53 protein-coding genes and 1 riboswitch (2 of these 54 cut by a window edge) are annotated in these 56731 nt (G+C 72.6%); of the genes, 26 read left to right on the forward strand and 27 right to left on the reverse strand.

From position 1 onward, the window contains the following. Positions 1-181: the end of a MogA/MoaB family molybdenum cofactor biosynthesis protein gene (locus OHL10_RS08190; protein WP_322645531.1), read on the forward strand. The gene continues 371 nt to the left of window position 1, outside the view; only the last 181 of its 552 coding nucleotides appear in the window; the start codon falls outside the window, past its left edge; its stop codon occupies positions 179-181. A gap of 26 nt (positions 182-207) precedes the next feature. Here the strand turns inward: OHL10_RS08190 and OHL10_RS08195 are convergent, their stop codons facing one another. After that, positions 208-1257 carry a zinc-binding dehydrogenase gene (locus OHL10_RS08195; protein ID WP_265521703.1) on the reverse strand — a complete coding sequence of 350 codons (1050 nt, stop codon included), beginning with the start codon at positions 1255-1257 and terminating at the stop codon, positions 208-210. A gap of 65 nt (positions 1258-1322) precedes the next feature. On the opposite strand from OHL10_RS08195, the gene OHL10_RS08200 reads away from it, so the two are divergent. Next, the gene (locus OHL10_RS08200) at positions 1323-1898 is read left to right on the forward strand and encodes a TetR/AcrR family transcriptional regulator (protein WP_265521704.1); all 576 of its coding nucleotides are present in this window, start codon (positions 1323-1325) and stop codon (positions 1896-1898) included. 105 nt (positions 1899-2003) lie between these two features. On the opposite strand, the gene OHL10_RS08205 is transcribed toward OHL10_RS08200, so the two are convergent. Next, on the reverse strand, positions 2004-5876 hold the full coding sequence (locus tag OHL10_RS08205) for a LamG-like jellyroll fold domain-containing protein (RefSeq protein ID WP_265521705.1): 3873 nt from the start codon (positions 5874-5876) through the stop codon (positions 2004-2006). Between the two features lie 319 nt (positions 5877-6195). Between OHL10_RS08205 and OHL10_RS08210 the strand changes: the two genes are divergently transcribed. The 5 genes from OHL10_RS08210 (at position 6196) to OHL10_RS08230 (ending at position 12704) form a co-directional block, all read left to right on the forward strand. Continuing rightward, positions 6196-7203: a LacI family DNA-binding transcriptional regulator gene (locus tag OHL10_RS08210; RefSeq protein WP_265521706.1), complete on the forward strand. Its 1008-nt coding sequence runs from the start codon at positions 6196-6198 to the stop codon at positions 7201-7203. A gap of 172 nt (positions 7204-7375) precedes the next feature. Further along, positions 7376-8638, forward strand: a complete 1263-nt coding sequence (locus OHL10_RS08215) for a sugar ABC transporter substrate-binding protein (RefSeq protein WP_265521707.1) — start codon at positions 7376-7378, stop codon at positions 8636-8638. A gap of 127 nt (positions 8639-8765) precedes the next feature. Further along, on the forward strand, positions 8766-9740 hold the full coding sequence (locus OHL10_RS08220) for a carbohydrate ABC transporter permease (RefSeq protein ID WP_265521708.1): 975 nt from the start codon (positions 8766-8768) through the stop codon (positions 9738-9740). Next, the gene (locus tag OHL10_RS08225; RefSeq protein WP_265521709.1) at positions 9740-10561 is read left to right on the forward strand and encodes a carbohydrate ABC transporter permease; all 822 of its coding nucleotides are present in this window, start codon (positions 9740-9742) and stop codon (positions 10559-10561) included. Before OHL10_RS08220 ends, OHL10_RS08225 begins: the two co-directional genes overlap by 1 nt. A 115-nt stretch (positions 10562-10676) precedes the next feature. Then, positions 10677-12704 (forward strand): glycoside hydrolase family 31 protein, encoded by a 2028-nt coding sequence (locus OHL10_RS08230; RefSeq protein WP_265521710.1) that lies wholly within the window; start codon positions 10677-10679, stop codon positions 12702-12704. Positions 12705-12714: 10 nt separating this feature from the next. Here OHL10_RS08230 and OHL10_RS08235 read toward each other — a convergent pair whose 3' ends face one another. The 6 genes from OHL10_RS08235 to OHL10_RS08260 all read right to left on the reverse strand — a co-directional run bounded on the left by OHL10_RS08235 (position 12715) and on the right by OHL10_RS08260 (position 17448). Next, positions 12715-14304, reverse strand: a complete 1590-nt coding sequence (locus OHL10_RS08235; RefSeq protein ID WP_265521711.1) for an MFS transporter — start codon at positions 14302-14304, stop codon at positions 12715-12717. A gap of 111 nt (positions 14305-14415) precedes the next feature. After that, the gene (locus OHL10_RS08240; RefSeq protein ID WP_265521712.1) at positions 14416-14652 is read right to left on the reverse strand and encodes a MoaD/ThiS family protein; all 237 of its coding nucleotides are present in this window, start codon (positions 14650-14652) and stop codon (positions 14416-14418) included. 1 nt (position 14653) lies between these two features. After that, entirely contained in the window at positions 14654-14971 is a 318-nt protein-coding gene (locus OHL10_RS08245) for a DUF6457 domain-containing protein (protein WP_265521713.1), read from the reverse strand. Continuing rightward, the gene (gene mobA / locus OHL10_RS08250; RefSeq protein ID WP_265521714.1) at positions 14968-15627 is read right to left on the reverse strand and encodes a molybdenum cofactor guanylyltransferase; all 660 of its coding nucleotides are present in this window, start codon (positions 15625-15627) and stop codon (positions 14968-14970) included. The genes OHL10_RS08245 and mobA overlap by 4 nt, the downstream gene beginning before the upstream one ends. Further along, positions 15624-16106 (reverse strand): cyclic pyranopterin monophosphate synthase MoaC, encoded by a 483-nt coding sequence (moaC, locus tag OHL10_RS08255; protein WP_265521715.1) that lies wholly within the window; start codon positions 16104-16106, stop codon positions 15624-15626. The genes mobA and moaC overlap by 4 nt, the downstream gene beginning before the upstream one ends. A gap of 22 nt (positions 16107-16128) precedes the next feature. Continuing rightward, on the reverse strand, positions 16129-17448 hold the full coding sequence (locus OHL10_RS08260; RefSeq protein ID WP_265521716.1) for a molybdopterin molybdotransferase MoeA: 1320 nt from the start codon (positions 17446-17448) through the stop codon (positions 16129-16131). A gap of 128 nt (positions 17449-17576) precedes the next feature. Here OHL10_RS08260 and OHL10_RS08265 point away from each other — a divergent pair, with 128 nt between their 5' ends. The 4 genes from OHL10_RS08265 (at position 17577) to OHL10_RS08285 (ending at position 21226) form a co-directional block, all read left to right on the forward strand. Further along, positions 17577-18335: a metallophosphoesterase family protein gene (locus OHL10_RS08265; protein ID WP_265521717.1), complete on the forward strand. Its 759-nt coding sequence runs from the start codon at positions 17577-17579 to the stop codon at positions 18333-18335. A gap of 64 nt (positions 18336-18399) precedes the next feature. After that, a complete protein-coding gene (locus OHL10_RS08270) occupies positions 18400-19107 on the forward strand; it encodes a DUF1361 domain-containing protein (RefSeq protein WP_265521718.1) in 708 nt (235 codons plus the stop codon). A gap of 125 nt (positions 19108-19232) precedes the next feature. After that, positions 19233-21020, forward strand: coding sequence for an iron-containing redox enzyme family protein (locus OHL10_RS18630; RefSeq protein WP_322645532.1), 1788 nt, complete (start codon positions 19233-19235; stop codon positions 21018-21020). Continuing rightward, the gene (locus tag OHL10_RS08285) at positions 21017-21226 is read left to right on the forward strand and encodes a CDGSH iron-sulfur domain-containing protein (protein ID WP_265521719.1); all 210 of its coding nucleotides are present in this window, start codon (positions 21017-21019) and stop codon (positions 21224-21226) included. Before OHL10_RS18630 ends, OHL10_RS08285 begins: the two co-directional genes overlap by 4 nt. A gap of 11 nt (positions 21227-21237) precedes the next feature. Here the strand turns inward: OHL10_RS08285 and OHL10_RS08290 are convergent, their stop codons facing one another. Beyond that, positions 21238-22686 carry a serine hydrolase gene (locus tag OHL10_RS08290; RefSeq protein ID WP_265521720.1) on the reverse strand — a complete coding sequence of 483 codons (1449 nt, stop codon included), beginning with the start codon at positions 22684-22686 and terminating at the stop codon, positions 21238-21240. Between the two features lie 25 nt (positions 22687-22711). Then, positions 22712-22981 carry a DUF4235 domain-containing protein gene (locus OHL10_RS08295; RefSeq protein WP_265521721.1) on the reverse strand — a complete coding sequence of 90 codons (270 nt, stop codon included), beginning with the start codon at positions 22979-22981 and terminating at the stop codon, positions 22712-22714. A gap of 124 nt (positions 22982-23105) precedes the next feature. Continuing rightward, positions 23106-23237, forward strand: a riboswitch (TPP riboswitch). 58 nt (positions 23238-23295) lie between these two features. Here OHL10_RS08295 and OHL10_RS08300 point away from each other — a divergent pair. The 4 genes from OHL10_RS08300 (at position 23296) to OHL10_RS08315 (ending at position 27546) form a co-directional block, all read left to right on the forward strand. Next, positions 23296-24387, forward strand: coding sequence for a thiamine ABC transporter substrate-binding protein (locus OHL10_RS08300; RefSeq protein ID WP_265521722.1), 1092 nt, complete (start codon positions 23296-23298; stop codon positions 24385-24387). Beyond that, the gene (locus tag OHL10_RS08305; protein WP_265521723.1) at positions 24384-26084 is read left to right on the forward strand and encodes an ABC transporter permease; all 1701 of its coding nucleotides are present in this window, start codon (positions 24384-24386) and stop codon (positions 26082-26084) included. Before OHL10_RS08300 ends, OHL10_RS08305 begins: the two co-directional genes overlap by 4 nt. Then, complete coding sequence (locus tag OHL10_RS08310) at positions 26084-27181, forward strand: ABC transporter ATP-binding protein (RefSeq protein ID WP_265521724.1); 1098 nt, start codon at positions 26084-26086, stop codon at positions 27179-27181. Before OHL10_RS08305 ends, OHL10_RS08310 begins: the two co-directional genes overlap by 1 nt. Positions 27182-27243: 62 nt before the next feature. Further along, positions 27244-27546 carry a DUF4235 domain-containing protein gene (locus tag OHL10_RS08315; RefSeq protein ID WP_265521725.1) on the forward strand — a complete coding sequence of 101 codons (303 nt, stop codon included), beginning with the start codon at positions 27244-27246 and terminating at the stop codon, positions 27544-27546. A gap of 168 nt (positions 27547-27714) precedes the next feature. Here OHL10_RS08315 and pgi read toward each other — a convergent pair whose 3' ends face one another. The 5 genes from pgi to OHL10_RS08340 all read right to left on the reverse strand — a co-directional run bounded on the left by pgi (position 27715) and on the right by OHL10_RS08340 (position 33296). Continuing rightward, positions 27715-29439, reverse strand: a complete 1725-nt coding sequence (gene pgi, locus OHL10_RS08320) for a glucose-6-phosphate isomerase (protein ID WP_265521726.1) — start codon at positions 29437-29439, stop codon at positions 27715-27717. A 127-nt stretch (positions 29440-29566) separates the two neighbouring features. Continuing rightward, the gene (locus tag OHL10_RS08325; protein ID WP_265521727.1) at positions 29567-30589 is read right to left on the reverse strand and encodes a LacI family DNA-binding transcriptional regulator; all 1023 of its coding nucleotides are present in this window, start codon (positions 30587-30589) and stop codon (positions 29567-29569) included. Beyond that, a complete protein-coding gene (locus OHL10_RS08330) occupies positions 30568-31761 on the reverse strand; it encodes a GNAT family N-acetyltransferase (RefSeq protein WP_265521728.1) in 1194 nt (397 codons plus the stop codon). The genes OHL10_RS08325 and OHL10_RS08330 overlap by 22 nt, the downstream gene beginning before the upstream one ends. After that, positions 31758-32954 (reverse strand): GNAT family N-acetyltransferase, encoded by a 1197-nt coding sequence (locus OHL10_RS08335; protein ID WP_265521729.1) that lies wholly within the window; start codon positions 32952-32954, stop codon positions 31758-31760. The genes OHL10_RS08330 and OHL10_RS08335 overlap by 4 nt, the downstream gene beginning before the upstream one ends. A 78-nt stretch (positions 32955-33032) precedes the next feature. Further along, the gene (locus tag OHL10_RS08340; RefSeq protein ID WP_265521730.1) at positions 33033-33296 is read right to left on the reverse strand and encodes a GlsB/YeaQ/YmgE family stress response membrane protein; all 264 of its coding nucleotides are present in this window, start codon (positions 33294-33296) and stop codon (positions 33033-33035) included. A 119-nt stretch (positions 33297-33415) separates the two neighbouring features. Between OHL10_RS08340 and OHL10_RS08345 the strand changes: the two genes are divergently transcribed. Continuing rightward, positions 33416-33787 (forward strand): RNA-binding S4 domain-containing protein, encoded by a 372-nt coding sequence (locus OHL10_RS08345; protein ID WP_265521731.1) that lies wholly within the window; start codon positions 33416-33418, stop codon positions 33785-33787. Between the two features lie 62 nt (positions 33788-33849). On the opposite strand, the gene OHL10_RS08350 is transcribed toward OHL10_RS08345, so the two are convergent. From OHL10_RS08350 to OHL10_RS08365, 3 genes are all read right to left on the reverse strand, one after another. Beyond that, the gene (locus OHL10_RS08350) at positions 33850-34611 is read right to left on the reverse strand and encodes a lytic polysaccharide monooxygenase (protein ID WP_265521732.1); all 762 of its coding nucleotides are present in this window, start codon (positions 34609-34611) and stop codon (positions 33850-33852) included. Between the two features lie 252 nt (positions 34612-34863). Beyond that, positions 34864-35592, reverse strand: coding sequence for a lytic polysaccharide monooxygenase (locus tag OHL10_RS18635; RefSeq protein WP_322645533.1), 729 nt, complete (start codon positions 35590-35592; stop codon positions 34864-34866). Between the two features lie 266 nt (positions 35593-35858). Beyond that, positions 35859-36464: a 1-acyl-sn-glycerol-3-phosphate acyltransferase gene (locus OHL10_RS08365; protein ID WP_265521733.1), complete on the reverse strand. Its 606-nt coding sequence runs from the start codon at positions 36462-36464 to the stop codon at positions 35859-35861. A 209-nt stretch (positions 36465-36673) separates the two neighbouring features. Between OHL10_RS08365 and OHL10_RS08370 the strand changes: the two genes are divergently transcribed. From OHL10_RS08370 to OHL10_RS08405, 8 genes are all read left to right on the forward strand, one after another. Next, positions 36674-37900, forward strand: a complete 1227-nt coding sequence (locus OHL10_RS08370) for an ROK family transcriptional regulator (protein WP_265521734.1) — start codon at positions 36674-36676, stop codon at positions 37898-37900. Beyond that, positions 37897-38826: a polysaccharide deacetylase family protein gene (locus OHL10_RS08375; RefSeq protein ID WP_265521735.1), complete on the forward strand. Its 930-nt coding sequence runs from the start codon at positions 37897-37899 to the stop codon at positions 38824-38826. The genes OHL10_RS08370 and OHL10_RS08375 overlap by 4 nt, the downstream gene beginning before the upstream one ends. Next, a complete protein-coding gene (locus OHL10_RS08380; RefSeq protein ID WP_265521736.1) occupies positions 38823-40172 on the forward strand; it encodes an MFS transporter in 1350 nt (449 codons plus the stop codon). The genes OHL10_RS08375 and OHL10_RS08380 overlap by 4 nt, the downstream gene beginning before the upstream one ends. 298 nt (positions 40173-40470) lie before the next feature. Next, complete coding sequence (locus tag OHL10_RS08385; protein ID WP_265521737.1) at positions 40471-41760, forward strand: extracellular solute-binding protein; 1290 nt, start codon at positions 40471-40473, stop codon at positions 41758-41760. A 41-nt stretch (positions 41761-41801) separates the two neighbouring features. Beyond that, a complete protein-coding gene (locus tag OHL10_RS08390; RefSeq protein ID WP_265521764.1) occupies positions 41802-42791 on the forward strand; it encodes a carbohydrate ABC transporter permease in 990 nt (329 codons plus the stop codon). Further along, positions 42791-43693 carry a carbohydrate ABC transporter permease gene (locus tag OHL10_RS08395; RefSeq protein ID WP_265521738.1) on the forward strand — a complete coding sequence of 301 codons (903 nt, stop codon included), beginning with the start codon at positions 42791-42793 and terminating at the stop codon, positions 43691-43693. The genes OHL10_RS08390 and OHL10_RS08395 overlap by 1 nt, the downstream gene beginning before the upstream one ends. Positions 43694-43814: 121 nt before the next feature. Then, positions 43815-46286 carry a beta-xylosidase/alpha-l-arabinosidase gene (locus tag OHL10_RS08400; protein ID WP_265521765.1) on the forward strand — a complete coding sequence of 824 codons (2472 nt, stop codon included), beginning with the start codon at positions 43815-43817 and terminating at the stop codon, positions 46284-46286. Continuing rightward, positions 46283-47890 (forward strand): glycoside hydrolase family 43 protein, encoded by a 1608-nt coding sequence (locus tag OHL10_RS08405; RefSeq protein ID WP_265521739.1) that lies wholly within the window; start codon positions 46283-46285, stop codon positions 47888-47890. The genes OHL10_RS08400 and OHL10_RS08405 overlap by 4 nt, the downstream gene beginning before the upstream one ends. On the opposite strand, the gene OHL10_RS08410 is transcribed toward OHL10_RS08405, so the two are convergent. Continuing rightward, positions 47874-48263, reverse strand: a complete 390-nt coding sequence (locus OHL10_RS08410) for an ArsR/SmtB family transcription factor (RefSeq protein ID WP_265521740.1) — start codon at positions 48261-48263, stop codon at positions 47874-47876. The genes OHL10_RS08405 and OHL10_RS08410 overlap by 17 nt on opposite strands. 82 nt (positions 48264-48345) lie before the next feature. On the opposite strand from OHL10_RS08410, the gene OHL10_RS08415 reads away from it, so the two are divergent. After that, complete coding sequence (locus tag OHL10_RS08415) at positions 48346-49755, forward strand: FAD-dependent oxidoreductase (protein ID WP_265521741.1); 1410 nt, start codon at positions 48346-48348, stop codon at positions 49753-49755. Then, complete coding sequence (locus tag OHL10_RS08420; RefSeq protein WP_265521742.1) at positions 49752-50297, forward strand: GNAT family N-acetyltransferase; 546 nt, start codon at positions 49752-49754, stop codon at positions 50295-50297. The genes OHL10_RS08415 and OHL10_RS08420 overlap by 4 nt, the downstream gene beginning before the upstream one ends. A 12-nt stretch (positions 50298-50309) precedes the next feature. On the opposite strand, the gene OHL10_RS08425 is transcribed toward OHL10_RS08420, so the two are convergent. From OHL10_RS08425 to trxB, 8 genes are all read right to left on the reverse strand, one after another. Then, on the reverse strand, positions 50310-51968 hold the full coding sequence (locus OHL10_RS08425; protein WP_265521743.1) for an ABC transporter permease: 1659 nt from the start codon (positions 51966-51968) through the stop codon (positions 50310-50312). Next, positions 51965-52909, reverse strand: coding sequence for an ABC transporter ATP-binding protein (locus OHL10_RS08430; protein ID WP_265521744.1), 945 nt, complete (start codon positions 52907-52909; stop codon positions 51965-51967). The genes OHL10_RS08425 and OHL10_RS08430 overlap by 4 nt, the downstream gene beginning before the upstream one ends. Positions 52910-52941: 32 nt before the next feature. After that, positions 52942-53637, reverse strand: coding sequence for a TetR/AcrR family transcriptional regulator (locus tag OHL10_RS08435; protein WP_265521745.1), 696 nt, complete (start codon positions 53635-53637; stop codon positions 52942-52944). Between the two features lie 42 nt (positions 53638-53679). Beyond that, positions 53680-54108: an arsenate reductase ArsC gene (locus tag OHL10_RS08440; protein WP_265521746.1), complete on the reverse strand. Its 429-nt coding sequence runs from the start codon at positions 54106-54108 to the stop codon at positions 53680-53682. A 62-nt stretch (positions 54109-54170) separates the two neighbouring features. Beyond that, positions 54171-55211, reverse strand: coding sequence for a metalloregulator ArsR/SmtB family transcription factor (locus OHL10_RS08445; protein ID WP_265521747.1), 1041 nt, complete (start codon positions 55209-55211; stop codon positions 54171-54173). Beyond that, complete coding sequence (gene arsB / locus OHL10_RS08450) at positions 55208-56335, reverse strand: ACR3 family arsenite efflux transporter (protein ID WP_265521748.1); 1128 nt, start codon at positions 56333-56335, stop codon at positions 55208-55210. The genes OHL10_RS08445 and arsB overlap by 4 nt, the downstream gene beginning before the upstream one ends. Next, a complete protein-coding gene (gene trxA / locus OHL10_RS08455; protein WP_265521749.1) occupies positions 56332-56655 on the reverse strand; it encodes a thioredoxin in 324 nt (107 codons plus the stop codon). The genes arsB and trxA overlap by 4 nt, the downstream gene beginning before the upstream one ends. A gap of 1 nt (position 56656) precedes the next feature. Then, a protein-coding gene (gene trxB / locus OHL10_RS08460; protein ID WP_265521750.1) for a thioredoxin-disulfide reductase crosses the window boundary here: on the reverse strand, positions 56657-56731 show its final stretch. Its footprint extends 885 nt past the window's final position; only the last 75 of its 960 coding nucleotides appear in the window; its start codon lies beyond the right edge, outside the window; it ends in the stop codon at positions 56657-56659.

The raw sequence follows: 56731 nt of genomic DNA on the forward strand, positions 1-56731 counted from the left end.
GCCCGCGGCCGTGCTGTCGCGTGGCATCGCGGGGATCGTCCGCGAGGCCGCCGGCAGCGCCGGAGAGCGCGCGCTCGTGGTGAACCTGCCCGGGTCGACCGGCGGCGTCCGCGACGGCTGGGCCGTGCTGGAACCCCTGCTGGGGCACGTGTTCTCCCAGCTCGACGGCGGGGACCACTGACCGCACCCGTCGGGCGCCCGCCGTCCTCAGGGGTGCAGGACGATCTTCCCCACGTGCCGTCGGTGAGCGAGCTCCTCCTGCGCGCGGGCGGCCTGGTCCAGGGGGAACGTCGCCGAGATGACGGGCTGGATCGCGCCGTCGCGCGCCATCTCCATGAGCAGGTCGAAGTGCGCGGGCGTGTGCATCGAGGAGCCGATCAGCAGCGCGTTGTGCAGGTAGAGGCGGCGCACGTCGAACGCCACGTCGTACCCGCCGAGCGCACCGGCGACCACCCACCGGCCACCCTCCCGCAGCAGCGGCAGGCCCTCGCCCACCAGGTCCCCGGCCACCACGTCGAGGGCGACGTCGATGCCCTCCGGGGCGGCCGCACGGACCTGCTCGACGACGTCCTGCGCGCGGTCGACGACCGTGTGCGCGCCCGCCTCGCGGACCGCGGCGATCTTCGAGCCGCTGCTCACGGCGACCACGCGCGCGCCCCGCGCGCGGGCGATCTGCACCGCGGCCAGGCCGACTCCGCCGGAGGCTCCCGAGACGAGCACCGACTCACCCGCCTGCAGCCTCGCCCGCTCGACCATGCCCAGCGCGGTGCCGTACGCCGTCGGCAGCGCCGCGAGCTGGTCGTCCGTGAGCGGGGAGCGCGTCACGTCGTGCACACGGTCGGCGGGCGCGGTCACGTACTCGCCGTACCCGCCGTCGCGCTCGCTCCCCAGGAGGCCGACCGGGTGCGCGTGGGGGCCGTCGGTGTCGTAGATCGCGGGATCGACCACGACCCGACGCCCGATCAGGCCGTCGTCCACACCGTCGCCGACCGCGGCGACCTGCCCGGCCACGTCGGCGCCCTGGATGCGGGGGAAGTCGATCGGGCCGCGCCAGCCCGAGAGCGCCTCCGGTGACCCCGGGCGCCCGTAGGTGCCCTCGCGGGTCCACAGGTCGGTGTTGTTCAGCGCGACCGCGCGGACGCGCACGAGCACCTCGCCCGCGCCGAGCGTCGGGACGGGTACGTCCGCCTGCTCCAGGACGTCCGGTCCTCCGTGCTCGACGATCCGCACGGCTCGCATGGTGGTCGGCACAGTCATCGTCTCCTCCTGAGTATACTGATCTGTAAATGCCACCGTACACCGATCGGTAAAGGAGCGCAGCGGTGCAGGAAGCGCAGACGATGTCACCCGCCGGCCGCCGGATCCTCGAGACCGCCGAGGACCTCTTCTACGAGCGCGGGATCACGGCGGTCGGCGTGGACCTCATCGCGGAACGCTCGGGCGTGACCAAGCGGACGCTGTACAACCAGTTCGGCTCCAAGGACCGGCTCGTCGCGACGTACCTCGCGGAACGCGACCAGCGGTGGCGGGCGCACGTCCGCTCGGCCGTCGAGAGCTGCGACGACCCCGTCGAGGCGGTGACCGCCCCCTTTGTCGCGCTCCACACCTGGAACGAGGGAAGCGCCCGAGGCTGCGCCTTCATCAACGCCCTCGCCGAGCTGCCCGACGCCGAGCATCCCGCCCATCGCATCGCCGCGCACCAGAAGCTCTGGTTGTTGAACCTCTTCGCGGAGCTCGCCACCGCCGCAGGCTGCCCCGACCCCGACACGCTCGCCACGCGGCTCCTCGTCCTGCACGAGGGCGCGCTCGCCCTGCAACCGCTCCCCGTCGACGCCCTGCCGGAGTGCACGAGGCTGGCCCACGAGCTCGTCCGTGCCGGCGTCGAGGCCGTCGAGTAGCCGGAGCAGACGTGGCCGGGTCCCGGTGGTCGGGACCCGGCCACGTGCCGAGCGGTCAGGGCCGGTCGTGCCGGACCTCTCGTGACGGTCAGGATCGTCGGGCCCTCAGCACTCGTGCCCGTCGTAGCCGGCGGTGAGGGTCGCCGACTCGTCCCCGTGGGTGACGTCCCAGGTCGCGGTGCCGGGCTCCAGCGCCGTGGCCCGGGAGTTGAACGTCTGGAACGCTGACTTCCCGGGACCGACGTCGGCGAACGACTTCTTGCCGAACGGGGTCGTGACGGTGAGGTCGACGGGGTCGTCCTCGTCGTTGGTCGCCCGGACCGTGAGGAAGGCCCTGCCCCCGAGGCAGCGGGCAGCCGCCTCGATCGTGACGTCCAGCTCGTCCGCCGCGACCGCGGACGTCGGGGTGATCGTGATCTTGTCGAGGTGGGGTGCGTACTGCGAGCGTAGGAGCACACCCGGCCAGACGTCGGAGGCGTAGGTCACCCCGTCGTAGTTGGGCTTCTCCTCGGACGAGAACCGGATGGAGTTGGTGCCCTCGTCCAGCTCGACGAACACGGTGAGGTCCCAGAAGTTGTTCTGGTGGAACGAGTGCGGGAACGGCACCTTCTGGACCTCGCCGCCGTTCACCGAGATGTGGGCGTAGCGGGCGAGGGGGTCGGGGTTGTAGTGCGTGGCCGGCGACTGCTCCTGGTTGGAGTAGCGCACGGTCATCGCGTACGTGCCCGCGGCGGGCGCCTCGACGTCGGTGAACGTCAGCGTGCTGGCGTTCCCCGGTTCGCCGCCGACGTTCGTGACGGCCTGACCACCGCTGGCCAGCGTCAGGGTCGACACCTCGGCCGTGCCGGCGAGCTCGCCGTCCTCGGCCTCGTAGTCGGTCCCCGTCAGGGCGTCCGCGTCGAAGCTCACGCGCAGCCGGTCGACGAGCGTCGTGCCGGAGCTGCCCTGGACCGTGACCTTGTTGATGCCACCGACCAGGAACGTCGTCACCTCGTCCGCGGTGGTGATCTCCCGGTCGTTGACGACCAGGGTGCGCCCGCCGTCACCGGAGGCGTCCACCGAGAGGTGAGCACCGGCGTCGGTGGGGGAGTAGACCCAGAACGTCACCGACTGGTCCGCGCCGACCCGTGCGACACCGGACCCGGACACGCCGTCGACGCCGTAGTCGAGGACCGCGCCGTCGAGAGAGGCGTACTCGGCCTCGTAGCTCTCCTCGGTGTGCTCGGCGTTCGGCAGGGACAGGTCGATCTTGTCGACGATCGCGTCGCCCACGGTCGCCCCCGTGCCGTCGAGGCTCCGTGCGGCGAGGGTGATGACGTGCTCACCGGCGGTCAGGTCGACGGTGGTGTCGGCGTGGTCCCACACCACCCACTTGTACCCGAGGGGGAGGTGGATCTCCTGCTCGGTGGCGGGGTCGTCGTCGACGCGCAGGAACACGTTGGTCGGGCCCTGGTCCTGGACGGCCGCGTAGGTGTTGAGCGAGTTCGCGAAGACGCTCAGGTCGTAGGTGCCGTCCTGGGGGACGTCGACGGTGAAGTCGAGCGTGACGTCCGACCCGGTGCGCAGACCGCCGACGTTGTACTCGCCGGACGTGTAGAAGCTGCCCTGGCGGGTGGGGCCACCCTCGGGACCGTTGCGGGACCAGCCGGTCCCGGTGTGCGCGGCGTCCTCGGCCTCGTACGTCGCCTCCCAGACGGTCGGGCTGGTCGAGCTCGCGGACGCGTTCGACCCGGGGGTGAGGACGACCTGGTAGGCCGACTCGGCGTCCAGCGCCGGGGCGTCGTCGCCGCCGAAGTGGACGAGGAGGCCGCCGTTGGTGACCTGGGCGTCGTACTCGGCGACGGTGGGCGGGTTCGCGGAGTCGCCGATCTGACCCGTCCAGCCGATCTCCTTGATCTGCACGTGGACCGTGTCACCGAGCAGGTCGGTGGGCACGTTCTCGTAGGCGACGAAGGTCTCGCCGCCGGCGCCGCCGAGGATGGTGCGAACCTGCGCCTTCTCCTCGTCGAGGGTGGCCACGCCCTGCAGGGTGTAGCTGACGTTCGGGCGCGGCGGGGTGACCTTGACGGTGTTGCCGCTCATCTGCGCGTAGGCGTTGAGCAGCCACCACTGGCCGTTGGCGCGGTTGGCCTGCACGGCGGAGTCGGACAGGTTGCCGTCGATGTTCCAGTAGGCGATGTCGCCGAACACCTTCTTGTCCTCCAGCGCGGAGACCCACTGGATCATCTGGCCCGGCACGGAGGTGTGGTAGTTGAACGCGTACTCGGTGATGTTGATCGGCAGCTCGACGCCCTCGTGCTCGGTGCCGGCGAAGATGTCGCGCTCCCAGCCGCGGTATCGGTCGACCGAGCTGCGGATGGTCGCCGGGTTGGACAGCTCGTGCCAGGCGACGATCTCGGGCACGGTGCCGGCCTCGACGGTGTGGGCCATGAAGCCACGGACCTGGTGGTAGAGGATCGACGTGTTCGGTCCGCTGATGCGGGCCTCGGGCCACTTGTCCTTGATGAGGTGGTAGGCGCGGTCCCAGGCGGCGAAGAAGTCGGTCGGGTCGTCGAGCCAGCTGACGCGGTTGTAGCTCCACTCCCCGGTGCCGAACATGTTGCCCTCGGGCTCGTTGTACGGCATGAGGACGATGTTGTCCTGGTACTCCTCGGGCAGCTCGAGGATCTGGTCGACCTGCAGCTCGAGCTTCTCCATGTACAGGTCGAGCTTCTCCTCGGGCGTGTCCCCGGGCCACTGGTACGGGAAGCCGCGGTGGACGTCGGTCATGTAGATGTACACGTCGCCGTCGGAGGAGTCGGCGATGGGCTTGACGACCTCGAGGGCGTCGGCGCCCGGGTGCTGCGGCCCGTCCTGGGCCTTGGTGGCCACGGTGCGCAGGTTGATGGCGTCCAGCAGGTTGTTCGAGGGGAGCCCCTGGTCGTACAGGCCGTACAACGTGCCCGAGGCCCCGCCGTGGAACGCGCCGGTGTCGTCCGCGAGGTCGACGGTCATCTGGCCGGGAAGCGTCACCCGGACGGTGGCCGTCACGGTCGTGCCGGTACCCACCACGACGCCGTCGACGGTGAACTGCCCGGTCTGGGCGTACGCGCTCGGGTCGATCTCGTCCCACTCGACGTCGACCGCGCGCGCGATCCCGTCGCTGAAGGTGGCGTTCGCCGTCACGGGCAGCGTGGGAGCCGTGCCGCGCGTCGTCTCCACGGAGAAGCTGGTCGGGGAGACGGACTCCAGCGTCGGGAGGTCCTGCCCGTACAGCTCGGCCACGCCGTCCGCCCCCAGGGCTGCGCCGTAGACGCGGAAGTCGTCGAGGGCACCGTCGAAGAAGGGATGGCCGGACCAGAAGGGCTTGCCGAGGAATCCGGAGGTGGTGTTCGTCGGCGAGTGCATGACGGCGTCGAGGTCGAGGGCGGCGTGGGTGCTGCCGATCTTCCGGCCGTTGAGGTAGTAGGTGATCGTGGACTGGTCGATCACGGTGACCGCGTTGACCCAGCTGCCCACCGGGAGCTTGCCGACGCTGGAGACGCCGACCTCGGCGCCGTTGTTGACCGGCTTGATGGACGAGCGCGAGCGTGGGTCGCCGCCGAAGGAGGGGGTCAGGAACGTCGCGCGGGTGTTGTCGCGGCCGAGGTTGTAGACCCACTGGAAGTCAGGTCCGCCGTCCCACCTGACCCAGGTGGAGATCGTGGCGGCCTCGAGCCCGTCGAACACGCCGTTCGGGATCTCGACGTAGGGCGCGGAGGTCGATCCGGAGGCGCCGCCGGGCAGCGCGAGCGCGGCGCTCCCCGTCCTGGCCCCTTCGGGGAAGGTTGCGTTCGCCGCGTTGACGAGCGTCCCGTCCAGCCCGGAGGGGGACAGGTCCTCGATCACGCCGTCGCCGACCTGGGCGGGTTCGAAGTCGTAGTGCAGGACGAGCGCGTCGTCCGGCACGTCAGCGCTGGCGGCCGGTGCGAGCACCACGGCGGAGCCGAGGGTCGCCACGGTCAGGGTGGCGGCGAGCCCGCCGCTGATCGTCCTGAAGAGCGGAGTCGCGTGCTGGCGCGAACGCGCCTGTGTACGTCGTCGTACCACTGGATCCAACTTTCTCGTGTGACTGGACAGCCGGCGCACTCGCCCCCGGGTCGTCTCCTCCGTGCGAGCGCCCGACGCTGGGCGTGGTGAACCGGTTCGATTACGCTAGCCTGACCTGTGAGGGTGGTCAAGGGTGCGTTCACGACAACAGCTCGCCTTGTTCGACGGCGCGAGGTGGCCTCCATCAACCCCGCGGCGCGCGGGATCCACGGGCTGAAGGAGAGGGCACATGGCGAACATCGGAGACGTCGCACGGGAGGCGGGGGTCTCGCGCAGCACGGTGTCGTACGTGCTGTCGGGCAAGCGCACGATCTCGCAGGAGACCAAGGACCGTGTGTACGCGGCGATCCAGCGGCTGGACTTCTCGGTCCGCTCCAGCGCCCGAGCCCTCGCCACGGCCCGCACCATGAACATCGGCGTGGTCGTCCAGTTCCACCACGCCGAGTTCCAGCCGGCGCTCGCCGCCTACCTCGTGGCGTTGTCCGACGCCGCCCGGGAGTCCGGCTACGGCCTGCAGCTCATCACGGACGGCGACGGCGTGCGTGCCGTGAGCGACGCCATCGCCGGGCGGCAGGTCGACGGCCTCGTCCTGCTGAACGTCGTCTCCGACGACCCGCGCCTCGATCCCATCGAGAACGCCGGGTTCCCGGCGGTCCTGGTCGGCATGGCCGACGGCTCCAGCGTGGACGCGGTCGACCTGGACTTCGCCAGCGGCGCGCAGACCTTGGTCAACCATCTCCACGCCAGGGGCCACCGGGAGGTGACCTTCGTGCGCTGGCCGCAGGAGATCTACGAGGCCGGCCACACCTTCGCCACGAGGTTCGAGCGTGCCGCGCGCGCCAGGGCGCGGCGCCTGGGGATCAGGCTCGTCGACCACTACTGCCGTCCCGAGCCGGCCGAGATCCGCCAGGACCTGCGTGACCTGCTGCACCGCCGTGACGCATCCACCGCGTTGCTCGTCCACAACGACGGCGCCGTCGCGATGTTGCCGACCGTGCTGCACGACGCGCACCTCGAAGTCCCCCAGGACCTGTCGGTGGTCAGCCTGCACTCCTCCGAGCTGGCCGACTTCTTCGCGCTGCCCTACACCTCGGTCGAGTCCCAGCCCGAGCTGGTGGCGCAGTCCGCCGTGCGGCTGCTCACCCAGCGCATGACGGGCGCCGCCGAGACGACCACCTCGCACATGCTCGTGCCCCCGACGCTGGCCGATCGCGGCAGCGTGCGCGACCTGAGCTGACCCGGCACCGCGCGGAGAGCGCGCCAATCATCGAACCGTCGACTCCATCGGGGTTGACGGTTCGATTCTTTGTCAGTACTTTCAACTCGAACCGGTTCGACAAGCCGGAGGCTGTGACATCTCCGGAACGGACCGGGACGCAGCAACAGCCCTCGATGTGGAGGAAAGTGCGATGGCAACGAAGCGCAGGCGGAACCTCGCCGCACTGGGCACCGTGACGCTCGTGGGCCTGGCGCTCAGCGCGTGCGGTGCAGGCGGCGGAGCAGTGCCCGAGGCGACCGGCGACGCGAGCGAAGGCACCACGACCGACGAGATCACGTTCTGGGACCCCTACCCCCAGCACACCGGCGGCACGCCGTGGGACGACCTCGTCACGAGCTGTGCGCCGGAAGGGTCGACGATCACGCGGACGGCGGCCCCGACGGCGGACCTGATGAACCAGCTCACGACGGCGGTCCGCGAGGGCAACGCGCCCGACGTGATCCTGCTGGACAACCCGGCCGTGCCGGAGGCGGTCTCCGCGGGTCTGGTCGCGGCCGCCGACCAGGTCGGCATCGACGCGGCCGGGATCGACGAGAACCTGCTCGGCCCGGGGGTGATCGACGGGGAGGTCTACGGCATCCCGTTCGGCTCGAACGCCCTCGGTCTGTACTACAACGCGGACATCCTCGACGCGGCCGGCATCGACCCCGCGTCGATCACGGACTGGGCGGCGCTGGAGGATGCGCTCGCGGCGGTCACCGAGGCCGGCAGCGAGGGCATCACGTTCTCCGGCATCGCCGGCGAGGAGGGTGTCTTCCAGGCCCTGCCGTGGTTCTGGGGCTCGGGTGCGGACCTGTCTGACCTGGGGTCGGCCGACGCGGTCAGCACCGGCCAGGTCATGTCGGACTGGATCGGCGACGGGTACGCGCCGAGGTCCGCGGCGACGGACAACCAGTCGGCCTCCTGGGACCTGTTCCTCACCGGGGAGTACGCGTTCGGCGAGAACGGGTCGTGGTTCGCGGCCGCGGCCGCCGACTCGGGCTTCGAGGTCGGGGTGATCCCGATCCCGGCCAAGGACGGAGGAGTGGCGCCGGTCCCGACGGGTGGAGAGTTCCTCATGGCTCCGGTGCAGTCGGAGAACGCGTCCGACCACTTCGCCAACGCCGCCGCGGTCATCTCCTGCCTGACCGAGGGCGACAAGCTCCTGGAGACGAACGAGACGCTCGGGTACCTCGCGGCCAAGCCCGACGTGCGGGCCGAGCAGGTGGCGGCCAACCCGCTGTGGGAGCCGTGGGCACCCATCGTGGAGGGCGCCGAGGGTCGCACCACCGAGCTGGGCGCCGAGTACGTCGACGTCTCGGCACGTCTGAGCGAAGCCCTGCAGGTCTCGCTCAACGCCGCCGGTGACACGGCCCAGGTCGAGACCGCGTTCCAGGACGCCGGCGAGGGCTGATCCGCCGTCCCTGGCGGCGACGCCCGATGCCCTGGGTCTGCGAGCCCGTGAGCACCGAGCGCCGAGCGCCGCCGCCAGGGTGGACGCCTCGTGCACCAGCCACCGTCCCGTCAGTCAGGTGAACCCCATGTCGTCCTCAACGTTGCCGGCCCGAGCGCCGGCCGGTCCGCGACACCCCGACCCGGCCGTGTCGCCGTCCGACCATCCCCGCCGGCGTCGGCCGAGCCTCTCGCCCCGATGGGCGGCGGCGGCGTTCGCGGCGCCCCTGGTCCTCTACCTCCTGCTGTTCTACGTGTACCCGCTCGTGCAGAACTTCTCGATGAGCTTGCACGAGTACGACCGCGCCACCTTCGTCTACGGCGGAGCGCCGTTCGTCGGCTTCGACATCTATGCCGACATCCTCGGCCAGGACCGGTTCCGGCGGATCGCGGTGCAGACCGCGGTCTTCACGGTCGTCTCCCTGGTCGTGCAGTACGTCGCGGGCCTGGGGCTCGCGGTGTTCTTCCGCCGCAGCTTCCCCCTGTCGAGCGTGCTGCGGGCGATGTTCCTCGTGCCGTGGCTGCTGCCGGTGATCGTCTCCGGGACGACCTGGCAGTGGATGATGAACGCCGACAACGGTGTCCTCAACCGGTTCCTCGGCGTCTTCGGGGCGGACCCGGTCTGGTGGTTGAACGCCGAGAACGCGTTGATGGCGGTCATCATCGCCAACATCTGGCTCGGCATCCCGTTCAACCTCGTCATCCTGTACTCGGGCCTGCAGAACATCCCGGGCGAGCTGTACGAGGCCTCGGCGCTGGACGGCGCCAGCACCCGGCAGCAGTTCTGGCGGATCACGCTGCCGCTGCTGCGCCCGGTCTCGATGATCACTCTGCTGCTCGGGCTGGTCTACACGCTCAAGGTCGTGGACATCATCTGGATCATGACCATGGGCACCGGCACGTCCCAGACCCTGGCCACCTGGTCCTACTCGATGGCGTTCGGCAAGGGCACCTCGGCCTCGATCCAGTACTCGGAGGCATCGGCCGTCGGCAGCGTCCTGCTCGTCGTCGCGCTCGCCTTCGGCCTGCTGTACCTCGCACTGCAACGCAAGCAGGAGGACTGATGCTGCACACCACGCATCGCACCTGGTGGAAGACGGCGATCGCCATGGTCCTGACCGCGGTCATGCTCTTCCCGGTCTACTGGATGGTCAACGTCTCGCTCACGCGCCGCGAGTCCATCCGCCGCGGCGACCTGCTGCCGTTCGACCTCACGTTCGGGCACTACGCCACGGTGCTCTCCGAGCAGCTGCCCTATCTGGCGACCAGCCTCGTCGTCGGTCTCGGCACGGTCGTGCTGACGCTGGCCATCTCGATGCCCGCCGCCTACGCGATCGCCAAGCTCGCGCTGCCCGGCGGGCAGGGCCTGAGCTTCGTGCTGATCGTCGCCCAGATGGTCCCGGCGGTCGTCATGTCCCTCGGCTTCTACTCGATCTACTCGAGCCTGGGCGTGCTCAACACGATCCCGGGACTGATCGTCGCAGACTCCACCATCGCGGTCCCCTTCGCCGTCATGCTGTTCACGGCGTTCATGCGCGGCATCCCGCGCGAGCTCGTCCAGGCGGCCCAGCTCGACGGCGCGTCGCCCTGGCGCACCTTCCGCTCCGTCGTCGTGCCGATCTCCCGCAACTCGGTGGTGACCGCGTCCCTGTTCGCGTTCCTGTGGTCCTGGTCGGACTTCATCTTCGCGTCGACGCTCAACCGCGAGGGCGGAGACCTGCGCCCGATCACGATGGGCATCTACAACTACATCGGCGCGCAGAACCAGGAGTGGGGGCCGATGATGGCCACGGCGGTGGTCGCCTCCGTCCCGACGGCGCTGCTCCTCATCGCCGCGCAGCGCTACGTCGCCGCCGGCGTGACCGCCGGCGCGGTGAAGGACTAGGGCACCGGTGCTCGACGGCACCAGCGGCACCGAAAGCACTTGCAGCACGGACAGCACGGCATCACGCCGCCACGACCCTGCGGGTCGCGCGGCACCACGGGAGAGGAAGCGCACGATGAGGACCTTCGACGTCGAGGGGCACCGCCTGGTCTGGCAGGGGGACGGGGAGACGCTCGTCGTCGAGCCGTGGGGGGCGGACAGCCTGCGGGTGCGGGCGACGATGAGGGGGGAGGTCCTGGACACCGACTGGGCACTTCTCGAGCCTGCCGACCGGGACGCCCGGATCACCGTCGACGGCGACCGGGCCGTGCTGGTCAACGGCCGGATCAGCGCCCGCCTGCACGCGACGGGCGGGTACGACGAGCAGGTCGGCTACGAGACGACGTCGTGCACGATCGAGTTCGTCGACCAGCACGGCAGGACGCTGCTGCGCGAGCTCGACGCCGGCGGGTCCCTCAAGCTGCGGTCCCGCGCGTTCGCGCCGCTGCTCGGTGGTGACCACAAGCTCTCGGCGAGCTTCGAGCCCAACCCGGGCGAGAAGCTCTTCGGGATGGGCCAGTACCAGCAGCACATCCTCGACATCAAGGGCAGCACGTTCGAGCTCGCCCACCGCAACTCCCAGGCCAGCGTCCCCTTCGTCCTGTCCAGCGCCGGCTACGGATTCCTGTGGCACAACCCGGCGATCGGTCAGGCGACGTTCGCCACCAACCGCACCTCGTGGACCGCGGACTCCACCCAGCAGCTCGACTACTGGATCACCGCCGGGGACACCCCGGCGCAGATCACCAGCGCGTACGCCGACGCCACCGGGCACGTGCCGATGATGCCCGAGTACGGACTGGGCTACTGGCAGTGCAAGCTGCGGTACTGGAACCAGGAGCAGCTGCTCGGCGTCGCCCGGGAGCACAAGCGCCGCGGGCTTCCCCTGGACGTCATCGTCGCCGACTTCTTCCACTGGCCGCAGATGGGCGACTTCCGGTTCGACGAGGAGTTCTGGCCCGACCCCCGGGCCATGGTCGCCGAGCTCAACGACCTCGGCGTCGAGCTCATGGTCTCGATCTGGCCCCAGGTGTCGACCTCGTCGGAGAACTTCGCGGAGTTTCGCCGGCGCAACTTCCTCGTCAAGGCCGAGCGCGGTCCGGACGTGCAGATGGGGTTCCAGGGACCGTCGATGTTCTACGACGTCACCAACCCCGCGGCCCGCGAACGCCTCTGGGAGATCGTCACCGCGAACTACTACGACCACGGGATCCGGTCGTTCTGGCTCGACGAGGCCGAGCCCGAGTACGGCGTCTACGACTTCGACAACTACCGCTACCACGCCGGGACGAACGCGCAGGTCGGCAACATCTACCCCCAGCTCTACGCGCGCGCGTTCTACGACGGTCAGGTCGAGGCGGGGCAGAGCGACGTCGTCAACCTGGTGCGGTGCGCCTGGGCCGGGAGCCAGCGCTACGGCGTGCTCGTGTGGTCCGGCGACATCCACTCGACCTTCGAGGACCTGCGCCGCCAGATCACGGCGGGCATCCACATGGGCGTCGCGGGCATCCCCTGGTTCACCACCGACATCGGCGGGTTCCACCACGGCGACTCCACCGACCCGGCCTTCCACGAGCTGCTGATCCGTTGGACGCAGTTCGGCACGTTCTGCCCGGTCATGCGGATGCACGGCGACCGCCTGCCGTACGAGGACGTGACCGCCGGCGACGGCACGCCCCGGCTGCGCTCGGGCGGGCCGAACGAGCTGTGGAGCTTCGGCGACGACGTCTACGACGTGCTCACCCGCTTCCTCGAGCTGCGGGAGACCCTCCGCCCCTACACCCGTCACCTCATGGCCGAGGCCCACCACCACGGTCAGCCGGTCCTGCGGGGCCTGTTCCACGAGTTCCCCGACGACGAGCGCGCGTGGGGCGTCGACGACCAGTACCTGTACGGTCCCGACCTCCTCGTGGCGCCCGTCACGACGGCCGGTGCGCGCGAGCGCACCGTCTACCTGCCCGCCGGGGCGCGGTGGGTCGAGCACGCCACCGGTCGGGTGCATGACGGCGGCCAGGAGCTCGTCGTCGACGCGCCGCTCGACGTCGTGCCGGTCTTCGTGCGCGACCGGACGCTCGACGAGCTCCTGGAGCGGCTCGACACCTGATCCCCGGGGCTCAGTGCTCTCCGGCGCCGCCACCGGCGGGGACGGCGCGGAGCGTCACCAGCGCGACCACGGCGAGCACGACGACGAGGACCGCGCACGTGGCCGCCGCAACGTGCAGGCCCGTGGTGAACGCCTCGCGGGCGGTGTCGAGCAGGAGCGCGCCCTGCTCCCCGCCGAGGTCGGCCGCGACCGCTCCGGCGGCGCCGAGGGTCTCCGACGCGGCGGGGGGCACGTCGCCGAGCGCGGGTGCGGCGTCGGTCATCCGGTCGCGGTAGACGGCGCTGCCGATGCTCCCGAGCACCGCGAGGCCGAGGGCGCCGCCGAGCTCGTTGCCGGTCTCGGAGATCGCGGACGCGGCGCCCGCGCGCTCGGGCGGAGCCGTGCTGAGCACGAGGTCGGTGCCGAGCACCCCGACCGGGGACAGGCCGACGAACGCGACGACAGAGCCGGCGACGACGAGCGGCAGCCCGGCCGCGGCGTCGGCCAGGAGGAACAGCCCGAACCCCCCCGTGCTGACCGCCAGGCCCGTCGCCATCACGAACGCGGGTCGGATTCGCCGCACGGCCGCCGCGGCGCTCAGGGCGCCGACGATGCCGGCGACCGTGCCCGGCAGCGTCCACAGGCCGGCGGTGAGCGGGCTGAGGCCGGCGACGAGCTGCAGGTACTGCGCGATGAAGAGGTTGAAGCCCATCATCGCGAAGGTGCTGAACGCGACGAGGCCCAGGGACGCGCTGAAGCTCGCGCGGGAGAACAGCGTGAGGTCGAGCATGGGCGTGCTGCTGCGCCGCTGACGGCGCACGAACCCGGCGACGAGACCGGCGCCGACGAGCGTCGCGACGACCGCGCCCGTGCTCGCACCGTGGAACGCGAGCTCCTTGACGCCGTACACCGTCACGAGGATCGCGACGACGAGCAGCGCCGCGCTCGCGAGGTCGACGCGTCCGGGTGCGGGGTCCTTGTACTCGGGCAGCAGACGCGGACCGGCAGCGAGGAGCAGAAGCATGACGGGGACGCCCACGAGGAAGACCGAGCCCCACCAGAAGTGCTCGAGCAGCGCACCCCCGACGAGCGGGCCGATGGCCCCGCCGACCATAAAGCTCATCATCCACAGCGAGATCGCGAGGGTGCGCTGCGCCCGGTCGTGGAACATGTTGCGGATCAGCGCGAGCGTCGAGGGCATGAGGGTGGCACCCGCGACGCCGAGGAGCGCCCGGCTCGCGACGAGGAGCTCGGCGGTCGGTGAGTAGGCGGCGAGGAGCGAGGCCACGAGGAACGCGGCGGCGCCGATGAGCAGCAGGCGGCGGCGCCCGATCCGGTCGCCGAGGACACCCATGGGGACGAGGAAGCCGGCGATGAGGAAGCCGTAGATGTCGGTGATCCACAGCAGCTGCGTCGCACTGGGGGCGAGGTCCGCGGTGAGCTGGGGGACCGCGAGGTGCAGCACGGTCATGTCCATCGTCAGGAGCATCGCCGGCAGCGCGAGGACGGCGAGGCCGATCCACTCGGTGCGGCCCGCGCGGGGCGGGGCGGCAGTCGGGTCGTGGCCGGAAGCGGTCTGCGGCGTGGCGCTCGTCGTGCGCGCCCCGGTGTCGTCGGTCATGCGTCTCCCCGTTCGTCGGTCGGTCCGCGAGTGCGGTCGTGACGAACGTAGAACCTCAACAATTGTTCAGGTCAAGAGCTGTGTGGGTGCTCCCGACGGCGACCGAGCCGGCTACCCGCCGGAGAACGGCGGCAGGACGTCGACCGTCTGGTCGTCGTCCAGCGTGACGTCCGGGTCCGCGGTGCGGACGCCCTCGACGAGGACCGAGCAGCGCGGCAGCACGTCGGTGAGCGCGGGATGACGCGACGTCATCGCGGTGAACAGCTCCCCGACCGTCGCGCCCGGCACGGTCTCGGACGGCATCCCGGCGGCCTCGGCTGCCCCGGCGAAGTAGCGGACCTGCGGCACGTCAGAGGACCTCGGGGCCGTGGTCGAGCGGGCCCGTCCCCGAGGAGCCCTGCTGCTCCGACTGCCCTGGCTGCGCCGGCCAGGCGAGCGCGAGCTCGGTGGCGCGGTCCATGACGTCCTCGACCGGATGGTCCGCGCCCTCCCCGGCGGCCATCCCGGCGACGTACCCGGCGATGAACGTCGTCAGGGGGGCGGCGGGCCGCTCGATCGCGTGCGCGGCGTCCCGCGCGAGATCGAGGATCGCGGCCATGTCGACGACGCCCCGGTCGAGGCCGAACTCCTCGACCAGCGCGTCCACCCAGCGTTCGAGGTTGCTCATGCGGTGCCTCCCGACTCCCTGTGCGTGGGTCGTTCGTACGTGTGGGCATCCTCCCACGTGTCGATGTCGGTGCTCAGCCCTGCGGCGTCCTCGACCTCCCGCAGGTCGAGCCCGGCGACGAGCCGCCGGACCGGTGCGCCGTGCACCGAGCCCTGCGCCGACAGCTCCTGCACACGCCGTTCGAGGGAGGTGCGCCGGTAGAGGCCGACGAGCCACTGCGCCCGACCCGCGTGGACCAGGTGCACCCCGTCGCACGGGGAGTCAGCAGCGGGGCCGGTCGAGAGGTCGGTGGAGACGGCCGCCAGCAGCAGCGGGACACCCTCCGCGGCCCGGGGCACGTCGCAGGCGAGAAGCAGGACCCAGCCGGGCGCGTCGTCGGGCAGGGGAGGGGTCCGCAGGGCGGCCAGGCCCGCGGCGGTGCCGGCGACCGGCCCGCCGAACGGCGGGTCCTCGCGGGTGAGCCGGTACGCGTCGGAGGCGAGCTCCGGCGGCCCGACGACGGCCGTCACCCGCGCCTCGTCGGTCGCGGTCAGCACGTGGTCGAGCAGGCGGGCACCTGCCACGACGAGCTGCGGCTTGGACGTGCCGAGCCGTGCGGCACGACCCCCGGCGAGCACGACGGCATCGAAGGTCGGTCCCGACGCCCGGTTCTTCATCCCTGTCGGGTCCAGTCGCCGGACTTGCCGCCCGTCTTCGCCTGGAGCCGGACGTCCGTCAGCTCGACCGACTTGTCGAGGCCCTTGACCATGTCGACGACCGCGAGTCCCGCGACCGCGACCGCGGTGAGGGCCTCCATCTCGACGCCCGTGCGGTCCGCGGTGCGGACGGTCGCGGTGACGTCCACGCCGTGGTCGGTGATCTCGAGGTCGACGACCGCGCCGTGCACCCCGATGACATGGGCGAGCGGCAGGAGCTCCGCCGTCCGCTTGGCGCCCGCGATACCGGCGATCCGCGCCACGGCGAGCACGTCGCCCTTCGGCACGTCGCCCGAGCGCAGCGCCGCCACGACGTCCGGGCCACAGCGGACCGTGCCGGTCGCGGTCGCGGACCGGACCGTGGGTTGCTTCGTGGTGACGTCGACCATGCGGGCGTGCCCGCGCTCGTCGAGGTGGGTGAACCGTCCGCTCTCGCTCATACGATCACCATGACACGGGCGCTCATGCGATCACCATGACACGGACGGTGTCACCGGGACGGACCTCGTCCACGTCGGCCCCCACGACGGCGACCGCGTCCGCGCGCGCGAGCGACGAGACCAGGTGCGAGCCCGAGCCGCCACCCGGCTTGCGGACGGCGGCGGGCACGACCTGCCCCTGCGGCGTGTGCACGACCGGCACGAACTGCTCGCGGCCCGGCGGCGACCGCCAGCCCTCCGCGGCCACGCGCTCGACGAGCGGTCGGGCAGGGTCCGCCAGTCCGCGCAGCCGACCGATCGCGGGCCGGACGAACGCCTCGAAGGACACGAACGCGGCGACCGGGTTGCCGGGCACCGCGATCCACGGCACCCCGCGCCAGCGGGCGAGGGCCTGCGGCTTGCCGGGCTGCATGCCGACGGCGACGAGCTGCACGTCGCTCACCGCGTCGTCGCCGCCGAGGAGGACCTCCTTGACGACGTCGAACGCCCCGGCGCTCACCCCGCCGGAAGTGACGAGGAGATCGGCGTCGCGGGCCGCGGCCTCCAGCGCGGCGTACAGCGCGTCCGGGGTGTCGGGCACCGCGCCGACCCGGTCGACGACCGCGCCCGCGTCCCGGGCGCACGCCGCCAGGAGGAACGAGTTGGAGTCGGGGATCTGGCCGGGCCCTGGATCGTCGGGCCGCGTCCCGTCGCCCGTGCCCGCTGTTCGGGCCGGTACGAGCTCGCTGCCGGTGGACAGGACGACGACGCGCGGTGCGCGGTGCACCGGCAGGTCGCCGTGGCCGATCGACGCCGCGGCGGACACGAGCCGCGGGGTGAGCACGGCGCCCGCGCGAGCGATGAGGTCTCCGGGCTCGACGTCCTCGCCGCGCCGGCGGATGTGCGTGCGGCCGAGGGCGTGGACCGCGACGGTGCGCTCGCGGGTGGTGGCGCCCGCGACGAACCGTCGGGTCGACGTCCGCTCCACGGGCACGACGGCGTCGCACCCGTCGGGCACCGGCGCGCCCGTCATGATGCGCGCGGCCTGGCCGGGACCGAGGCGGAACACCCCGGCGGGCGCGGGCGACTCCGGCGCCGCGGCGAGGTCGGCGACCACGTCGAGCCTGACGGGGCGCTCGGGCGTGGCGTGCGCGACGTCGTCGGCCCGCACCGCGTACCCGTCCATCGCGGACGCGTCGAACGGCGGGACCGCGAGGCGGGCGTGCAGGTCCTCCGCCAGGACCGCGCCGAGCGCGTCGTCGAGCGGCACCCGCACACCGGGCAGCGGCTCGACGAGCCCGAGCGTCCGCTCGAGGTGCGCGGCGACGCTGAGCGGCTCGGGCAACGACTCGGCTCCGGACATGGCACGACGGTAGCGAAGGGGCGGGCGCGGGAGGTGCGGCGTCCCGGAGCGTGACCGGTGCAGGCGGGCTCCCGCTGCCCGGAGCGGAACCGCTCGCCTCGCGTGCGCTCCTCTGCCACGGTGGGGGGATGGCGCAGGTCGGTACGGTCGCGGTGCTCTCGGACGTGCACGGGGTGCTGCCCGTCCTCGACGCGGTGCTGGCGACCACGGAGGTGCGAGCCGCCGAGTTCGTCGTCGTCACCGGCGACCACTGCTCCGGACCGCAGCCGCGCGAGGTCCTCGACCGGCTGCGCAACCTGGGGGACCGCGTCGTGCTGGTCAGGGGGAACGCCGACCGCGAGCTGGTCGCCGTCGCGCGCGGGGCCGAGATCGACGTCCCCGACCCGATCGTGCCGTGGGCCGCGTCGCAGCTGCGACCCGTGGACGTCGAGGTCCTCGATGCGCTGCCGCACCCGGTGGAGCTCTCGGTGCGAGGGTTCGGTCCCGTGGTGTTCTGCCACGGCACCCCGCGCGACGACGAGGAGGTCGTCCTCGTCGACACCCGGATCGACCGGTGGGTCGAAGCGTTCGCGGGTCTGCGTGACGAGGTCCGGACCGTCGTCTGCGGGCACACGCACATGCCGTTCGTGCGGCTCGTCGACCGGCGGCTCGTCGTCAACCCCGGCAGCATCGGCATGCCGTACGGGCGACCCGGCGGGTCGTTCGCGATCCTGCGCGACGGGGCCGTGGGGTTGCACCACGTGGACGTCGACGTCGCCGCGGTGAGTCGTGAGATCGTCGAGGCCTGCGACTACCCGGACGTCCAGGAGTGGGTCGAGCAGTTCGTGGCGTCCCGTGCGAGCGACGCCGAGGCGCTGCACGTCTTCGGTCCGCGCGACGGGCGCTGACGGGCGGTAGTCTCGCCTCACCTGGCGTCCCACGGCCCCGACGTCCGCGCCCTCCGGAGGCCTCGTGCTCGATCTGCTCGTCCTCGGTGTCCTCGGGATGAATCTCTACGCGCTGTTGCTCGTGGTGCTGCGCGCCCCGCTGTACGGCACGGTCGTCTACCGGCCCATGCTGCTCAACATCGGGCTGTCGATCGCGCCCGTCCTCGTCCTCGGTGTGTTCGTCGTCGCCGACCTCGCGCTCGTCGCGGGCGGTGCGCCCCCGTGGATCACGGTGACGGTCGCCGTCGTCGGGGCCCTCGTGTGGCTGCTCCTCCTGCCCAACGCGGGATACCTCGTCACCGAGCTCAACCTCAGCCACCGCAAGGACGGGGAACGGGTCCCGCTCTGGTACGACATCGTGCTCGTGCTCACCCTCGCGATGTCGGGTGTGCTCAACACCGTCGTCAACGTCCTGCTCGTGCAGGTCCTGTACGCGGTGGTGCGCTTCCCCGACGACACGGACCCCTTCGCCCGGCCCGCGTCCTGGCTCGTCGCGTTCGCGATCCTGCTGCTCGTGACCGCCGGGATCTACCTCGGGCGGTACGTGCGCTTCAACAGCTGGGACCTGCTGCACCCGCTGCAGTTCGTACGCAAGCTCGTCCGTCACCTTCGCGAGCGGGGTGCGGTCGTGGACGCCCTGCTCTTCTGCCTGCTGCACACCGTGTTCCTCACGCTCATGTACGTCGTGGTCATCGGTACGGTGGTGCGCGCGATCATGGTCGCCGCCTCGTAGCAGGCGCCGGGACCAGGGCCGGCACCCGGGGGCTCGCCCCGCCCGCGTGCGAGCGGCCGCCGGCGGAGAGACGCTGCAGGGGACGGACGACGAGCCGTCGTCGAATCGCCGACCGAAGGACACCAGTGGCCCAGCCCGACACCGGCGGGACCGTCCGCCGCACGCGGCCGATCGTCTCGCTGGTCATCCCCACCCATGACGACGACGTCGCGCTGCGACGATGCCTGACGTCCGTGGCGGCGCAGGACCGGCCCCCGGACGAGGTCCTCGTCGTCGACCACGCCTCGCACGACGGCACGAACGCCGTCGCGCGGGCCTTCGGCGCGCGGGTTGTCCACGAACCGCGCGAAGGGACGTGGCCCGCCGCCGCGACGGGCTACGACTGCTCGACGGGCGACATCATCACCCGGTGCGATGCCGACGCGGTGCTCCCCGGCGGCTGGGTCCGTCGTGTCCTGGACGCCTTCGAGACCGAGCCCCGCACGACGGCGGTCACCGGACCGGGCCGCGGCGGTGTCGACCTCTTCGGGTTCGCCGTCGCCATGCGACGGTCCGCGTGGCTCGAGGTCCGCGGCGGCTCCGACGCGCAGGCAGAGCTGTACGACGACGACGACCTCAGCTTCCGGCTCGGCGTCGCCGGCCGGATCAGTCATGACGCCGGCCTGCAGGCCGGCCCCGCGGTCGGTGCGCTCCGTTCGCGAGCGCACGGCACCACCACCACGATGGGACGGCGTCCAGCAGCGGCGCACAGCACGCCGGCCCCACAGCCGGCAGCGAACGGATCTCGAGCGAGACCAGGCAGGCGCGACATGACGGTGAACGACACGACGACCGGCGACACGGCGACCGACGACCCGACGAGCGGCACGCGGGGGGTGCACCTGCCCGTGCCGCGGGCACGGGGGCCGGTGAGCACGACGCTGCTCCAGGTCCTGGCGGGTCCGGCGGACTCGACGTCCGTCTCGCCCCTGCGCGACGCGGTCGAGCAGGCGCTCGGCGCCGACCCCACGGCGTCGCTGTGCCGCGACGAGGACCTCCAGCTCACCCTGACGTGCCTCTACGAGCTGCACTACCGGGGAGTGGAGGGGGCCGACGAGCGGTGGGAGTGGTCCCCGGAGCTCCTGGGCGTGCGAGCGTCGATCGAGGTGGCGTTCGAGGCGGCGCTGCGCCGGGAGGTCGAGGTCTCGGTGCCCGACACCTCCGACGCCGAAGGCATGGCGCGGCACCTGTTCGCGCTCGCGGCGGCCGACGACGGCCCCAGCCTCGCCAAGCACGTGGCCCGCCGGGCCGACGACGACCAGCTGCGGGAGGTGCTCGCGCTCAAGTCCGTGTACCAGCTCAAGGAGGCGGACCCGCACTCGTGGGCGATCCCACGGCTGGCCGGCGCGCCGAAGGCCGCGCTCGTGGAGATCCAGACCGACGAGTACGGCGGCGGCCGTGCGGGCCGGATGCACGCCGAGCTGTTCGCGGGGAGCATGCGAGGCATGGGCCTGGACGACTCCTACGGCGCGTACCTCGACCTGGTGCCGGTGGAGGTGCTCACCGCGGTCAACGCGATGTCGATGTTCGGGCTGCACCGCCGGCTCCGGGGCGCGATCGTCGGGCACCTCGCGGCCTTCGAGATGACGTCGTCCCTGCCGAGCAGGCTCTACGGGAACGGGTTCCGGCGGCTCGGGCACGACGAGGACACGACCCGGTACTTCGACGAGCACGTCGAGGCGGACGCGGTGCACGAGCAGATCGCCGGCCGCGACCTCGCGGGCCGTCTCGCCGAGACCGAGCCGGGCCTGGTGGACGACATCGTCTTCGGCGCCGCCGCGTGCCTGCTGCTCGAGGGACGGGTCGCCGGGCAGGCACTCGAGAGCTGGGGCCGCGGCGAGAGCGCCCTGCGCGCGCCGCTGGCGGCCGCATGAGCACCGGGGCGGAGCCGGACGTCGTCATCACGGCGTGCCCGGACGGTCCGCTCCTCGTCCGGGGTGACGTCGAGATCCGCGACGCCGAGGGCGTCCCGGTGCCGCGGCGTCGGGCGACCGTGGCGCTGTGCCGCTGCGGCGGCACCGCGATCCCGCCGTGGTGCGACGGCACGCACAAGGTGAACGGCTACACCTCGGGCACCTGAGCGTCTCGCCGTCAGCCGTCGTCGCCCTCCGCGGCGAGGGCGAACGCGCTCTGCCCGAGCGAGACCAGCTCGGCGGGGTTGGCGAGCGCGGCCACGTCGTCGGACGCGAGCTGGACGACCACGACGGTGCGGGCGCCGTCGGCGTCCTCACCGAGCCACGACCCGGTCAGGACGCCGGGCGAGCTGCCGCCCTTGAAGGCGAGGTAGGGCCAGTCCTCCTGGTCGACCTCGATGCCGGGGTTCTCGGAGAGCACCGCCCGCAGCGGTGCGCCGTGGGCGGTCTCGGCCGTCTCCTGCAGCCAGACGTGCGCGGCGCACACGTCGGCCGGGGTCGCGAACCAGTCGACGCCGTCCTGCCAGACCGGCTGCGTGATCGCGGCGACGTCGACGTCGAGCTCGCCGTCCGGCAGCGCGGCCAGGAGGTCGCGGCGCTCGTCCGTGCCCGCTGCCGCCCACCGCTCCCGGGCGTCGGCGTCGCCCCAGCCGAGGCGGAAGAGGTCGCGGGTCGTGGGGAAAGGGGTGTTGCGGTCCGGGTCGGACGCGCCCATCTCGACCTGCGCCGCCTCGACGGCCTCGCGTCCGACGGTCTGCACGAGCAGGTCCGTCGCGGTGTTGTCGCTGATCGAGATCATCAGGGTCGCGGCCTCCTCGACGGTGACCGTCGTGCCGGACGGCTCGTCCTGGAGGGTGCCGGACGGCAGCGAGCGCACGTCGTCGGTGAGCTCGAGCTCGTCGTCCCAGGCCAGGCCGCCGGCCTCGACGGCGAGCGCGACCGCGCCCAGGACGTAGAGCTTCGCGACCGAGGCGAGCGGGAGGGCCTCGTCGGCACCCTCCGACCCGCCGGGCGCACCCTCGACGGGCACGCACTCCCCGTCGTCGACCCGCGCCACGAGCACGGCGCTCGTCGCGCCGAGCCCGTCGACCCGTTCGCCGAGCTCGTCCCACGTCGAGGCGGCGGGCCGGTCGGGGTCGACGCCGGGGCCGAAGAACAGGGTCTCGACGAGCCCGTCGGCGTCGAGCCCGACCTGCATCGCCATGAACTGCCCGCTGGTACCGACGAGTGTCACCTCGGCGGCGTCGGTCGCGTCGGCGGGGGTCACGGCGACCACGGTCCACGGCCGGTCGCCCTGGAGCTGCGTGAAGATCGGGGTGAGCTGCTCGGCCGGGACCTGCGCGAGGAACGACCCCGCGAAGCGCTCGGTGATCTCGTCCGTCGTGGGCGGGTCCTCACCGTCGAGGACGTCGACGACCCACCCGGCGGCCTCCCCGACGGGCGAGTCGGGAAGGCCGACCGCCTCGGGGGCCGCGCTCGCCGACGTCGTCGGCGCGGGGGAGGGCTCCGGCGCCTCCTCACCGCCCGAGCACCCGGCGACCACGAGCGCCGCGGTCGCGGCGACGGCCGTGGCGTGGAGCGCGGCGCGAGAGGGACGGGTACCTGAACGGGGGCCGGGTCGGGTCACCCGACCACCCTAGGCGCGTGCGCTCTCAGACCGCCCGGGAGGCGAAGCGCGTGACGGCGCGCTGGGCGCCGCGGCTCGCGAACCGGCGGGCGACGACCGCCGCGGCGGCGGTGACGGCGGCGAACGTCACCGCGGCGGCGATCCCCACCTCCGGGTCGTCCAGGTCCTTCGGGGCGTCGTGTCCGCTCGCGCGCCGCCACACCTCGGTGACGATCTTCTGCGCCACCCACCCGGCCGCGAACGTCAGCGCGACGGTGCCGACCTTGACGGCGAGGGACTGGTCGTTGTCTTCCACGAAATGATCCTCCAGCGGGTGTCTCGTGCACGTGGCGAGCGACGTCGGTCGTGCCCGACGTCGCACCTCACACCGTAGTCCGCGACGGCCCCACGGTGCGCGTCACGCGTCGGTGTAGGCTCGGGGTGAACGACAGGGGAGCTCCGATCCGCCCGCGCACGACGTGCGGTCGAACGGGAGCTGAGAGTGCGGACCACCGCAGACCCTCGAACCTGATCCGGTTAGCACCGGTGGAGGAAGTCGGGAATCTCTATCCTCGCCCGCGGTGCACCGTCCGCGTGCGCGGACCCCTCCTGAACGTCCTGGGAGGACACATGCACACGGCTCGTCGCCGCACCGTCACCACGCGCGTGACCGCGCTCACCGGGGTCCTCGGGCTCCTCACCCTCACCGCCTGCTCGGGCGGGTCCGAGGCTGGGGGCGACCCGACGCCGTCGGGCACCGGAGCAGAGGCCGGGGGCACGGTCACCCTCGTCACGCACGACTCGTTCGCCGTGAGCGACGAGGTCCTGGCCGCGTTCGAGGCCGAGAGCGGGCTCACCGTCGAGCAGATCGCCCCCGGCGACGGCGGCGCGCTCGTCAACCAGCTCGTCCTCACCAAGGACTCCCCGCTCGGCGACCTCGTCTTCGGGATCGACAACACGTTCGCGACGCGCGCGATCGACGAGGGTGTGCTCGCGCCCGCCTCCCCGGAGGGGGTGTCCGCCTCGGCCGCGCAGTACGGCGTCGGCGACGGTGAGCTCACCGCGATCGACCTGGGCGACGTGTGCATCAACGTCGACCACACGTGGTTCGCCGCCGAGGGCATCGAGGAGCCGGTGACGCTCGAGGACCTCACGAAGCCCGAGTACGAGGACCTGCTCGTCGTGACCAACCCTGCGACGTCGTCGCCGGGCCTCGCGTTCCTCCTCGCGACCGTGGGGGCGTTCGGCGAGGACGGCTGGGAGGAATACTGGGCGCAGCTCGTCGACAACGGCGTGAAGGTCGCCGACGGGTGGTCGGACGCCTACTACGTCGACTTCTCCGGTGTCGAGGGTGGGCCTCGCCCGCTCGTGCTGTCGTACTCGACGTCACCGGCCTTCACCGTCACCGAGGACGGCAACGAGTCCACGACCGGCGCGCTGCTGGACACCTGCTTCCGCCAGGTGGAGTACGCGGGCGTCCTCGCCGGCGCCAAGAACCCCGAGGGCGCGCAGCAGCTGCTCGACTTCCTCCTCACCGAGGAGTTCCAGGCCGACATCCCGGGCAGCATGTACATGTACCCGGCGGACGCCGACGTGGCGCTCCCCGAGGGCTGGGCCGAGTTCGCGCCGCTCGCCGACGAGCCGATCGACGTCGCACCCGACGACATCACGGCCCACCGTGACGAGTGGATCACCGCGTGGACGGCCACGGTCATCGGTTGAGCCCCACCGCGCCCCGCCGGAGGCGCGTCCCGGTCCGCGCGCTGGCGTGGGCCGGGGCCGTCGCGGTACCCCTGGCGTTCCTCGGGCTGTTCTTCGCCTGGCCCGTCGCGACGCTCGTGGCCCGCGGGTTCGTCGCGGACGGGGCGCTCGACCTGTCGGGCTTCGCGGAGGTCTTCAGCACACCCCGCACGTGGCGGATCATCGGCCTGACGCTGTGGCAGGCGACCCTCGGCACCGCGCTGTCCGTGCTGCTCGGCATCCCCGGGGCGTACGTGCTGTACCGGTGCCGGTTCCCCGGGCAGCGGTTCTGGCGGGCGTTCGTCACGGTGCCGTTCGTGCTGCCGACCGTCGTGGTCGGGGTCGCGTTCCGGTCGCTGCTCGTCGAGGGCGGTCCGCTCGGCTTCCTCGGGCTCGACGAGTCGTTCGCCGCGATCGTCCTCGCGCTCGTGTTCTTCAACTACTCGGTCGTGGTGCGCACGGTCGGCGGGCTGTGGGAACGTCTCGACCCGCGCGCCGAGGAGGCCGCACGCGCCCTCGGCGCGACGCCGTGGCGCGCGTTCCGGACCGTCACGCTGCCCGCGCTCGGGCCGGCCGTGGCGTCCGCGGCGTCGCTCGTGTTCCTCTTCTGCGCGACGGCGTTCGGCGTGGTCCTCGTCCTCGGCGGCATCCGCTACGGCACCATCGAGACCGAGATCTGGATCCAGACCACCCAGTTCCTCGACCTGCGGACCGCGGCCGTGCTGTCCGTCGTCCAGCTCGTCGTGGTCGCCGGTGCGCTCACCGTCGCCAACCGGGCCCGTACCCGGCGCGAGCGGGCGCTCAACCTGTCGTCGGCCGAGCGCTCGGCACGCCCCCTGCGGCCGTTCGGTGCGGACGCGCTCCCGCTCGCCGTCACCGTCGTCGTGGTCGGCGGGCTCATCGCCCTGCCGATCGGCAACCTGCTCGTGCGGTCCCTGCGCACGCCCGCGGGGTGGAGCCTCGACAACTACCGCAACCTCGGGACCACCGGCGGACGCAACGCGCTGTCCGTGACGGTGTGGGAGGCCGCCGGGAACTCGCTGCGGACCGCAGCCGTCGCGACGGTCCTCGCGATCGTCGTCGGCGGCCTCGTCGCGCTGGTCGTCTCGCGACGGCCGCGGGCTCGGGCCGGGCGGCGGGCCATCACGCTCCTCGACTCGGTCTTTATGCTGCCGCTCGGTGTGTCCGCCGTGACCGTCGGCTTCGGGTTCCTCATCACGCTCGACCGGCCGCTCGGGATCGACTGGGACCTGCGCACCTCCGGCCTCCTCGTCCCGATCGCGCAGGCCGTCGTCGCGGTCCCGCTCGTCGTGCGCACCGTGCTGCCCGTGCTGCGGGCGATCGACCCGCGCCTGCGCGAGGCCGCCGCGACGCTCGGCGCCTCGCCGGGGCGTGTCCTCGCGACGGTCGACGGCCCGCTCGCCGTGCGGTCCCTCGGTCTGGCGGTCGGCTTCGCGTTCGCCGTGTCCCTGGGGGAGTTCGGGGCGACGTCGTTCCTCGCTCGCCCCGACACCGCGACCCTGCCGGTCGTCATCTTCCGGCTCATCGGCCGCCCGGGCGTCGAGAACTACGGCATGGCACTGGCGGCGAGCGTGGTGCTCGCCGCCCTCACCGCAACCGTCATGCTGCTCGCCGAGCGGCTGCGCGGCGACCGCCCCGGCGGGGCAGGAGAGTTCTGATGGCAGAGCGGGAAGCGACCCGAGGGCTGGCGGTGCGCGACGTCGTCGTGCGCTACGGCGGGACCGGTCGGCGGGGGCGGAACACCGGGACCACGGCCGTGGACGGCGTGAGCCTCGAGGTCGCGGCCGGCGAGGTGCTCGCACTGCTCGGACCGAGCGGCTGCGGCAAGTCCAGCCTGCTGCGCGCCGTCGCCGGGCTCGAGCCGCTCGCGGCCGGCAGCATCACGTTCGCCGGTCGTGACCTCGCGGGTGTGCCCGTGCACCGGCGAGGCTTCGGTCTGATGTTCCAGGAGGGCCAGCTCTTCCCGCACCGGGACGTCGCGGGCAACGTCGCCTACGGCCTGCAGACGGCGGGTGCCCCGCGCGCGCAGCAGGCGAGCCGGGTGCAGGAGCTGCTGGACGTCGTCGGCCTCGCGGGGTACGGGTCGCGTGCCATCGCGACGTTGTCCGGCGGGGAGCGCCAGCGCGTCGCCCTGGCCCGGTCGTTGGCGCCGCACCCGCGGCTGCTCCTGCTCGACGAGCCGCTGTCCGCGCTCGACCGCGGCCTGCGCGAGCGGCTGGCGACCGACGTGCGCGCGGCGCTCACCGCGACCGGCACGACCGCCCTGTTCGTCACGCACGACCACGACGAGGCGTTCACCGTCGCGGACCGGGTCGCCGTCATGGATGCCGGGCGGCTGCTGCAGGTCGCGGCGCCCGAGGACCTGTGGCGTGCACCGGCGTCGCGCAGGGTCGCCGAGTTCCTCGGCTACCAGGCGTTCGTCCCGTCCGGGGTGGCAGGGACGCCGGTGGCGCCGGAGAGCGACGGCGACGTGCTCGCGATCGGGCCGCAGGGCCTGCGCGTGCAGGACCGCGCCGAGGACCGGTCGGAGGGCCGCGCCGAGACGGGTGGGCCGTCGCCCTGGGCGCGCGGCGTCGTCGTCAGCAGCGTCTTCCGCCGGGGCGCGACCGAGGTCACCGTGGACACCGATCTCCCCGGCGCGGGGGAGCGACGGGTGGTCGCGCTCGCCACCACGCTGCCCGACGGCGGCTGGCAGCCGGGCGCGCACGTCGCGCTCGCGCTCGACCCGGCAGGGTGCACCCGCGTGCCGTCGTGAGCGGCACCGGGCCGCTGGAGCCTCGGACGGCGAGCGGCGTGCGACCGGGCTAGCGTCGAAGGATGAGCCAACAGACCGAGGCACACGACAACAAGGCCGCCAAGATCCTGTACCGGCCCTTCGGGCTCGCGAGCTCGATCGTCGGCGGGCTCGTCGCGGGCGCCGTCTTCAAGCAGGTGTACAAGAAGGTCAGCCCCACGGAGCACGACAAGGCCCCTGGCCCCCTCGCCTCCGAGTACGGCGTGCGCGAGCTCCTCGTCGCCTCCCTCGTCCAGGGCGCGATCTACGCCGCCGTCAAGGCCCTCATCGACCGCGGCGGTGCACGTGCGTTCCAGAAGTGGACCGGGGAGTGGCCGGGCGACTGACGTCGCTGCGCGACCCACCCCTCGCCCCACCGTCCCACCCAACCCGGCGCCGAACACGAGGTTGGTGTCGCTTTGCAGCGGATAACGACACCAACCTCGTGTTCGGCGGCGAGGAAGTTCGTGTTCGGGGGTGGGGCGGCGGAGGTGGGGCGGTGAGGAAGGTCGTGGTCAGGCGCGCTGGGAGCGGTAGAAGCGGATGAGGGCCTGGGTGGACGGGTCCTGGGAGGCGAGGGCGTCCTCGTCACCGGCGACGGCCGGGGCGATCTCGACAGCGAGCTTCTTGCCGAGCTCGACGCCCCACTGGTCGAAGCTGTCGATGCCCCACACGACGCCCTGGACGAACGTGATGTGCTCGTAGAGCGCGATGAGCTGTCCGAGCACGGACGGGGTGAGCGCCGGGGCGAGGATCGACGTCGTGGGGCGGTTGCCCGAGAACACGCGAGCGGGGACGACGGCCTCGTCGGTGCCCTCGGCGCGGACCTCCTCGGCGGTCTTGCCGAACGCCAGCGCCTTGGTCTGCGCGAAGAAGTTCGCGAGGAACAGGCCGTGCACGTCGACCGGCTCGCCCGACGGGTCGGCCGCGGTGTCCTGCAAGGGGTGCGCGGGGTTCGCGACCGCGATGAAGTCGGCCGGCACGAGCCGCGTCCCCTGGTGGATAAGCTGGTAGAACGCGTGCTGCCCGTTGGTGCCGGGCTCGCCCCAGAACACCTCGCCGGTCTGCGTCGTCACGGGGGAGCCGTCCCAGCGCACCGACTTGCCGTTCGACTCCATGGTCAGCTGCTGCAGGTACGCGGGGAAGCGGTGCAGGTACTGGGCGTAGGGCAGCACCGCGTGGGTGTGCGCGTCGAGGAAGTTGACGTACCAGACGTTGAGGAGCCCCATGAGCACGGGGACGTTGCGCTCGAACGGCGTGGTGCGCACGTGCTGGTCGACGGCGTGGAAACCGGCGAGGAGCTCGGCGAACCGGGCGGGGCCGATCGCGATGGCGAGCGACGCGCCGATCGCGGAGTCCACCGAGTAGCGGCCGCCGACCCAGTCCCAGAACCCGAACGCGTTCGCGGGGTCGATGCCGAACGCGGCGACCTTGTCGAGCGCGGTCGACACGGCGACGAAGTGCTTCGACACCGCGCCGCGCCGCGCCTCGTCGGTGTCCTCGAGAGCGCCGGCCGCCGCGAGCTCCGTCCACAGCCAGTCGCGGGCGAGGCGTGCGTTCGTCAGGGTCTCGAGCGTCCCGAACGTCTTCGACGCGACGATGAACAGCGTCGTCGTCGGGTCGAGGCCCGCGGTCTTCTCCGCGACGTCGGTGGGGTCGATGTTCGACACGAACCGGACCTCGAGGTCCTCGGCGACGTACGGCTTGAGGGCCTCGTACGCCATGACCGGGCCGAGGTCGGAGCCGCCGATGCCGATGTTGACGACCGTGCGCACGCGTTCGCCCGTCACACCCGTCCACTCGCCCGAGCGCACCTTCTCGGCGAAGGCGTAGACCTTGGCGAGCTCGGTGTGCACGTCCTGGTCGACGTCCTGCCCGTCGACGACAAGTGCCGGGGTGGCGCCGGCCGGGCGGCGCAGCGCGGTGTGCAGGACGGCGCGGTCCTCGGTGACGTTGATGTGGTCGCCACGGAACATCGCCTCGAGCCGTCCGCCGAGGTCGACCTCCTCGGCCAGGCGCACCAGCAGGGCGAGGGTCTCGTCGGTGACGAGGTTCTTCGACAGGTCGACGTGGAGGTCGGCGGCGTCGTGCGTGAGTCGCTCCGCCCGGGCCGGGTCGGCGGCGAACCAGCCGCGCAGGTCAGGGGTGAAGGCGTCGCGGTGACCGGTCAGCTCCGCCCAGGCACTCGTGGTGGTCGCGTCGATCGGTGCGGTGGGTCGGGCGGTGGGGTCCGTGCTCACTGTGGCCTCGCTGGTTCGTCGGCTGGTTCGTCGGCTGGGTCGCCGGACAGGTCATGGTCCCCACCGTAGGCGGTGGTCGCGCGTGGTGTCCCGCGTCGCCCACCGCCTGGGCGCACGGTCGGGCGGGTCACGAACCCGGCGCGACGGGGTCCAGCCGGCGGCACGACTCACGCTCCACGAGCGCGGTCGGCAGCCGCAGGTGCGGCTCGCGCTCCACGCCGGCGACGAGGTCGACGAGCATCCGCAGCGCCTCGGCGCCCATCTGCCGGATCGGCTGCGCGATCGTCGTCAGCGGAGGGACGCACAGGGCCGACTCGGGCACGTTGTCGAAGCCGATGACCGACAGGTCCTCGGGGACGCGCAGGCCGAGCTCCTGGGCGACCTCGATGGTGCGGATCGCGGAGATGTCGTTCGCGGCGAAGACCGCGGTGGGTGGCTCCGGGAGCGTGAGCAGCTCGTGGGCCGGCTGGTCCGCGACGTCGGGCTTGTACCCGCCGACGCGCACGAGGTCGGGGTCGACGGCGATGCCCGCGGCGGCGAGCGCCTGGCGGTAGCCCTCCTCGCGCAGGCGCGCCGACTCGAGGTCGGGGCGTCCGCCGAGGAGGCCGATGCGGGTGTGCCCGAGGCCGAGGAGGTACTCGGTGGCGGTCCGGGCGCCGGCGAGGTTGTCGGAGTCCACGGTCGGCGGGCCGGAGGGCCCGGTGTGCGGGTCGACGGCGACGACCGGGATCCCCTCGTGCGGGTCCACGACGGTGGGGGTCACGAGGATCGCTCCGTCGATGAGGGTGCCGCCGAGACGGGACAGGGAGCGCTGCTCCCACCCGACCTCGCGGCCTGCGCGACCGCCGGCGGAGTAGGCGAGCAGCTCGTACCCCGTGTCGGCGACGGCCTCGGAGATGCCCTTGAGGAGCTCGGTGCTGAACGGCTCGAACTCCGCGACGAGGATGCCGATGACGTTGGTGCGGTGGCTGCGCAGGCTGCGGGCGACCAGCGACGACTCGTAGCCGAGCTCGTCGATCACGTCCTGCACACGGCGGGAGGTGGCCGCCGCGACGCCGTAGCGCGCGTTGATGACCTTGGAGACGGTCGCCACCGAGACGCCGGCGGTCCGGGCGACGTCACCGATGGTCACTCTGCCGTGTGGTTGCACGGGTCGACTGTAGCGCTGGCCGACGACGTCAGCCGGAGCTGCCACTCGGCGTCCACCCCGGCGGGTGCGAACCCCAGCGCGACGTTGATCGCGAGCATGTGCTCGTTCTCCTCGGCGTTCCACGTGTGGACGCGCCGCGCGGCCGGCCGCGCCCGGGCCAGCTCGTCGAGGACCGCGATCTTCACGAGCATCCCGAGACGCCGCCCGCGGTGCTCGCGCAGCACGAGCGTGTCCTCCTGGTACACGACCTCGGGCCGGTCGAGCGGGTAGCTCACCATCGAGAAGGCCGCCAGGGTGCCCGACGGCGTGTGCTCGGCCACGACGATCAGGTACCTGCGGCCGCGGTCGTGGATCGCACGGGAGGCGTCGCGGACGCGTTCGGCGTCCCACGGGTCCTCCTCGACCTCGAGCCCGGCGGAAGGGGCGTCGGTGCTCATCCGGGTCTCGAGGACTGCGAACTGCTCGATCCACTTCTCGGGCACCTCGTCGTGCCACACATGCAGCGCGTAGTCGTCGTGCCGCCTGGGGGCGCCGTCGCGCAGCCGGTCGAGGCGCGCGGGGTCGACGGGCAGCTCGAGCACGGAGTGGCGCACGACCTGCTCCAGCACGAAGCCGCGCGCGAGCGCGAACCGGGTCGTGGGGTCCTCGCGGGGGACCCGACCGGACCCGGTGGGGGCCTCCAGCGCCCCCGGTCCGGGAGGTGGCTCGGCCGCGAACGACGAGTCGGCCAGGACCACGCGCCGCCCTGCCGCACGCACGAGCTCCATCGACCGGTTCCACAGCGCACCGCCGACACCTCGCCCGCGGTGCGCGGGGTCGACACCGACGTAGACGGTCGCCGAGTGCGTGTTGCTCTGCTGGGGGAGCCGGACCATCGCGCGCCCCAGGACGTCACGGGTACCGGCCGCCACAGCGACGAGCCGGACGACCCTGGCGTACTGCTGCTGAGCAGTCATGGTCGAGACGACCATGTCGGGGTCCGTCGCGAGGTCGGTGTGCCCGTAGATCTCCGCGACGACGGCTCTGTCGACGGCGACCGTCCCGTGCACGGCCCAGGCCTCGGGGCCGCGGAGCCGCACGGGCACGGGGACCTCGACGACCTCGACCGCTCCGCCCTCGCCGTCGGCCCCGGCGGTGCCTGCGACGCCGACCGGCCGCGCCGTCGCGGTCACGCGTCGGCACCCGGCGTGAGCTTGCGCTGCCAGGCGTCCCAGCCGCCGGCGGGGGCGAAGCCGAGCGCGACGTTGATGGCGAGCATGTGCGCGTTCTCCTCCGCGTTCCACGTGTGGATGCGCTGCGTGGCGGGCCGCAGGCGGGCGAGCGCCTCGAGGTTGACGACCTTGACGAGCATGCCGAGCCGGTGCCCGCGGTGCTCGGTGAGCACGATCGTGTCGTCCTGGAAGGCGAAGCCGGGCCGGTCCTCCGGGTAGGTGATGACGGTGAACCCCGCCAGGGTGCCGGACCCGACGTGCTCGACGGCGGTGGTCAGCACCCCGTGGTCCTTGCCCCGCTCCTCGGTGAGCCAGGTCCGCACCCGCTCCGCGTCCCAGGGGTCCTCGCGGTAGTCGACGCCGCCGACCGGGGCGTCGGTGCTCATCCGCGTGAAGAGCACACCGACCTCGTCGAGCCACCGGTCGGGCACCTCGTCGGTCCAGGTGTGCGTGCGGTAGCCGTCGCCGGCCGCCGCGCGGGCGTCGCGGCCGAGCCGCGCGAGGAGCTCCGGCTCGACCGGCAGGTCCAGGGTCGAGTGCCGTTCGACCTGCTCGAGGACGTACCCGCGGCGCGCCACGAACCGCGGACCGGGCTCGTCGGCAGGCACACGACCCGCACCGGTCGTCGCCTCGACCGCCCCCGGGCCGGCCGGCACCTCCGTCGCGTGCTGGGTCGCGGTGAACAGGACCGTGCGGCCGTCCGCACGGCACAGGCCCTCGCCCAGGTCCATCAGCGCGCTGCCGAGGCCCTGCCCGCGCGCGGCGGGACGCACCGACGCGTAGGACTCTCCGAGGTGCGTGTTGCTCGAGGTGGACCGGCACACGAAGAGGTGCGCGACGACGTCGGGCACCTCGGGCTCACCCGCCGGCTCCCGTGCCGCGAGGATCACGAACCGGCGCTTGGCCTCGTACTCCTGGTGCTGCATGCCGGACAGGACGTCGCGCGCCTCCAGCGCGAGGTCGTCGTACCCGTAGATCTCGAGGTGCTGCTCGCGGTCGATGTCGGCGACCGCGTGGTACGCCCACGCGTCCGGGGCGTCGAGGGACGCGGGCTGCGGCGCCTCGACGAGGCGCCAGCGAGCAGGGTCGAGACTGCCGGCCACGGTGCCGACGACGTCGTCCACGACGGGGTGGGACTCCGGAGCTGTGCTCATCGTCCCAGCGTCCGCCGACCCGCCGCCGTCGTCCACCGAATATCTCTCCGGCGGACGGCGACGGCGCGCGGTGGGGCGTCAGGTCTTCTTGCGCCCGCTGACGGCTCCCCAGATGAGGAGCACGACGAGCGACCCGATGAACGCCCAGATCCAGGTGGACCACGAGAAGAACCCCTCGTTGGGCTCGAACCCGAAGAGGCCACCCAGGAACCCGCCGACCAGTGCGCCGAGGATGCCGACGAGGAGGGTGACGATCCACCCGCCGCCGGCCCGGCCGGGCATGACCGCGCGCGCGATCGCGCCCATGATCAGGCCGATGAGGATCCACGACAAGAAGCCCATGACGTCTCCGATCGTCGAACGAGGTACCGGATACCCGGTGCGAACATCTCGAAAGTCCCACGTCGGCGCCCCGCCCGCACCCCGGCGGGCGCCGTAGAGTCGGGGGCGTGGACGGATCCGTGACCCGAGGCAGCGTGCGGGTGGACAGCTGGACCTGGGCCGTGCGGCTGTACAAGACGCGGTCCCAGGCGACGGCTGCCTGCCGTGCCGGGCACGTCCGCGTCAACGGCGAGCGGGCCAAGCCGGCCACGACGGTCAAGGTCGGTGACGAGGTCGTGGTGCGCGGCGGTGAGCGCGAGCGGATCGTCGAGGTCGTGAAGCTGCTCGTCAAACGTGTCGGAGCGACGGTCGCGGCCGACGCCGTCATCGACCGCAGCCCGCCCCCGCCGCCGCGGGAGCTGCGGGTCGCCGTCGCGCAGAGGGACAGGGGCGCCGGGCGCCCGACCAAGCGCGAGCGCCGCGACATCGACCGGTTGCGCGGGCGGCTCTGACCCGTACCGGTGCGGGGACGCCCCCGAGGCATCCCCGCACCGGTCAGGAGATCAGTCGCGCGTCAGCACGGCCCGAGATCACGCCACGGACCCCACTGGCCGCTTGACGACGGGTTGTCGCCGAGCGTCCACCACTTGGCCTCGTACGTGCGGCCCTCGAACGACGCGAGCGCGCCGCCGGTGTAGACGGCGCCCGCCGACCACGCCCCGGCGGTGCAGTCGCCCGGGTCCGTACCGGTGGGGTCGGAGCCCGTCGGGTCGGACCCGGTGGGATCGCTGCCGGTGGGGTCGCCCGGGTCGGTGCCGCCGCCGGAGATCGCCAGGTCGACGCAGTTGTAGAACGCCATCGGAGTGTTGGAGACGTTCCAGCGGGCGAGGATCGTGTGGTTGCCCGTGGGCAGGTTGGTCAGGGTGTGGGAGATGTTGCTCGGCGGCTGGGCGCCGCCCTGGTTGAAGGTCTGGTGCAGGACACCGTCGACGTAGTACTCCCACGTGCTGGTGTTGTGCGCTGCCGTGAGCTTCCACTGGAAGGTCACGGACGTGCCCGTGGAAGTCCGCGGCCAGGGCCGGGAGTTGTCGTCGAGGATCGAGAAGCTGCTGCCGCCCGAGCACTGCATGGAGCCCTTGGGCGCCTCGACGCTCTGGGGCTCGTACTTGATGGGGCCGCAGTCGAACGACGTGGTGCCGGTCGCGCAGTGGTCCTGGCGGCTGGGTGGTGACGTGATCCAGCCGTGGGCCGCCGCGGAGGGTGCCAGCACGAGGGGCGCGACCAGGGCGGAGGCGCCGAGCATGACGGCGAGCATCGTTGCGCGGAGTCTTCTCATCTTTTCTCTCGCTCTCTGTGAGCCGTGCACCGGTCACCGGTGTGACCGGTCGTATCGTTTCGGACGCTCTCGACGGTACGCAGACCACACCAAGCGGACAATGAGGTGAAATGCGTACGTGTGCTACCTACGTACGACGCCGCACACGTGCCCCGGGGACGCAGTGCCCGGGGACGCCGCAGGCCCGGCGCGATCAGTGATCGCACCGGGCCTGACGGTGTGGAGCAGGGCTGATCGGTCAGCAGGCCGCGATCAGCAGACGCCGATCAGCTTCCAGGGTCCCCACTCCTCGGCGCCCGGGGTGTTGCCCTGGGTCCACCACTTCGCCTCGTAGACGTTGCCCTCGTGGGACACGGTGGCGCCGCCGGTGTAGACGGCGTTGCCGGCCCACGCCGCGTCGGAGCACTCGCCCGGGTCAGATCCCGTGGGGTCGGAACCGGTCGGGTCGCCCGGGTCGGTGCCGCCCGGGGTGACCACGATGTCGACGCAGTTGTAGAACGCCATCACGGTGTTCGAGACGTTCCAGCGCGCGAGGATGGTGTGCTCGCCGGCGGGCAGGCCGGTAAGGGTGTGCGCGATGTCGCGGGGAGGCTGCTGCCCGCCCTGGTCGTAGGTCGCGAAGAGCTCCCCGTCGACGAAGTACTCCCACACGCTCGTGGCGTGGTTGGCGGTGAGGTTCCACTGGAACGTCACGGTGTCGCCGGTGGTGGTGACGGGCCAGGGCCGGGACTCGTCGTCCAGGATGTCGAAGCCGCTGCCGCCGGAGCACTGCATGGAGCCCTTGGGTGCCTCGACGCTCTGGGGCTCGTACTTGATCCCTCCGCAGTCGAAGGAGGTGGTGCCCGTCGCGCAGTGGTCCTGGCGGCTCGGCGGGGACGTGATCCAGCCGTGGGCCGCGGCGGACGGGGCCAGGGCGACCGGCGCGATCATGGTGGTCGCGCCGAGTGCGACGGCGACGAGGGCCGCGCGGAGTCGTCTCATTCGAGTCTCGCTCTCTGTGGGGCGAGCGTCACGGCGTCGTGCCGCTCGCCGGGGTCGATGAACGGGACGACGCTATGGAGAGCCAGATGTGTCCGCAATACGGCGGTTTGCGTACGTAGGACCCCGTAGAGAGCGCCCCGCCCGCGCGCGATCTGGCGGGGATCCGGGGCGCAGGAGGAGTCGCGTCGATCGGGACCGGCACACGGGCACGATCGTCCGGGCGGATGCCCCGGGCGATCATGTGGACAACCCGTACGCCAGGTACGTCAGCTCGCCGGCTTCTCGCCTGTGGTCCCCTCGCCCGGCACGTCCTCTTCCCGCAGGCGTGGCTCGGTTCTGCGGTCGGGGACCACACCGGCCTTGTCGGCGTAGAACGCGCGGACGACGTCCATGTCGGCGGGGACGTCGCCGGTGAGCGTGATGGTCGGGCCGAGCCCGGCGGTCATGGTCGTGCGGTCGACGTAGCCGAGCGTGACGGGCAGGCCGGACTCGTGTGCGATCCGGTAGAAGCCCGACTTCCAGTGGGTGCCCTTGCTGCGCGTGCCCTCGGGTGTGACGACGAGCGCGAACACCTCGCCGGACCGGATGCGCCCGACGACGTCGGCGACCACGGCGCTCGGCTCGCGTCGGTCCACCGGGATGCCGCCGAGCGCACGCATGAGCGGCCCGGCCGGGCCGCGGAAGAGCGTGTGCTTGCCCAACCATCGCACGGACATCCGCAGCCGCCAGGCGATCGCCAGCATGATGACGAAGTCCCAGTTGGACGTGTGCGGCACACCGAGGAGGACGGCCGGGCCCGCGGGCGGCGGTTCGGTCCGCAGACGCCAGCGGCTGAGCTTCCAGAACGTGCGGGCGAGGTACCGGCGGATCACGCGGCCCACCGTACCCTGGGTGACGGCGGGACGTGCGGGCGCCCGCGCCACCCCCGCCCGGCGGGCCCTCGACAGGGGGGAGCGCTCCCACTACCCTTCGCCGAAGGGGGCGTCGGACATCGCGGGCCACGTCCCGAGCGCATCGATCTCGCACCGCCACCGCCATCGAGACCGCCACCGCCACCGTCGACGACGACTCACGGAGACCAATGGACATCCCTCTCGCAGGAGACCACGGACTGCTTCGCACCCTCAACGCTCGCGCGGTGCTCGAGGTGCTGGACACCGACGAGCCGCAGGACCGCGTCCAGATCGCCGCAGCGACGGGACTGTCGAGGCCGACCGTGACCCAGACGCTGCGCGGACTGGTCGACAGCGGGGCGGTCGTGGAGGCGCACCAGGACGGAGAGCACGGTGCGCCGTCCACCGCGATCTACCGGCTCGAGGTCGACCGCGCCTTCGCCCTCGCGGTGGACCTCGGCCGCCGGACGATCCGCGCCGCGCTCGTCGACATCACCGGCACCGTCCGCAGCAGGGCCGAGGCGCCCGCCGTCGGGCCCGACCCTCTGGTCCGCGCACGCGTGGTCGCCGGCCTCGCTGCGCGGTGCGTGGCCGTCCTCGACCCGTCGGTGGACCTCGGCGCGATCCACCACGCCGTCGTCGGGGTGCCTGCGATCGTCTCGCCCGACGGCGTCGCGGTCCGCCGTGTCCCGGGGCACGAGAAGGGGGGCGCAGCCCTGCACGACGCGCTCGAGCACGAGATCGGCTGCTCGGTCGTCCTCGAGAACGACGTCAACGTGGCGGCGCTCGCGGAGCAGCGGCTCGGTGCGGGTCGTGGTGCGCACACGTTCGTCGAGCTGTGGTTGGGTGACGGCTTCGGGTCGGGCCTCGTGATCGGCGACCGGCTCCATCGCGGCGCGGCCGGCGGAGCAGGCGAGATCTCGTTCCTGCCCCAGCCCGGCCAGTCGCTCGGCGCGGAGACGATCGGTCCTGTCGCGATCACCGCGCTCCTCGTCGAGGCCGGGCTGGCGCCCGACCTCTCCGTGGCTCAGGTCGTCGAGCTCGACGTGGCCGGCGACGACCGCGCGGGCTTCGTCCTGGACGAGGTCTGCTCCCGTCTGGCGGTGATCGCCGCGCAGATGACGCTCGTCCTCGAGCCGGAGCTGTTCGTCCTCGCCGGCGCCGGTGCGCACGACGCGATCGTCGGCCGGGTCCGCACGATCCTCTCCGAGCAGCTCGCGGTGCTCCCGATCCGGGTCGCACCGTCGACGGTCGGCACGGACGCGGTCGTGCAGGGTGCGGCGGGTCTCGCCCGGGACGCACTGCGCGAGGCTACGTTCCGCGCGGCGGTCGCCGCGGTCCCCGCCCGAACCCCTGAGATCGTGGAGCCGGCGGCGGAGGGCGGCTCCGGCCGGAGCGCGGAGGCGAGCGCGTGAGCGACCAACCGTCCGACCTCGTCGAACGGCTCGGGCACCTGCCCGGCACCCGGGCGATCATCCTCAACGCCGACGACTTCGGCATGTGCCGGGCCGCGAACCGTGCGGTCGGCGACTTGCTGCTGGCGGGTGCGATCGACTCGGCGACCGTCATGGTGCCGTGCGGCTGGGCACCCGAGGCGATGGCCTTCGCCGCGCAGCACCCTGTCGACGTGGGCGTCCACCTCGTCCTCACGAGCGAGTGGCGCCGCTACCGCTGGCGTCCGCTGACCGGCGTCGGCTCCTCCCTGGTCGACGCCGCGGGCTACTTCCCCGCGGACTGCGCCACGGTCGAGCGGCAGGCGAGCGACGAGGACGTCGCGGCGGAGCTCGCCGCGCAGGTCGACGCCGCCCTGGCCGCGGGGGTCGACGTCACGCACCTCGACAACCACATGGGCTCGGTCTACGGCCTGGAGACCGGCCGGACCTTCCTGCGGCAGGTGTTCGAGCTGGCGGCCCGGCACCGGCTGCCGTTCAGGCTCCCGCGGACCCTCGACGGGATGACGCTGCCGGCCGAGCTCCAGCCGCTCGTCGACGAGGCGATCGCCGTCGCGGACGCGCTGGGGGTCGTCGTGCTGGACCGGCTGTGGACGCACCCCTTCGAGCTCGTCGGGGAGGGCACGGTCGACGAGGAGGACTACGACGACGTCAAGGCCGGGTTCTGCGAGCTGCTGCGTGCCGTGCGGCCGGGGGTCACCGAGATCTACCTGCACCCCATGCTCGACGACGACGAGCTCGATGACGTGGCCGACCATGCCGCGGCCAAGCGCGGGTTCGAGCACCGCCTCCTGACCGACCCGGACGTCACGGCGACGATCGCCGACGAGGGCCTGGTCCGCGTGGGGTGGCGCGACCTGCGCGCCCTGCAGCGGGGCGGCGCCGCGTGAACCCTGCGCTCGCACGCCTGCGGGACCGCCGGCTCGTCGGCGCTGCGACCCGGTCGCAGACGATGGCGTACGGTGCGTCGGCGTTCCCGGCGAACCTGCTCCTGCAGACCTTTTCCGCGTTCGTCGTCTACTTCTACGTCGACCACCTGCAGGTCCCGGCCGGTTGGATCGCGGGCGCGATGGTCGCGCACGGGATCCTCAATGCCGTCCTCAACCCGGTCGTGGGCGCCGCGTCCGACCGTCGCCGCACCCGGTGGGGCCGGCGGGTGCCGTGGATCGGCCTGGGGATCGTGCCGCTCGTCGTCGCGTTCGCGCTGGTCTGGATGCCGCCCGACCTCAGCCCGACCGGCCTGGTGGTGTGGTTCCTCGCGGTCGTCGCGGTCTACGACGTGGCCTTCGTCGTCGTCGTGCTCAACATCTCGGCGCTCTTCCCGGAGATCTTCCGCACGACGGCGGAGCGTGCCCGCGGCAACGCCCCTCGCCAGATCTTCGGCCTGGTCGGCATGATCCTCGGGACGGCCGGCGCGCCGGCGCTGTACGGGACGGTCGGCTGGCCGGGGATGGCGGTCGCGCTCGGCGTGGTGTGCCTCGGGTTCTTCGCCTGGTCGCTGGCGGGGATGGTCGAGCGCCCGGTCGACGAGGTCGAGGTGCGTGCCCGCGAGGCGGCGATGCCGCTGCGGGACCAGCTGCGGTACACGTTCGCGAACCGTGCGTTCGTCACGTACGTCCTGGGCTCGCTGCTGCTCCAGACCACGACGGCGATCCTGCTGGCGGCGGTGCCGTTCTACGTGCGCTACGTGCTGGGGGCGCCCGAGACGGACGCGACGTTCCTGCTCGGCGCGATCTTCGTCGCCGCGATCCCGGCGATCATCGGCTGGTCGCACGTCGTGCGGCGGGTGGGCCCGCGGACGGCGCTGCTGTGGGCGGTCGCGGTCTACGGGCTGGCCACCGGCCTGTACATGCTCCCCGGCACCGTCCTCGGCGCGGTCGCCGTCGGCCTGGTGGTCGGCGTGGGCGTCGGCGGCATGATGCAGCTGCTCGAGGTCGCGCTGGGTCAGGTGATCGACGACGACGAGCGGCGGACGGGGCTGCGCCGCGAGGGCATGTACTTCGGCGCCAACGGGTTCGTGGTGCGAGGCTCGGTCGTCGTGCAGGCGGTCGTGGTCGCGGGCGTGCTCTCGGCGACCGGGTACGACGCCGCGGCAGGCGACGCGCAGGTGGCCTCGGTCGCCACGGGCGTCCGCCTGCTCATGGGCGGGTTCCCGCTCGTCGTCGCCGGGCTGGCGCTGGTCTGCTTCTGGCTGTACCCGCTGCGCTCACGAGACCAGGAGCTCGTCCCGAGCTAACCCCGGGTGCCTGGACCTCGTGCACCCGGACCTCGTGCCGAAGTAGAACCCCAGTGCGCGAGGTAGAACCCCAGTACGTGACTGGAGTTCTATCTCGCGCACTGGGGTTCTATCTCGCGCCGGGGGGGTACCTGGGCTTCGTGTGTAAAACGTTATCGATAACGATTGACGAACCGGCGTCGCGCCTGCCAGAGTGGCTCTCGTGCCCGGCTGTCGCTGGTGACAGGACGTCTCGACGACGAGGACCTGCGACGGGCGCGATCCCACGTAGTGCGACTCGACGAAGAGGACGGAACTCATGAAGGCAAGGAAGTTCATGGTGGCGGCGGCCGCCGTCGCGGCGGGTGCCGTGGGGCTCAGCGCCTGCGGCGGAGGCAGCGAAGGATCGGACGGCGGCGACGTCTCGATGACCTTCTGGCACAACTCCACGACCGGCGAGGGCAAGGCGTACTGGGAAGAGACCGTCGCCGCCTTCGAGGAGGCCAACCCCGGTGTGACGATCAGCATCCAGTCCATCCAGAACGAGGACATGGACGGCAAGCTGCAGACCGCGCTCAACTCGGGCGACGCGCCCGACATCTTCATGGCGCGCGGCGGCGGCAAGCTGGCCGACGTCGTCGAGGCCGGGCAGGTCCTGGACATCTCCGACGCGATCGACGACGCGACGCGCACCGCTGTCGGCGAGGGCGCGTTCAGCGCGTTCACGGTCGACGGCGCGGTGTACGGCATGCCGACCGCGGTGCTCCCCGGCGGCATCTACTACAGCGCCGACCTCTTCGAGGAGGCCGGCATCACCGAGGCGCCGGAGACGCTCGACGACCTCGACGACGCCGTCGAGAAGCTCAAGGCCGCCGGGATCGACCCCATCGCGCTCGGCGCGAAGGACGCCTGGCCCGCCGCGCACTGGTACTACTTCTTCGCCCTGCGCGAGTGCTCTCAGGACACGATGCTCGCGGCCGCGGAGTCCATGACCTTCGACGACCCGTGCTGGACCCGTGCCGGTGAGGACCTCCAGGATCTCGTGGGCACGGAGCCGTTCAACAACGGCTTCCTCACGACGTCCGCCCAGCAGGGCGCGGGCTCCTCGGCCGGCCTCCTCGCCAACCACGAGGCCGCGATGGAGCTCATGGGCGCCTGGAACCCAGGCGTCATCGCGTCGCTGACCCCCGACGAGCAGCCGCTCGCCGACCTCGAGTGGTTCCCCTTCCCCGCGGTCGACGGCGGACAGGGCGCGCCCGGCGCGATGATGGGCGGTGTCGACGGGTTCTCCTGCTCGGCCCAGGCGCCGGTCGAGGAGTGCACGGCGTTCCTCAACTTCTTCATGCAGCAGGAGTACCAGGAGAAGTACGCGCAGGCCTTCCACACGCTGCCCGCGAGCCAGGAGGCGCAGAGCGTCGTCACCGAGCCCGCCCTGCAGTCGATCCTCGAGACGTACGGCGACGCGCCCTACGTCATGGTCTGGCTGGACACCCTGTTCGGCCAGAACGTCGGCAACGCCCTCAACACGGGTGTCGTGGACATGCTCGCCGGCAGCACCGACGCCGCAGGCGTCGTGGCGGCCGTGAACGACGCCGCAGCGAGGGAGTAGCCGTGACCGCGAGCGGCTCCGTGGGCGAGGCTCCGCCCACCGTGACGGCGTCGCCCACGGGTCGCTCGGGGGCTGGGGACGGTGCCACGACGGCCCCGGCCCCGGCCCGTCGGCCCCGGCGGGCACGCGCCGACTGGCCCACACGCCTCGAGATCGCGCTCCTGGCCGGACCGGCGATCATCGTCTTCCTGACGTTCGTCATCGTCCCGGTGATCATGGCGGCGTACTACGGCTTCTTCAAGTGGAAGGGGTTCGGGCCGCCGACCGAGTTCGTCGGCCTGGACAACTACCTCATCATCTTCCGGGACAGCACGTTCCACGACGCCCTCATGCACAACGGCTTCATCCTCGTGATGTCGCTCGTGATCCAGGCGCCCGTCGCGATCGGTCTGGGTCTGCTGCTCAACCGGCGTATGCGCGGGCGCTCGGTGATCCGGGTGCTGATCTTCGTGCCGTACGTCATCTCCGAGGTCATCGTGGGCACCGGCTGGAGCCTGATGCTCGCGACCAACGGGGCGGTCAACGACCTGCTCGCCAAGCTGGGTGCGCCCGGCTGGGCGGTCGACTGGCTCTCCGACCCTGAGATCGCGATCTGGTCTCTGATGGTCATCATCTCGTGGAAGTACGTCGGCTTCGCCGTGATCCTCTTCCTCGCCGGCCTGCAGGGGATCCCCGACGAGCTGTCCGAGGCGGCCGCGATCGACGGCGCGTCGTACTGGCAGACGCAGCGGCGCATCACGCTCCCGCTGCTCGGGCCCACGATCCGGATCTGGGCGTTCCTGTCCATCATCGGGTCGCTGCAGCTCTTCGACCTCGTCTACATCATCTGGGGGCAGTACGTCGCCGCCACGGCGGGCACCTCGACGATGGCGACCTACATGGTGGCCAACGGCCGCAACGCCGGGAACTACGGCTTCGGCAACGCGGTCGCGGTCGTCCTCTTCCTCGTCTCGCTCGTCATCGCCCTGTCCTATCAGCGCTTCGTGCTCCGTCGCGACACCGAGGGCGCCCTCACCGAAGGGAAGAAGTGATGTCCGCCGTCGCCGTCCAGGCCACCCCGGCCTCCCCGCCACCGACCCCGCCGACCTCGTCGGCCCGTCGCCGCCGACGCGGTGCGATCGACGCGGCCGGTCCGCTCACGTATCTCGTCGCGTTCGCGTTCGTCGGGATCTGCATCGCCCCGGTGCTCTACATCATCTTCGGAGGGTTCCGCACCAACGCGCAGATCACGGCCGACCCCTCGGGCCTGCCCGGACCGTGGGAGATCGGCAACTACGTCGACGTCCTCGCGAGCGGCCGGTTCTGGCAGCAGGTGGGCAACTCCGCCGTCACCGGCCTGTTCACGACGCTGGGCGTCGTGGTGCTGGGCCTCATGGCGAGCTACGTGCTCGCCCGGTACAGCTTCTCCGGCCGGGGCGCGATGTACTCGCTGTTCGCCGCAGGCCTGATGTTCCCCATGACGGTGGCCATCACGCCGCTCTACATCATGATCAAGAACCTCGGCCTGATGAACAGCCTGGCGGGCATCATCCTCCCGCAGATCGCGTTCGCGCTGCCGACCACGATCATCATCCTCGTGCCCTTCCTGCGGGCCATCCCGCGGGAGATCGAGGAGGCGGCGTCGATCGACGGCGCGAGCCGGCTCGGCTTCTTCTTCCGCATGGTCGTGCCGCTGTCGGTGCCCGGCGTCGTCACGGTCGGCATCCTCGCGTTCATCGCGAGCTGGAACAGCTACATGCTCCCGCTGTTCATCCTCAACGACGAGTCCACGTACACCCTGCCGCTCGGGGTGCAGTCGTTCGCGTCGGAGTACTCGGTGGACACGGCGCGGGTGCTCGCCTTCACGTCGCTGTCGATGATCCCCGCGCTGATCTTCTTCTCGCTGTTCGAGCGCCGGATCGTGGGAGGACTCACCGGTGCCGTCAAGGGCTGAGCACCGGCCCCTCGACCCGCGGCCCGCCCGTACCCCGCACGACCTCAAGGAGAACGACCCCGTGCCCGACGCCGTCCCCACCGCGCCCGCAGACGTCCGGTCTGCTGCACCTCGCTCCGCGGTGATCCCTGCCTTCCCCTTCGTGTCCGCCACGGTCCGTGCCCTGCACGCCCGGATGTCGCTCGAGGAGAAGCTCGCCCAGCTCGTCGGCTACTGGCTCGACCAGAACGGGACGGTCGCACCGATGCAGTCGGAGATGACCGCCGGTCTCGCCGAGCCGGGCACGCTCGCGGACATCACCCGCCACGGCATCGGCCACTACACGCGTGTCTACGGCACGCGCCCGGTGGACCCGGTCGAGCGCGCGCGCTGGTTGTGGGACGAGCAGCGGCGGCTGCAGCGCGAGACCCGGCTCGGCATCCCCGCGCTGGTGCACGAGGAGTGCCTCACCGGTCTCGCGGCGTGGAAGGCGGCGACGTACCCGACGCCGCTCGCCTGGGGCGCGGCGTTCGACCCGGACCTCGTCGAGGAGATGGCCCGCGTCGTCGGTGAGTCGATGCGAGGGCTCGGGATCCACCAGGGTCTGGCGCCCGTGCTCGACGTCGTCCGCGACCCTCGCTGGGGGCGCGTCGACGAGTGCATCGGCGAGGACCCGTACCTCGTGGGGACCCTGGGCACCGCCTACGTCCGGGGCCTGCAGGACGCGGGGGTGCACGCGACCCTCAAGCACTTCGTCGGGTACTCGGCGTCGCGCTCGGGCCGCAACCACGCCCCCGTGAGCGCCGGCCCGCGCGAGGTCGCCGACGTGTACCTGCCGCCGTTCGAGATGGCGGTGCGCGACGGCGGGGTCCGGTCCGTGATGAACGCCTACACGGACCTCGACGGTGTGCCGATGGGGTCGAGCGTCGCGCACCTGACGACGCTGCTCCGCGAGACCTGGGGGTTCGACGGCGTCGTGGTCGCCGACTACTTCGCCGTGGCGTTCCTCGAGGTCATGCACGCGATCGCCGGGGACCGCGGCGAGGCGGCGGCCCTCGCGCTCGAGGCGGGGATCGACGTCGAGCTGCCGTCGGGGGACGCCTACCTCGAGCCGCTCGCCGCGCGTGTGCGGGCGGGTGACCTCGACGTGGCGTACGTGGACCGCGCGGTCCTGCGGGTGCTCGCGCAGAAGGAGGAGCTGGGTCTGCTCGAGCCGTCGGCCTTCGCGGACGAGCCGCCCGCCGCGGTCGACCTGGACTCGCCACGCCACCGCGCACTCGCGCGGCGGCTCGCCGAGGAGTCGGTCGTCCTGCTGTCCGACGACGGGGTGCTTCCCCTCGGGAGGCGGGGCGCGCCGCGCCGGATCGCGGTCGTCGGCCCGAACGCGGACCGTCCCGAGGCGCTCCTGGGCTGCTACTCGTTCGTCAACCACGTGCTCGCGCACCACCCCGGGGTGCCGATGGGCCTCGAGATCCCGTCCGTGCTGGAGGCGCTCCGCTCTGCCGTCGCGGACCTCACCGGCACGGACGGCTCCGGCCCGGAAGGATATGGCACGGACGGGCCCGTGCCCGAGGTCGTGCACGCCGAGGGGTGCGCGGTCGAGGGCGACGACACGTCGGGCTTCGCCGCGGCCGTCGAGGCGGTCGCCGGGTCCGACGTCGCGGTGGTCGTCGTCGGCGACCAGGCCGGGTTGTTCGGGCGCGGCACGGTGGGGGAGGGCAACGACGTGGAGTCCCTCGAGCTGCCCGGTGTGCAGCGCCGGCTGGTCGAGGAGCTCGTCGCGACGGGCACGCCCGTCGTGCTGGTCCTGCTGACCGGCCGCCCGTACGCGATCGGGTGGGCGCTCGACCCGGACCCGGCGTCCGGCCGGAAGCTCCCGGCCGCGGTGCTCCAGTCGTTCTTCCCCGGAGAGGCCGGCGGGACCGCGATCGCGGACGTCCTCACGGGTCGGGTGTCGCCCTCGGGCCGCCTGCCGGTGTCGTTGCCGCGGTCGGCGGGGGCCGAGCCGTTCACGTACCTGCACCCGATCCTCGGCGGCCCGTCCGACGTGACGTCGGCCGACCCGACGCCGGTGCGCCCGTTCGGTTTCGGCCTGTCCTTCACGACCTTCGGGTACACCGACCTCGAGGTGGACGCCGAGGCCGCCACGGGCGGGTCGTTCACCGCCTCGGTGACGGTGACCAACACGGGTGCGGTCGCCGGGGCCGACGTCGTGCAGCTCTACGGCCACGACGTGCAGGGCTCGGTCGCGCGACCTGTTGTGCAGCTGCTCGGCTACGCCCGGGTCGAGCTGGCACCCGGCGAGTCGGCGCGTGTGTCGTTCGACGTGCCGAGCGCGCGGTTCGCGTTCTCCGACCGCCGGATGGTGCGGGTGGTCGAGCCGGGTGACGTCGAGGTGTGGGTCGGCGCGCACGCCGGGGCGTCCGTGGTGAGCACGGACGTCGACGAGTCGACGGGCGGGGTCATCGTCAACGACCGCGCCGCGGTGCGCCGGGCGCTGCCCGGTGCCGCGACGCCCCGGGCCGTCCTCGCCCTCACGGGCGACGTGCACGAGGTGACGGCGGCCGACGCCCGGATCGTCGGGGTGACGGTGGTGCCGGAGACGCCGGCGTGAGTGTGGTGCGCAACCCGCTCCTGCCGGGGTGCTACCCGGACCCGACGATCTGCCGCGTGGGTGACGAGTACTACCTCGTGACGTCGACGTTCGAGTACTTCCCGGGCCTGCCGGTGTTCCGCAGCCGCGACCTGGTGAGCTGGGAGCAGGTGGGGCACGCCGTCGTCCGCGCGGACCAGCTCGACCTCGACGGGGTGCGGTCGTCGGGCGGGCTGTTCGCGCCGACCCTGCGGCACGACGGCGAGCTGTTCTGGCTGGTGTGCACGCTCGTCGGGCAGCGCGAGGGTGCGCCCGGGGGCAACTTCGTCCTCACGGCGACCGACCCGGCCGGTCCGTGGTCGGAGCCGGTGTGGCTGGGCGTGGACGGGATCGACCCCTCGATCGTCTTCGACCGCGACGGTCGCGTCTGGCTGCACGGCACCCGCCTGGTCGCGGAGCCGGAGTGGCACGACCAGACCGAGGTCTGGGTGCGCGAGCTCGATCGTGCCTCCCGGCAGCTCGTCGGCCCCGAGCACGTGGTGTGGACCGGCGCGGTCCGGGGTGCGGTCTGGGCGGAGGGCCCGCACCTCTACGAGGTCGACGGCACCTACTACCTGCTCGCCGCCGAGGGCGGCACGGAGTTCCACCACGCCGTCTCGGTCGCGCGGGCGCAGACCGTCACGGGCCCGTACACGGGCAACCCGGCCAACCCCGTCCTCACGCACCGGCACCTCGGGCGGGGCGTCGACGTCGTGGGGGTCGGGCACGCGGACCTCGTGCAGGCGCCGGACGGGCGCTGGTGGGCGGTCCTGCTGGGGATGCGTCCCTACGGGGGCTACCACTACAACCTCGGCCGGGAGACGTTCCTCGTCCCCGTGGCGTGGGAGGACGGGTGGCCGGTGTTCGCCCCGGGGCTGGGGCGGGTCCCGGCGGAGGTGGACGTGGCGTCCGCCGGTCCGGCCCGCCCCGGCGCGGTGCAGGGCGGGGCGACCGGTGTGGTGCGGCCCGACGACCTGCGATGGACCGGCCTGCGCCGCCCGCCCGACGAGTTCGCGACCCCTCGTGGGGACGGGTGGGACCTGACGGTGCGGCCCACCACGCTCTGGGAACCGGGTGCCCCTGCCTTCCTCGGTGTCCGCCAGCAGCACCAGGACGTGGACGTGCGCGCGGTCGTGCACCCGCTGGCGGCGGCGGGGGAGGACCTCGGCCTCGTCGTGCGGCAGTCGGAGCAGGACCACGTACGGGCGTTCGTGACCGGTGTCCCCGGGAGGCGGCGGCTCGTCGTCGTGCACCGCCGCGACGGGCAGGAGATCACGGTCGGCGACGTCGCGGTGCGGGACGTGGCCGGCGAGGACGGCGACGCCCCGCTCGCCCTCGGGCTGCGCGCCCGGGGCCAGGACTACACGTTCGTGGCGGGGCAGCCCGGTGCCGAGCCGGTCGAGATCACGACCGTGGACGGTCGGACGTTGGACAGCGTGTCCGCGGGCGGCTTCCTGGGACTGTGGATCGGGGTGTTCGCCACCAGCAACGGGAGGCCGACGTCCTCGACCGCGCGGGTCGAGTCGTTCGAGTACGTGCCCGTCCCCCGGCGCCCGGAACCCGGACGCGTCAGCGGACGTCGGTGAGCGCCCTGCCGAGGCGGTCGAGCGCGCCGGGGACGAGGGAGTAGTAGGCCCACCGCCCGCGCTGCTCCCGGGTGAGCAACCCGGCGTCGACGAGGATCTTCAGGTGGTGGCTCACGGTGGGCTGGCTCAGGCCGACCGGTTCGGTGAGGTCGCAGACGCAGGCCTCGCCGCCGTCGTGCGCCGCGACGATGGACAGCAGCCGCACGCGCGTGGCGTCGCCGAGGGCCTTGAACGTGCGGGCGAGGTCGCGCGCGCTCGCCTCGTCGGTGGCCTCGCGGACGAGGGGCGCGCAGCAGACGGGCGCGGCGGCGGCTGGCACAGTGGTGGCCGGCACAGCGGTGTCGGGGTCGGCGGTCGTCAGGGTCGAGGCCATACCGCCATCTTGCCACGCATCGAAGAATGTGGATACGTTGACCTCGGTTGTCCATCGAAGAACGTCGATACGGGGAGTGGCTATGAACGAGGTCGTCCGTGCGGAGCTGTCGGTCGTCGTGATCGGCGCCGGGCCCGTGGGCCTGGCGGCCGCCGCGCACCTGCTGGAGCGAGGGCTGGAGCCGCTCGTCCTCGAGCAGGGGGCCGACGCCGGTGCCGCTGTCCGCGCCTGGGGTCACGTCCGGCTGTTCTCGCCGTGGCGCTACGACGTCGACGGCGCGGCACGTCGCCTGCTCGAGACGCACGGCTGGACGGTGCCCGCCGCCGACGACCTGCCGACCGGGAGCGACCTCGTCGACCGGTACCTCGCCCCCCTGGCCGCGACGCCCGAGATCGCGCCGCGCCTGCGGACCGGGACCCGCGTCGTCGGTGTGACGCGCGACGGCGCGGACAAGACTCGCAGCCTCGGACGCGAGCGACGCGCCTACCGGGTGCGCACGGTCGGACCGGACGGTCAGGTCGAGGACCTGCTCGCGCGCGCCGTCGTCGACGCGTCCGGGACGTGGGGTCGCTCGAACCCGCTCGGGACGGGCGGCCTGCCCGCGGTGGGCGAGGAGGACGCCGCGCGGTTCCTCGCCGGACCGCTGCCCGACGTCCTCGGCCGCGGCCGCACGCGGTTCGCCGGGGCGCACACGCTCGTCGTCGGGATGGGGCACTCGGCCGCGAACACGCTGCTCAGCCTCGTCGAGCTGTCCGAGACCGCGCCGGGCACCCGCGTCAGCTGGGCGATCCGCGGGGGTTCCGCGCGCCGGCTCTTCGGCGGCGGCACCGACGACGAGCTGCCCGCCCGTGGCCTGCTCGGCACCCGGCTGCGCGACGCCGTCGACGCCGGACGCCTCACCCTGGTGCGCTGGACGTCGATCGAGCGGCTCGTGCCCGGCGAGCGGACCGTGCGGGTGCTCGGCACCTCCCGGGACGACGCGCTCGACCTCGACGTCGACGTGATCGTCGACGCGACCGGGTTCCGCCCCGACCTCGACATGCTGCGGGAGGTGCGCCTCGACCTGGACCCCGCGCTCGAGTGCCCGCGCGCCCTCGCGGAGCTCATCGACCCGAACCAGCACTCGTGCGGGACCGTCCCGCCCCACGGCGAGACGCTCCTCGCGCACCCGGACGCGGGGTTCTACCTCGTCGGCATGAAGTCCTACGGACGGGCGCCGACGTTCCTGCTTGCGACCGGGTACGAGCAGGTGCGCTCGATCGCCGCGGCGCTCGCGGGCGACCGGGTCGCGGCCGACCTCGTCCAGCTCGACCTGCCCGCGACCGGCGTCTGCTCGACGGACCTCGGCGCGGACAACGGTGCCGGCGGTGACGGGGTCGAGGGGGCTGCGTGCTGCGGGAGCGCCGCGCCCGAGCCGGAGCTCGTGACGATCGGGTTCGCGACGGGTGTGGCCCACGGCCGTGCCGGCGACGCCGCGCGGGGCGACGGGTGATCCGGGACGCCGTCGCGGCCGACGCCGCGCAGCTCGCGGAGATCTACGCCCACTACGTGCGGACCAGTACCGCGACGTTCGACACCGAGCCCGTGCCGGCCCGGGCCTGGGCGGAGAAGATCGCCGCGATCACCGGCGCGGGCTGGCCCTTCCTCGTCGCGGTGGACGACGCCGCCCCGGACGACGCCGCCCCGGACGACGCCGCCCCGGTCGAAGGGCAACGGATCCTCGGCTACGCGTACGTCGGGCCGTGGCGGACGCGTCCGGCGTACCGGTTCACGGTGGAGGACTCCATCTACCTGCGCCCGGACGCGACGGGCCGCGGTGTCGGCCGCGGGCTGCTCTCCGAGCTCCTGGAGCGGGCGCGCGCGGCCGGCGCCCGGGAGGTGGTCGCCGTCGTCGCGGACGGTGACTCGCCGGGCTCCGTCGCCCTCCACCGCCGCCTCGGCTTCCAGGACGCCGGGCGTCTCGAACGTGTGGGTACGAAGTTCGACGGCTGGTGGGGGACGACGCTCCTGCAGCTCTCTCTGCACGAGGAGTGAGCCCGGGTCGCGTCAGGTCGTCACGAGGTCGCGTCGGCGGAAGCCGACGAACCCGGCGGCGAGCAGCGCGACGGCGAGCGCGCTGAGCCCGACGAGCGGTCCGGCGTCGAACGCCTCGCCCGGGAGCTGCGGCACGTGCCACAGCGGGGACAGGCCCTCGGCCCAGGTGGGCAGGTCGAGCAGGCCGCCGAACATCCCGATGAGGAATCCGAAGGCGAGCACGACCCAGGGCAGACCGGCGAGGCCGGGTCGCCACCCGTAGAGGGCGACGACGAGCCCGACGAGGACGGCGACGGCCGGCAGGTAGACGACGGCCGCGGCGACGTACTCGCCGAGCGAGGGGTCGCTCACCCCGACGGAGAGCCCGCCGAGCGCGAGGCTCACGCCCGCCACGAGGAGCAGGATCACCGCGCCGATCCCCGTGACGGCGAGCTGGGCGCCGAGCCACCGCGTGCGGGAGACGGTGGTGGCGAGCACGGGCTCGACCCGCCCGCTCGTCTCCTCGCCCCGGGCCCGCAGCGCGGATGCGATGGCGAACGCGCTGACGCCCAGCACGAGGAACGTCGTCATGGCCGCGACGAACCCGTCGACCAGGTCCTGCTCGCCGAAGAGCTCGAGCAGCACGGGGTTGTCGACCGCCATCTCGCCGACCATGTCGCCGGCCGCGTCGACGAAGGTCCCCGAGGCGAAGGCCATCACGCCGATGCCCGCGCCCCAGGCGACGAGCGAGCCGCGCTGCTGGCGCCAGGCGAGGGCGAACGGCGACCGCAGGCTGGGGAGCGCCTCGGCGCGCCCCGCCCGCGGCGGGAGGAGCCCCGCGCCGACGTCGCGGCGTGCGGCGAGGGCCGAGCTCAGGAGCAGCAGGAGCACGATCGCGGCGAGGGAGAGGGCGAGCGGCCACCAGCGCAGGTCGACGAACGCCCGGATCTGCTGCGCCCAGCCGATCGGGGAGAGCCACGACAACCAGCTGCCGTGGGTCTCCTGCACGTCCCCGATCGCGCGCAGCAGGAACGCGGCGCCCAGCACGACGAGGCCCAGACCGCTCGCGGCCCGCCCGTGCTCGGTGAGCTGGCACGTCACGACCGCGACCGCGGCGAACACCAGGCCGGTGACCCCGACGGCCGCGCCGAGCGCGAACGAGTCCACGACGGCCAGGCCCGCGCCCGTGAGCAGGAGCCCGGAGAGGACCGCGATGGCGGCGTTCGCGACGGTGGCGGTGAGGAACGCCGCGGTCGCGGGCGCGTGCCGGCCGACGACGCCCGCCCGGACGAGCTCGGCCCGCCCGGTCTCCTCCTCGGTGCGGGTGTGCCGCACGATGAGCAGGATGCTCATGATCGCCACGGCGATCATGGCGGTCAGCGTCATCTCGTTCGCGACCATCGCGCCGAGCGTGTAGTTCTCGAGGCCGTAGCCGGGACCGGCCATCATGGTCGCGGCCGGGCTGGCGATGAGGCTCGCGCGCAGCTGCCGGTCCGCCGCCGTCGGGTAGACGGTCGCGAAGGCGGTCGCGGCGTAGAGGAACAGCAGCCCGATCGACAGCGCCCACACGCTGAGGCGGATCCGGTCGCGGCGCAGGAAGAACCGCAGGAGCGTGCCCAGCCCGGTGAGCGGTCCACCCGTGGTGCGGTGGTCGCCGCGGGTGCCCGACGGCGCGGTGAGGGTGGCGCTCATCGGGCACCTGCCGGGTCCATCGCGGAGAGCTCGTCGCCGTAGTGGCGCAGGAACAGCTCCTCGAGCGACGGGGGAGCGGCCTGCAGGCTCCGCACACCGAGGTCGGTGAGGGTCCGCAGGACGGTGGCGACGTCGTCGTTGTCGACGTCGAACCGCACGCGGGTGCCGTCGGTGGCGGGCTCGGCGACGAGGTCGTGCACGCCCGGGTGCCCGGCGAGCGTCTCGGGGTCGTGCGTGGTGACGGCGGTGATGGTCGAGCGCGTCAGGTGGCGCAGCTCGTCGAGCGTGCCGGACTGCACGGTCCGGCCCGCGCGGATGATCGTCACGGTGTCGCAGAGCTTCTCCACCTCGGCGAGGATGTGGCTCGAGAGCAGCACGGAGCGGCCCTCGGCCTTGACCTCCTGGATGCACTGGGTGAAGACGGACTCCATGAGCGGGTCCAGCCCGGAGGTGGGCTCGTCGAGGACGAGCAGCTCGACGTCGGAGGCGAGGGCGGCGACGAGGGCGACCTTCTGCCGGTTGCCCTTGGAGTAGGTCCGGGCCTTCTTCGTCGGGTCGAGCTCGAAGCGTTCGAGGAGCTCGGCGCGTCGTGCCGGGTCGACCTTCCCGCGCAGCCGCGTGAGGAGGTCGATGGCCTCGCCGCCGCTGAGGTTGGGCCAGAGGTTCACGTCGCCCGGGACGTAGGCGAGGCGCCGGTGGAGCGTGACGGCGTCGGCCCACGGGTCGCCACCGAGCAGCCGGACGGAGCCGGAGTCGGCGCGCAGGAGCCCGAGCAGGACGCGGATGGTGGTGGACTTGCCGGAACCGTTGGGGCCGAGGAACCCGGCGACCTGGCCGTGCGGGACGACGAGGTCCAGGCCGTCGAGGGCGGCGACGGTGCCGAAGGACTTGTGCAGGTCGTGGATCTTCACGGCGGGCTGGGACGTGCGGGGTGTGCTCATGGGAGTGCTCTTCTCGACGAGGGGACGAAGGGTCAGGCCGACGCGGGGTCGGCGGACTCTTCCGGGGGGTCGCCCACGTAGAGGAGGTAGGCGTCGAGCATGCGCCGGTCGGTGAGCAGGCCCTCGGTGTAGAGCTCGAGGGCGGGCCCCGCGATGCGCTCGAAGAAGTCGTCCATGATGCCGGCGAGGTCGCTCGGGTCCGCGGGCGGGTTGATCGACAGCTCGAGGAGGAGCGTCCCCAGGGCGGACTCGACGAGGTAGCGGGCGCGGGCGTGCTCGTCCCGGCTCGGGGTGATGGTCCCGGCGGCGACGCCGTCCCGGAGGTAGTCGACGGCGTCGGCGATCATGTGCTCGACGAACCCGCGCGCGCCGTCGCCGCCGGTCTGCAGGCTGCGGATCGCGTACCCGACCAGGGGGGCGAACTCGGCGACGCGGGCCATCTGCCCGAGGAACGCTGTGGGGCCGCCGGTCTCGGAGACGACCTCACGCTTGTTCTCCCGGATGAGGGCGAACACGTGGTCGTCGCACGCGTGGCGGAGCCGGTCCTTGGACCCGAAGTGGTGGATGACGAGCGCGGCGCTCACACCGGCGTCCTCGGCGACGCTGCGCAGGCTGGCGCCGAAGCCGTCGCGGGCGAAGCGCAGGATCGCCGCGTCGCGGATGCGCGCGCGGGCGGTGAGGTCGTCGGCCGGCGGTGTGCCGCGGCCGGGTCGAGATGCTGAACGCATGAACAGCAGGCTAAACGAGCGTTCAGCCTGCTGTCCAGGTGTTCAGCGGACGGGTGTCACGCCGAGCTCGTCGAGCAGCGTGAGCACGCGGCCGCGGATCTCGTCGCGGATCGGGCGGACCGAGTCGATGCCCTGGCCGGCCGGGTCCTCGAGCGCCCAGTCCTCGTAGCGCTTGCCCGGGAAGATCGGGCACGCGTCGCCGCAGCCCATGGTGATGACGACGTCGGACGCCTGCACGGCCTCGGTGGTCAGCACCTTGGGCTGCTCGGCGCGGATGTCGATCCCGACCTCGGCCATGGCGTCGACGGCGATCGGGTTGATCTGCTCGGCCGGCATGGAGCCCGCCGAACGGACCTCGACCGCGCCGCCGGACAGCTCGCGCAGGAAGCCTGCGGCCATCTGGGAGCGGCCGGCGTTGTGCACGCAGACGAACAGGGCGCTGGGGCGGGTGGACTCGGTCGTGCTGCTCATGGTTCCTCCGGTAGGTCGTGCGGTGCTGTCGGGGTGGCTCGGGCGAGGGGGACGGTGCGGGCTCACGGCTCCTCGGGCAGGATCTCGGCGAGCAGGCCGCGCACCCGCTGGTCGATCTCGTCCCGGATGGCGCGGACGCCGGCGGGCGAGGCGAGGGCAGGGTCTCCCACGACCCAGTCCTCGTAGCGCACGCCGGGCAGGACGGGGCAGACGTCGCCGCAGCCCATGGTGACGACGACGTCGGCGGCGCGCACGGCGTCGTCGGTGAGCGGCTTGGGGAAGGCGGTGCCCGCGGCGTCGGGCCCGGCGATCTCCTCGAGCGTCGCGCGCACGGTGCCGTGGACGGCGCCCGCCGGGGTGGACCCGGCGGACCGTACGACGACCCGGTCGCCCGCGTACCGCTGCAGCAGGGCTGCGGCGAGCTGGGAGCGGCCGGCGTTCGCCACGCAGACGAACAGCACCTGCGGCACGTGCGGTGCCCGCTCGGCCGGCCCGTGGACGCTGAGGGCGTCGGCGGAGCCGGCACGCTGCGCCCGCTCGATGTCCGCCAGGCGCTGGCGTGCGAACCGCTCGGTCGTGGCGACCAGGTGCGCGCGCACCCCGGCGCGCCGCGCCAGAGCCGCGTAGGACTCCCGCACCGTGCGCTGCACGACGTCGGCCCGCAGCCCGGGGTGCGCACCCGCCAGCTCGGCGGCGACCCGGTCGAGCGTGGCGTCGACGTCGTCCAGCCCGGTGAGCTCGTGGGCGCCGCGACCGGCCTCGAGGGCGGCGGGCGCGAACGACTCGAGGAGGGTGGACACGGTGCCGCGGAAGTCGGGCGAGACCCGGTACCAGACCCACGTGCCGCGGCGCTCGGAGAGCACCACACCGACGTCGCGCAGCACCCGCAGGTGGTGGGAGACGGTGGGCTGGGAGACGTCCGCGACCTCGGCGATGTCGCACACGCACGCCTCGCCGCTGGGCGACGTCGAGATGAACGACAGCATCCGCAGCCGCAGCGGGTCGGCGAGGGCCTTGAGCGTCGTGGCGATCGCGGTGGCGGCGTCCACGCCGATCGCGTGCGCCTCCGCCGACGTACCGGTGCCGGGGGTGAGCGTGGTCATGACCGGACCTCCATCGGTGCGCCGTCCGTGGGGACGGTCGCGTACGGGTCGACGCGGAACCAGCGCCGCGCGGCCCACAGGGAGACGTAGACCAGCCCGACGAGGACGGGAACCTCGATGAGCGGCCCGACGACGCCGGCGAGAGCCTGCCCGGACGTCGCGCCGAAGGTGCCGATCGCGACCGCGATGGCGAGCTCGAAGTTGTTCCCCGCGGCCGTGAAGGCCAGTGTCGTGGAGCGGGCGTAGCCGAGGCCGAGGACCTTGCCGGCCCAGAACCCGATGCCCCACATGAGCGCGAAGTAGACGAGCAGCGGCAGGGCGATGCGGACGACGTCGAGCGGGTTGGACGTGACGGCCTCGCCCTGGAGGGCGAAGAGCAGCACGATCGTGAAGAGCAGGCCGTAGAGCGCCCACGGGCCGATCCGCGGCACGAACCGCTCCTCGTACCAGTCGCGGCCCTTGGTGCGCTCGCCGATCCAGCGGGACGCGAAGCCCGCGACGAGGGGGACCCCGAGGAACACGAGGACGTTGAGCGCGATCTCGCCCATCGACACCTCGAGGCCCTGCGTGTCCAGGCCCAGCCAGCCGGGCAGCACGGTCAGGTAGAAGTAGCCGAGCAGGGAGAAGGCCACGACCTGGAACACCGAGTTCACCGCGACCAGGACCGCGGCCGCCTCGCGGTCGCCGCAGGCCAGGTCGTTCCAGATGACGACCATCGCGATGCAGCGTGCGAGGCCCACGATGATCAGGCCCGTGCGGTACTCGGGCAGGTCCGGCAGGAAGATCCACGCCAGCGCGAACATCAGCGCCGGGCCGACGAGCCAGTTCAGCACGAGGGAGGACACGAGCAGGCGGCGGTCGCCCGTGACCGCGGCGACCCGGTCGTAGCGGACCTTGGCGAGCACCGGGTACATCATGACGAGCAGGCCGATGCCGATCGGCACCGAGATGCCGCCGACCTCCATCGAGGCGAGGAGGTCCGAGACGCCGGGGACGAACCTGCCGAGCACGAGCCCGCCGACCATCGCGAGCCCGATCCAGACCGGCAGCCAGCGGTCGAGCGTCGACAGGCGCCGGGTCGCGGCCTCTGCGGGCACGGTCGCCGTCGAGGGCGGCAGGCTCATGCGAGGACCTTCTCGATCTCGTCGACGAGGGCGCGCTTGGGGCGGGCACCGACGACGGACTGCACCAGCTCGCCGCCGACGTAGAAGTTCAGGGTCGGGATCGACACGACCCCGGCCTCGATAACGGACTGCGGGTTGACGTCCGCGTCGAGCTTGGTGATCTTGATCCGGCCGGCGTACTCCTCGGCGAGCTCCTCGAGGATCGGGGCGACCTGGCGGCACGGGCCGCACCAGGTGGCCCAGAAGTCGACCAGGACGGGGATCTCGGAGTCGGTGACCTCGGCGGCGAACGTGTCGTCGGTGATGGCGATCGTGGGCATCTCAAGCCTCCTGGGTGGCGAGGACCGGCAGGTCCGCGGGGATCGTGTCGGCGAGCTGGTCGAGGTAGCGCTGGGC

Source organism: Oerskovia flava (genome assembly GCF_026163685.1).
GTDB lineage: Bacteria > Actinomycetota > Actinomycetes > Actinomycetales > Cellulomonadaceae > Oerskovia_A > Oerskovia_A flava.

What these genes read in the sequence shown, in the direction of transcription:
- OHL10_RS08195 (WP_265521703.1), bottom strand. Translation starts at nt 1,257, where the DNA reads ATGACTGTGCCGACCACCATGCGAGCCGTGCGGATCGTCGAGCACGGA.
- OHL10_RS08210 (WP_265521706.1), top strand. Translation starts at nt 6,196, where the DNA reads ATGGCGAACATCGGAGACGTCGCACGGGAGGCGGGGGTCTCGCGCAGC.
- OHL10_RS08215 (WP_265521707.1), top strand. Translation starts at nt 7,376, where the DNA reads ATGGCAACGAAGCGCAGGCGGAACCTCGCCGCACTGGGCACCGTGACG.
- OHL10_RS08220 (WP_265521708.1), top strand. Translation starts at nt 8,766, where the DNA reads ATGTCGTCCTCAACGTTGCCGGCCCGAGCGCCGGCCGGTCCGCGACAC.
- OHL10_RS08225 (WP_265521709.1), top strand. Translation starts at nt 9,740, where the DNA reads ATGCTGCACACCACGCATCGCACCTGGTGGAAGACGGCGATCGCCATG.
- OHL10_RS08230 (WP_265521710.1), top strand. Translation starts at nt 10,677, where the DNA reads ATGAGGACCTTCGACGTCGAGGGGCACCGCCTGGTCTGGCAGGGGGAC.
- OHL10_RS08235 (WP_265521711.1), bottom strand. Translation starts at nt 14,304, where the DNA reads ATGACCGACGACACCGGGGCGCGCACGACGAGCGCCACGCCGCAGACC.
- OHL10_RS08245 (WP_265521713.1), bottom strand. Translation starts at nt 14,971, where the DNA reads ATGAGCAACCTCGAACGCTGGGTGGACGCGCTGGTCGAGGAGTTCGGC.
- mobA (WP_265521714.1), bottom strand. Translation starts at nt 15,627, where the DNA reads ATGAAGAACCGGGCGTCGGGACCGACCTTCGATGCCGTCGTGCTCGCC.
- moaC (WP_265521715.1), bottom strand. Translation starts at nt 16,106, where the DNA reads ATGAGCGAGAGCGGACGGTTCACCCACCTCGACGAGCGCGGGCACGCC.
- OHL10_RS08260 (WP_265521716.1), bottom strand. Translation starts at nt 17,448, where the DNA reads ATGTCCGGAGCCGAGTCGTTGCCCGAGCCGCTCAGCGTCGCCGCGCAC.
- OHL10_RS08265 (WP_265521717.1), top strand. Translation starts at nt 17,577, where the DNA reads ATGGCGCAGGTCGGTACGGTCGCGGTGCTCTCGGACGTGCACGGGGTG.
- OHL10_RS08285 (WP_265521719.1), top strand. Translation starts at nt 21,017, where the DNA reads ATGAGCACCGGGGCGGAGCCGGACGTCGTCATCACGGCGTGCCCGGAC.
- OHL10_RS08300 (WP_265521722.1), top strand. Translation starts at nt 23,296, where the DNA reads ATGCACACGGCTCGTCGCCGCACCGTCACCACGCGCGTGACCGCGCTC.
- OHL10_RS08310 (WP_265521724.1), top strand. Translation starts at nt 26,084, where the DNA reads ATGGCAGAGCGGGAAGCGACCCGAGGGCTGGCGGTGCGCGACGTCGTC.
- OHL10_RS08315 (WP_265521725.1), top strand. Translation starts at nt 27,244, where the DNA reads ATGAGCCAACAGACCGAGGCACACGACAACAAGGCCGCCAAGATCCTG.
- OHL10_RS08335 (WP_265521729.1), bottom strand. Translation starts at nt 32,954, where the DNA reads ATGAGCACAGCTCCGGAGTCCCACCCCGTCGTGGACGACGTCGTCGGC.
- OHL10_RS08340 (WP_265521730.1), bottom strand. Translation starts at nt 33,296, where the DNA reads ATGGGCTTCTTGTCGTGGATCCTCATCGGCCTGATCATGGGCGCGATC.
- OHL10_RS08350 (WP_265521732.1), bottom strand. Translation starts at nt 34,611, where the DNA reads ATGAGAAGACTCCGCGCAACGATGCTCGCCGTCATGCTCGGCGCCTCC.
- OHL10_RS18635 (WP_322645533.1), bottom strand. Translation starts at nt 35,592, where the DNA reads ATGAGACGACTCCGCGCGGCCCTCGTCGCCGTCGCACTCGGCGCGACC.
- OHL10_RS08370 (WP_265521734.1), top strand. Translation starts at nt 36,674, where the DNA reads ATGGACATCCCTCTCGCAGGAGACCACGGACTGCTTCGCACCCTCAAC.
- OHL10_RS08385 (WP_265521737.1), top strand. Translation starts at nt 40,471, where the DNA reads ATGAAGGCAAGGAAGTTCATGGTGGCGGCGGCCGCCGTCGCGGCGGGT.
- OHL10_RS08395 (WP_265521738.1), top strand. Translation starts at nt 42,791, where the DNA reads ATGTCCGCCGTCGCCGTCCAGGCCACCCCGGCCTCCCCGCCACCGACC.
- OHL10_RS08410 (WP_265521740.1), bottom strand. Translation starts at nt 48,263, where the DNA reads ATGGCCTCGACCCTGACGACCGCCGACCCCGACACCGCTGTGCCGGCC.
- OHL10_RS08415 (WP_265521741.1), top strand. Translation starts at nt 48,346, where the DNA reads ATGAACGAGGTCGTCCGTGCGGAGCTGTCGGTCGTCGTGATCGGCGCC.
- OHL10_RS08425 (WP_265521743.1), bottom strand. Translation starts at nt 51,968, where the DNA reads ATGAGCGCCACCCTCACCGCGCCGTCGGGCACCCGCGGCGACCACCGC.
- OHL10_RS08430 (WP_265521744.1), bottom strand. Translation starts at nt 52,909, where the DNA reads ATGAGCACACCCCGCACGTCCCAGCCCGCCGTGAAGATCCACGACCTG.
- OHL10_RS08435 (WP_265521745.1), bottom strand. Translation starts at nt 53,637, where the DNA reads ATGCGTTCAGCATCTCGACCCGGCCGCGGCACACCGCCGGCCGACGAC.
- OHL10_RS08440 (WP_265521746.1), bottom strand. Translation starts at nt 54,108, where the DNA reads ATGAGCAGCACGACCGAGTCCACCCGCCCCAGCGCCCTGTTCGTCTGC.
- OHL10_RS08445 (WP_265521747.1), bottom strand. Translation starts at nt 55,211, where the DNA reads ATGACCACGCTCACCCCCGGCACCGGTACGTCGGCGGAGGCGCACGCG.
- arsB (WP_265521748.1), bottom strand. Translation starts at nt 56,335, where the DNA reads ATGAGCCTGCCGCCCTCGACGGCGACCGTGCCCGCAGAGGCCGCGACC.
- trxA (WP_265521749.1), bottom strand. Translation starts at nt 56,655, where the DNA reads ATGCCCACGATCGCCATCACCGACGACACGTTCGCCGCCGAGGTCACC.